Genomic DNA, 57,671 nt, shown 5'->3' with positions numbered 1-57,671 from the left:
CACCTCCCAAACCGATTGAGCTTGTTGTTATTCATTCTATTCACGTCGCGGCTCGATATGTGAGGCAAAATGCCTGCAGGCGAACCCCGGCGCATTTCCGCAAGCGGCGTGCGGGCATGACAAAAGGAGGGACGGCGGTCACCCGCGTTCCCTCCTTGCGTTTGTTTCTATGCGGTTCCGCCGCCCATCGCAAGCCCAAGCGTGAAAAGGGCGATAAACCCGACGGGCAGCAAGGCGTTCACGACGATGCCGATGATGGGGAACGCTTTGTGCTTGCCTTTGGCGCAGGCGCCGACGATGCCCAGGATCAGCCCGACGAGGCAACAGGCGGAGGAGAACAGCATCAGCAGGCCCGCCGTGACGATCGGCATCAGATCGCCGAGATCGCCGTTCCCGTTTTCGAGCTCCGACAGGAAGGTCTCGTAGTTGCCCTCGTTCCCGATCTGGTCCATAATAAACGTTGTCGTCACGATAATCGCGATGACGACAACGACCAGGCCGACGAGTCCGATAATGAACGAAGCGATCCCCAATTTGGATTGGGTTTTCTTCGGCGGATCATCGGGCGTCGGATAGGAAGCATCGCCGTTGGGCGGATAATCGTACCGATTAGGTTCTTGCTCATCCACGGAGAGATCCACTCCTCTATGCGGTCGTTCGATATCGTATATTCTAACTCATTTTACAGACATTGGAAAGGATGAAGAAAGGAAGATGTTTAACAAATACGGGGCGTACGGCGCGATTCATGCGCTGCTGGCCGTTGCGCTGGGCGCATTCGGCGCCCACGGCCTGAAAGACCGATTGACGGAGGAAATGCTGAACGTATTCGAGACGGGCGTCCGCTATCACATGTTTCACGCCATCGGACTGCTGCTCATCGCCTTGGCCGCCGACCGCATCGGCAAAAATAACCAACAAATCCGCTGGGCCGCCCGCCTGATGCATCTGGGGATCTTCCTGTTCTCGGGAAGCTTGTACGCGCTTAGCTTGTCCGACGTGAAGTGGATCGGCATCATTACTCCGTTCGGCGGACTCGCGTTCATCGTCGCGTGGGGGCTAGCCGCCTATTCGATCTGGAAAGCCAAAAGCAGCAGCGAATAGAAGCCGTGCATGTCGATTCTTCTACGTGAATCCCTGTCTCATAGGCACGAAAAACGAGCCGCTCCGCGCCGATTACGAAGGCAGGAGGGGCTCGTTTTGCGTTGAGGATTTGACGACGGGGCGGCTCGTCCGCGTTTAAGTGAAATCGTCGATTTCGTTCAAGCTGAACGTATACACTTGTTTCTCGTCCACATGGTATACCGTCAGGATTTGGGACGACTCGTCCAAGTTAATGAGGCGGCACGGAATATTCAGTCTGATGCCGAAGCCTTTGTTGACCGTTATGCGAATCAGGGTATTGTTCGCAATAAAGCCTTTGATGCGCTCCATGACGGACGGGGCAGGATCCGCCTGCTGTCGAGGCGAGGGGAGCTCGACAGGGATAGCCTTGGGCTCGGCCTGCGCTTCCAGCGTTTCGATCAACCTTCCCAGTTCCATACCCGATTTGATCCGGTAATCGGCGAATCCGGCTTTATTCAGCAGGCGGAGCAGCTGTTCCAGAGCCTCGGCGGCGGATTCGCTTTCGACGAGCAAATCAACGTTAAACAAATGGGCGGCCAACTGTTTTTCGCTTTTGTGTTTGAGGTTCATTTTCCGGCTCCAATTAGTTCTTAAGGTAAATCCATCATACCACCAAAGCCCTAATTTAAGTAGTCCTATTGCTTCATAATGTAATTGTTAACCGGTATATCCGCCAACACTCCGCGGTGCGGCGCGGCATATAGTGAAGAAGCGATTTCCCGAAGGGAATGCTCGAGCGGCAAGCGCGGGAGGAGGTGGCTCGGATGATGCGAATGGTGCCGATTTCGCTTGCGGACGGCAGTACGGCTCTCGGCGTGGAAGTGCTTCTGCCGAAGACGACGCTGTTGGCCGTCGCGACGGATAAAGGCTATATCATGTGCGGCGCGCTGGACGTCGCGCTGCTGAACGAACGATTGAAGGACCGGGGCATTATCGCCGGCCGTGCAGTCGGCGTGAGGACGCTGGAAGAATTGATGGCGGCTCCCCTTGAATCGGTGACGGGAACGGCCGAAGCGCTTGGCATTACGGTAGGCATGAAAGGGGCGGACGCCCTTCTCTTGATGGTATAGATAGCGATTCGAGCCCTCCTGCAGCGGTCGGCCGCGACGTTCTTCTTCTGACGTTCGGTGCGGCAGCGCTAGGGGGGATTTTTTTGTCAGCATTTTACTTGGGATGAACAAGGAGATTCGACAGGTTCTGTCAAATTATACGAATAGGCTCGCATCGCCAGCCTGGAAAGCAGGGGGGATACATATGGTGAAACCAACGGAATACACGGCCTCGGGCCAACCGGTCTACAAGTACGAGCTGCGGGAACGGGAGTGGGAAGCGCCGGACTTCGGCGAAGAAGGTTGGATGGAGAAAATTCAGTCGCATGTGGAAAGCCAATACGGCGAGGTGGAGGCCGTGTTTCACGAGATCATTTCCGATCTCGTTCATGTGGACGTGCATTGGATCAAACCTTCGCCGGAACGGAACTACCACACGTTGTTCACGACGGGCATGAGCTACAAGCCGATGAATGCGCCGGAACCATTGCCGGATTATCGGTACGCGGAGTTGATGGTGTTCCTGCCGGCGTCTTGGCCCATTTCGCAGGAGGCCTTTCAGAACATGGACCATTACTGGCCGGTTTTCTGGTTGAAGAAGCTGGCGAGGTTCCCGCATGAATACGGCAGTTGGCTCGCGATCTCTCATACGATGCCGAACGGGAACCCCGCAAAGCGGCTTTCCGCCCGAACGAAGCAAAACGGCTTCGTCCTGCTTCCGCCCCTCGATGCGGCTTCGGAGTTTCAGACGCTGCGGATGGACGACGATCGTTTGATCCGTTTCTACGCCATCGTGCCGTTGTACGAGGAGGAAATGCAGTATAAATTGGACCGCGGTTTCGACGCGCTCATCGAGAAACTCGAGCAAGGCGGGGTCGGCCAGCTCATCCACGAGACCCGCCCCAACGTATGCAAGAAGTCGTCCTGGAAGTTTTGGTGACGGGCGGGATTTAATTCGATCCGGCTAAAGTTCGATCCGGCGGCAATTCGATCCGCCGGCGTTCAATCGGGCGGGAAAGCGAAAAGGCAGCACGACGCATGGATTCATGCGCGTGCTGCCTTTTTCGTGCGGCTGCTGCTCGCCGTTTATAAATCGGCGAACAACGCTTTGAGATTCACGTCGAACGGAGGGCGAATGATGCCTTTCTCCGTAATGATCGCGGTCACGTATTCGTTCGGCGTCACGTCGAAGGCGGGGTTGTACACCTTTACGCCTGCCGGAGCCGTTCGCTTGCCGAAGCCTTCCGTGATCTCCTCCGGGCTGCGTTCCTCGATCGGAATCTCGGCGCCGGACGGCGTGTTCAAATCGATCGTCGACAAAGGGCAAGCCACGTAGAAAGGGATGTTATGCGCTTTGGCGAGCACGGCGACGCTGTACGTGCCGATCTTGTTCGCGACGTCGCCATTGGCCGCGACGCGGTCCGTTCCGACGATGACGGCGTCGATCCAGCCTTTGCTCATGACCATGCCGGCCATGTTGTCGCAGATGAGCGTCACGTCGACGCCGGCCTGCTGCAGCTCGAACGCGGTCAGCCGCGCGCCTTGCAGGACGGGACGGGTCTCGTCGGCAAAGACGCGGAGGCTGATGCCTTGCTCCAGCGCGAGATAGAACGGAGCCAGCGCCGTGCCGTATTTCGCCGTTGCCAGCCCGCCAGCGTTGCAGTGCGTCAGCACGCCCATGCCGTCCTGGAAGAGCGTCAGCGCATGCTCGCCGATGAGGCGGTTCGTCGCTTCGTCTTCGCTTTGAATGGCGATCGCTTCCTGAAGCAGCGCTTCCTTGCTGCCCGCGAGGTCAAGATCGGATGCGGCGAGCTTCTCCGCGCGGGCCGTCATCCGGTCGAGCGCCCAGAACAGATTGACGGCCGTAGGCCGCGATGTCGCGAGATGAGCGGCCGCATCGCGCGCCGTTTGGAGCCACGCCGACTTCTCGCCGGCGGCATCGCGGCTGCCCAGCACGACGCCGTAAGCGGCGGCGATGCCGATGGCCGGCGCCCCGCGGACTTTAAGGTGGCGGATCGCCTCCCAAACATCCTCTGCGGAAACGAGCGGCAAGTAGACGATCTCTTCCGGCAGGAGGCGCTGGTCGAGGAGATCCAGATGCGAGCCAGACCAGATAACGGACTGCAAGCCTTGATAAGCGGTAGATTCCATAGTGTCGTACTCCTTTCTTTAGGCCTTGACCGCCGCAGAAGCCGCGCGAACGGTATCGACGAGCTGGTTGATGGAAACAGCGTTGCGGTTCAGCTTGATCAGCGATTTGCCGATGCGGAGTGCTAGGCGCTGCGCGCGTTCGCGCGCGGCGGCGTCTTCGAGCTTGTCGATATCCGCGACATGCGCCAGGCCGACGATGCGCCGGACCATTTTGCAGCCGGCGAAGCCGATCGTGTCCTGCAGTACGCGCTGCATGTAGTTCTCTTTATAGCCCTGCGCGGCATTTGCCAGCCGGTCCACGCCATGCTCGTCCCAGAGTGTCAGGAACTTGGCCTCGAACTGGCCCCAGACGTCCGTGACGGTATCGAGCAAATAAGCGCGGTAATCTTCGCGTTCGGCATCGGATCCGTCCCTGCCTTCGCGCGAAGCGTAATTCAGGAGCAGGTTCGCGAGCACGGCGCCGATATCGAAGCCCATCGGACCGAAGTACGCGAATTCCGGATCGATGACTTTGGTCGATTCCTGCGTGATGAAGATGCTGCCCGTATGCAGATCGCCGTGGAGCAGCGCCTGCGCGTGCGTCAGGAATTTCTCGCGAAGGATCGCGACTTCCAGATGAAGCTCGCCGTCGCTCCACAGCGCCAGCGCTTCGTCGCGGATCGTTTCTTCGAAACTGTTTGATTCAGCATCGCGGTACGGATCGTCGAAGATGAGATCCTCCGTGATTTTGCACAGCTCGGGATTCGTGAAGCTGCGGGACAGCAGCTTCTTCTCCTGCTGGTTATGCCCTAGGTCGCTCGTGAAGAACAGCGTTTGCGCGAGGAAGGTCGAGATATGCCCGGCGAAGAGCGGGTAGCGGGAGCCGTTCATCAAGCCTTGGCGCATGATGACATGATCGCTCAAGTCCTCCATGGCCGTGAGCGCAAGCTCCTGATCGTAGGAATACACCGACGGAACGAGGCCCGGCGCAAGCTTGCCTTCCAGGCGGAGCGCTTCGCTTTCGATGCGCGCGCGGTCGAGCGTGAGCGGCCAGGATTCGCCGACGACCTTCGCGTAAGGGAGCGCTTGTTTCAAGATGATGCTGCGTCCCGCGGCGGGATCCGCGATATGAAAGACCAGGTTCAGGTTGCCGTCTCCGATCTCGCGGCAGGTTAGCTGCGCGTCCGGTTGAAATACGCCGTCCAGGCCGCGGGCGATAGCAACGGCCTCCGTTACGTTTAAAGGATGATAAGCAGACAAGAATAGTCCACCTCCGAATCGTTATAGTTGAAGATCGGGCCAGCCGTGCGTACGCTTCGACCTCAAATAAGTATAGTATAGCGAAAATTATTTCGCGTTGGAATACCTCGGTTTGTTATAATGATTCTAAATGGATCGAAGCGAGGTTGAAACGAACATGGGCAGCGATAACGAAATGGATCAAAAAATCGCGCTGAAGGAATGGGCGGTAGCGGTCAAAGCCCTTGCCGAAGGCAAGCAGATCATGGTGCTCCGTAAAGGAGGAATCGCCGAGGAAACGAAGGATTTTCAGCTGAAATCGCCGCGCTTCTTCCTGCTTCCGGCATACGAGCATCAACGGCCGGAGCTGCTGAAGGAGGCGTACAGGGACGATTTGAAAGCTGTATTGGACGCCTGGACGCCCGGATCGTCGACCTTGGAGATCGCCGCTTACGCCGAAGCGGCGGACGATATCGAGATTCACGATCAAGCGACGGTGGATCTGCTCGCCGATTATCACATCTGGACGGATACATTTACCGAAGAGCGTCTAAAATGGAAAAGGAAGCAGCCGCTCCATCTGTTGCTGCTGCGCGTCTACCTATTGGACCAGCCTGTTCGGCTTCCCATTCAGGAGGCCTACACGGGATGCAAATCCTGGGTGAACTTGGAGCAATTCGCCGGGGATGCCGTGGCGCGTCCGGTCCTGAGCGACGAGGAATTCGAGCGGAGGACGGCGGAGATCCGCGCCGCGCTAGCCCGATAGACGGGCCCGGACCCCGTGCGGGGACTAGGGCCGATTGCTTTATGGCAGAAGTTATACTAAGATATAATTGAGAATCAGTGAGAATCAATTTAGAGTAATTACTAAAGAGGAATTGTTTCAATATGAAACAACGCGACTTTTCGGAGGGAGCAGTATACCATGGCTACACATTTTAAAATCGATGGCTTGAAAGCCGCCATTGAAGGCAAAGAGATTTTGAAAGGCATCAACCTTGAAATCAAGGGCGGAGAAGTTCATGCCATCATGGGGCCGAACGGTACGGGCAAAAGCACGCTCGCGTCGGCGCTCATGGGTCATCCTAAATACGAAGTAACGGAAGGCGAAGTCGAGTTGAACGGCGAAGCGCTTCTGGAGATGGGCGTCGACGAGCGCGCGCGCGCCGGCTTGTTCTTGGCCATGCAATACCCGAGCGAAATCACGGGCGTGACGAATTCCGACTTCCTGCGCAGCGCGATCAACGCCCGCCGCGAAGAAGGCAAGGAAATATCGCTGATCAAATTCATCCGCCAAATGGAAGGCAAGATGAAAGAACTCGAGATGAACCCGGAATTCATGCACCGCTACTTGAACGAGGGCTTCTCCGGCGGCGAGAAGAAGCGGAACGAGATTCTTCAAATGATGATGCTGGATCCGAAAATCGTCGTGCTTGACGAAATCGACTCCGGTCTCGATATCGACGCCCTGCGGATCGTCGCGAACGGCGTGAACGCGATGCGCTCCGAAGAACGCGGCTTCTTGATCATCACGCACTATCAGCGCCTGCTGAACTATATCACGCCGGATTTCGTGCACGTCATGATGCAGGGCCGCATCGTCAAATCGGGCGGACCCGAGCTGGCGGAACGCCTTGAGAACGAAGGCTACGACTGGGTTAAAGAAGAACTCGGCATCGTGGACGAAACGGTCGGACAGGTTTAATCGGAGGAGGAGCAAGTGAAATGAGCACACAACTATCAACTCCGGTAAACCGCCAAACCGTTTCGGCATTGTCCCAAAGCAAAGGCGAGCCGGCATGGCTTGAAGGAGTCAGAACGAAAGGCGTCGAGTTGGCGGAAACGCTGGAATGGCCGACGCCCGAGAAAGTCCGCATCAACCGCTGGAATTTGATGGCGGTGGGCAATTACAAGGAGCAGGCCGCGATCGCTTCGGCCGAGGAACTGCCCGAGACGGTACGCGAGTTGGCCGGAACGGCTCCTGCAGGCTTGATCGTGCAGCGGAATTCCGCCAGCGTGCTTCGTCAGCTCGCTCCCGAGCTGGCTGCCCAAGGCGTCATTTTCACCGATTTGGAGACCGCGGCCCGCGAGCACGGCGATCTGGTGCAGCAGTATTTATTCCAAGCCGTTCCGCAGGACGAGAACAAGCTGACGGCGCTCCAATCGGCAATCTGGAACGGCGGCGTATTCCTGTACGTGCCGAAGAACGTCGAAGTCGAGCTGCCGCTGCAGGCGCTTCTCTACAGCGACGACGCGGAAGCGTCCTTCGCGCCGCGCGTGCTCCTCGTAGCCGACAGCCACAGCCGCGTCACGTACGTGGACAATGTGGTAAGTACGTATGGCGGGTCCGCGCAGCCGATCACGAAGCAATCGATCGTCGAAGTCATCGTTAGACCGGGCGCGCATGTTCGTTACGCGACGGTTCACAATATGGAAGACAACTTGATCGACCTCACCGTCCGCCGCGCCGTCATCGAGAACGACGGCCGCATCGAATGGATCATCGGCGATCTCCATGATGGCCACACGTTGTCCGATACCCAGTCTTTGCTGAAAGGCAACGGCTCGTCATCGGATGCGAAGGTCATCAGCATCGGTTCCAAAACGCAGCAAATGAGCCTCACGACCGGCGCGGTCCATTTCGGACGCAATACCGAGAGCGACATGGTGACCCGGGCGGTAATGAAGGATCAAGCGACGGCGATCATCAACGGCGTGACGAAGATCGAGAAGGGCGCCACGAAGTCGAATGGCCAGCAGACCGAGAAAGTGCTAATGCTGAGCCCGAAAGCGCGCGGCGACGCCAACCCGATCCTGCTGATCGACGAGGATGACGTCAAAGCCGGCCATGCGGCGAGCGTCGGCCAAGTCAATCCCGAGCAAGTGTACTATTTGATGTCCCGCGGCATTTCGAAAAAGGATGCGGAGCGCTTAATTATTTACGGATTCCTGGCCCCGGTCGTGACGGAAATTCCGATCGAGGCGGTACGGGAACAGCTCCAGCGTCTGCTGGAAAGGAAGCTTGAAGGATGAATGTGCAAGCGATCAGGGAGCAATTTCCGATCCTGCATCAAGACGTAAACGGGCATCCGCTCGTTTACTTGGACAGCGCGGCGACTTCCCAGAAGCCGCGTTCCGTCATTGATGCGGTCAGCCGGTATTACGAGCACGACAATGCCAACGTGCACCGCGGGGTTCATACGCTCGGTTCGCGCGCGACGGATGCCTATGAAGGAGCACGCGAGAAAACGGCCAAGTTTCTGAATGCGGCGAGCCCGCAGGAAATCATTTTCACGCGGGGAACGACGACGGCGCTCAATCTCGTTGCATCCAGCTATGCCAGAGCCGTCTGCGGCGAAGGCGATGAGATCGTCATCACGCAAATGGAGCATCACTCCAATCTCATCCCTTGGCAGCAGGCCGCGAAAGCGACCGGTGCGACGCTCAAATATATTCCGCTTCAGAAGGACGGTTCCATTCGGCTAGCGGACGTCGAAGCGACCATCACGGACCGGACGAAGATCGTCTCGGTCATGTACGTGTCCAACGTCCTCGGCGTCGTGAATCCGATCAAAGAGATTACGGCGATCGCGCATAAGCACGGCGCCAAGATGGTCGTCGACGGCGCGCAAAGCACGCCGCACATGAAAGTCGACGTGCGCGATCTGGACTGCGATTTCTACGCCTTCTCGGGCCACAAGATGTGCGCCCCGACCGGTATCGGCGCGTTATACGGCAAGAAGGCGCTGCTCGAGGCGATGGAGCCGGTCGAATTCGGCGGCGAAATGATCGATCACGTGGATCTGTACGAATCGACGTGGAAGGAGCTTCCTTGGAAGTTCGAGGGCGGCACGCCGATCATCGCCGGCGCCGTCGGGCTCGGCGCGGCGATCGATTTCCTGAACGAAGTCGGCCTCGACGAGATCCAGCGGCACGAGCACAAGCTTGCGGCGTACGCGTACGACCGGCTCAGCATGATCGAGGGGATCTCGATCTTCGGTCCCGCCGAGAATCGCGCGGGTCTCGTGACGTTTAATTTGAACGACGTTCATCCCCACGACGTGGCGACGGTGCTGGATACGAAAGGCATTGCCGTCCGCGCGGGCCATCACTGCTGCCAACCGCTCATGCGTTACCTGAATGTTTCTTCGACGGCAAGAGCAAGCTTTTATCTATACAATACCGAAGAGGACGTTGATCGGCTTATTGACGGCCTCCATCAGACAAAGGAGTTCTTCGGTTATGGAATTGGATGATTTGTATCGCAGAGTCATTATGGATCATTACAAAAACCCGCGTAACCGCGGCACCTTGGACGACGAAGCGCTCACGATCAACCTGAACAATCCCACTTGCGGCGACCGCATCACGCTGCAGCTGCAGGTGGAAGGCGACGTCGTGAAGCAGGCCAAATTCACCGGCGAAGGCTGCTCCATCAGCATGTCCTCGGCTTCCATGATGACGGAAGCGGTCATAGGCAAAACGACGGAGGAAGCGCTGGCGCTGGCCGAGAAATTCTCGTCGTTGGTCAAAGGCGAAACCGCCGAGTTCGATGAGCTGGAGGATATCGAAGCGCTGTCAGGCGTTACGAAATTCCCGGCGCGGATCAAATGCGCGACGCTCTCCTGGAACGCATTGCGCAAAGGAATCGAGCTTCAACAACAGCAATAACAAACGCGCTCCCGCGCGAAGCATAGAAGCAAGAAGAAGGAGGCAATCACAATGGCGAAGCAAATGCCCGATTTGGAAGAGTACAAGTATGGCTTTCGCGACGAGCACAAGGCGATTTTCCAATCCGGTAAAGGACTGACGCCCGAAATCGTCCGCACGATCTCGGAAATCAAAAACGAACCGGAATGGATGCTGGAGTTCCGTCTGAAGGCGCTCGAGCAATTCTACAAAATGCCGATGCCGAAATGGGGCGGCAACATGGACGATTTGGATTTCGACGATATCCAGTACTACGTCCGTCCGTCCGAGAAGCAAGGCAAGACGTGGGAAGAGGTTCCCACGGAGATCAAGGAAACGTTCGACAAGCTGGGCATTCCGGAGGCGGAACAGAAATTCCTCGCCGGCGTATCCGCTCAGTACGAATCCGAGGTCGTCTACCACAGCATGCAGGAAGACCTGGAGAAGCAGGGCGTAATCTTCACCGATACCGATACCGCGCTTCGCGAATACCCGGAGATCTTCAAGCAATACTTCGGTACGATCATTCCACCGGCAGACAATAAGTTCGCGGCGCTCAACAGCGCGGTATGGTCCGGCGGCAGCTTCATCTACGTGCCGAAAGGCGTCAAATGCGAAATTCCGCTGCAGGCGTACTTCCGAATCAACTCCGAAAACATGGGCCAATTCGAGCGTACGCTGATCGTGGCCGACGAAGACAGCTTCGTGCATTACGTCGAAGGCTGTACGGCTCCGATCTACAGCACGAACTCGCTGCACAGCGCGGTCGTCGAGATCCTCGTGCTCAAGAACGCCCGTTGCCGCTATACGACCATCCAGAACTGGGCGCCGAACATCTACAACCTCGTGACCAAACGCGCGGTTGCGGAAGAAAACGCGACGATGGAGTGGGTCGACGGCAACATCGGCTCCAAGCTGACGATGAAATACCCGGCCGTCATCTTGAAAGGCCGCGGCGCGAAAGGCATGGTGCTCTCCATCGCCGTAGCGGGTAAAGGCCAGCATCAGGATGCGGGCGCCAAAATGACGCATCTTGCGCCTGACACGACGTCGACGATCGTCTCCAAATCGATCAGCAAGCACGGCGGCAAAGTCACGTACCGCGGCTTGGCATCGTTTGGACGCAATTCCGAAGGCTCCAAAGCGAACATCAAATGCGATACGCTGATTTTGGATAACCAGTCCACGTCGGATACGATTCCGTACAACGAAATCATGAACGACAATATCACGCTCGAGCATGAGGCGACGGTATCCAAAGTATCCGAAGATCAGCTGTTCTACCTGATGAGCCGCGGAATGACGGAAGCGGAAGCGACGCAGATGATCGTCATGGGCTTCATCGAGCCGTTCACGAAAGAGCTGCCGATGGAATACGCGGTCGAAATGAACCGTCTGATCAAATTCGAAATGGAAGGCTCGATCGGTTAATTTCGCCGAAGAGCTTCCGGTCGATATAAAAAAGCTCCGAGCCCGGCTTCTTGCGAAGCCGCGTATCGGAGCTTTTTAAATGCCGTTGATATGCTACATAAACACATGCTTTACTTCCAGGCCGCGTTCGACCGTCAAATCGATAAACCGCTCTTCGACGCGGATCAAAGGCCTGAAAAATTCCGAGGAATGCGTCATGATGATCGTGCCGGTCTCGCCGGTTTCCAATTGTACCTGCTTGCCGATGAAATTCGGGATCATATGCCGGATGAAGGTATGCGTCGTTTCCGGATCGAGCTCCGAGAAGCTCATTCGGTACAACTCTTTGAGCACGAACAGCAGGTCGCGCTTCTTCTGATAAACCCGCGAAGAGATCATGGCGCTGTACACGTCGGCGACGGCGACGATTTTGGAGACAGGATGCATGTCTGAGCCGGCGATGCGATTCGGGTAGCCGGTGCCGTCGATTCGTTCATGATGCTCGAGCGCAACGGTAGCCGCGAGCGAAGCGCCGAACGAATCCGTGATGATACGGTGACCGAAGATCGTATGCTTCTTGATCGTTTCGAACTCGTCCGATGACAGCTTGTCCGGTTTGTTCAAGATGGTGTCCTGGATTTGGCATTTGCCGATGTCGTGCAGGAAGCCGGCTTGTCCGATCTTGACGGATTCTTCTTCGCTGTAATCGAGCCACGAAGCGAGAAAATAAGCCAGCATGCCGACTTGCACGGAGTGTTGGTACGTATAGTCGTCCTTCGTATTCAACAAGAGCAGCATGGAGACGACGTCGCGTTCCATTCTAAAGTTGTCGACCAAGGGCTGGAACGTATGCACGACGTCGTCTTCCACGATTTTGCCGTTCTGGAAGGCTTCCATGAACAATTGTTCGCAACCGCTGACCGCGTCTTGATAGATCGGCTCTACCGTAGGCAGCCATTTCGGGCTCAAGCCGGATTCGATCGTGCGGATCGCCGGTTCTTCCGACGGCCTGGCGTCGATATCGACGTAATCGATTTGATGCTGGAAGAGCTTCGATATTTCCCGCGCGAATAAATCCGTACCCTTGGAGAGCACGTGCAGTCCATAGGAGTTGAATGTATCGTGGCTTAACTTGTCCCCTGCTTTAAGCTCCGTCACGTGTATACGCATGATCCACCTCTAAGCGGCTATGAAATAGGCAATTGGTACGTCAATGGTAGCAATAAAATGTAAAAATGGCAATAAGAGCATATCGTGCAACTAGTGCTATACTCCTTATCGGCATTCAAGGCTTTACATGTTAATGTTTCTTTAACGAACCGCTATTTCCCCTGCGCGATCGGATTCCACGGACCCAGCTGAGAGCCTTTCCATTCGGATCCGTCTTCCCAGATCTCGCGTTTCCAGATCGGCACGATTTGTTTCAGCCGCTCGATCGCGTAACGGCTTGCCTCGTAGCAGGCATCGCGGTGGGGGGAGGACACGGCGATCACGACGCTGATCTCGGCAATATCCACGACTCCGGTCCGATGCCAAATGGCGCACTTCGTTCCGGGCCAGCGTGCCGCGATTTCTTCGCCGATCTGCTCGAGCGTTTTCACGGCCATGGGGACATAGGCCTCGTATTCGAGCCGTACGGTCCGCTGTCCCTGCGTCCACTCCCTTGTCGTACCCGTGAAAGTAAGAGCCGCGCCGTTATCGGGGACGATGACAAGCGCCGTCACGGCCTCGACGGACAACGGATCGGACGTGATCCGGTATCGGTCTGCCTGTGCGGAGGATGCCTCGGCGGCAGTCACGGTGTCCTCGCCGCCCGATACGGGCGGGAGCAAGGCCAGTTCGTCCGCGGCATGGAGCAGCTGGTCGTCGGTCGCGTAGGCTTGGTTGCTGGCCAGGAATGAGATGGCGATGAGCGCGGCGTGCGCCGGGTAAAGCTCGGCGAGCGTTTGTTTCAGCCGAGCCACGGTAAGCTCGACCTGAGCGAGCTCGAGTTGAATCGAGGGACTGCCGAATCGATCGGACAGGCCGGCAAACAGCTGAATATTCCACATTACAGTCATGTCTATAACCTCTCGTCTTCATATGTTAATGGTCCCCACAGCATACCATAATGTGTTCAAAAATGTTATGCTAGAGGCAGAAACGGGAACACCGCAAAGGAGAGTGCGTGCCATGACAGCCCTAACAGATCGATTCGGACGCGTTCATGATTACTTGCGCATTTCCGTTACAGATCGCTGCAATCTGCGCTGTTTGTACTGCATGCCCGAGGAAGGCATGAAGTTCGAGCCGCCCGAAAATTTGCTCAGCTACGAGCAAATCGCTGAAGTCGTCCGCACCGGGGCGAGACTCGGCATCACGAAGCTTCGAATAACCGGCGGGGAACCGCTCGTACGGCCGGGACTGGCCGGTCTGGTGAGCGAGCTTGCTTCTATTCCGGGCATCCAAGACATATCGTTAACAACCAACGGCGTTATGCTCGCGGATCATGCGGAAGAGCTAAAAGCCGCAGGGCTCAAGCGGGTGAACATCAGCCTGGATACGCTCGACTCCACGCGGTTTAAGTTCATCGCGAGGCGCGGGGAACTGCAGCGCGTGCTGCAGGGCATCGAGGCGGCCGCGAGCGTCGGCTTCGCGCCGATCAAGTTGAATTGCGTCCTGTTGAAAGGCGTCAACGAGGACGAAATCGCCGCTTTTCTGGATATGGCTGCCAAGCAGCCGCTGCATGTCCGCTTTATCGAATATATGCCGATCGGCCACGCCGACGACAACTGGCGGAAACATTATTTGCCGCTGTCGCGTGTATTGGAAATCGCGCAGCAGAACAAGCTGGACGTGGAGCGGATCAGCGACGTGCTCGGCAACGGTCCCTCCGACGATTATCGGATCAAGGGCGGCATCGGAACATTCGGCTTGATTCACCCCGTCAGCGACCAGTTCTGCTCGCGCTGCAACCGGCTCCGGTTGACGGCCGACGGCAACCTGCAGCCCTGCTTGTACTGGGTGGACGAACTGAACGTAAAGCCGGCCTTGGGCAGCGCGGCCGAGCTGGAGAAACTGTTCTTGCGGGCGTTGGATATCAAACCGCGGAATCACGAGATGGCCGCGAAGTTGGCGGACGAATCGCAGTCGCATGAGCCGACGGCGCGCCGCATGTCTCAAATCGGCGGGTAACGGTCGGTTCGACGCGATACCCAGCAGCAGACGAAGAAAGGAAGCGGCAATGACGCACATCATAGCAGTATATTATCCCGGCCTTCAGCCGGTCGAGACGATGCCGGAGGACATGGCCCGCCTGGCGGGCCGTGTTTTTCCGGCGTCCGAACGAGTTCCCGGCGCCGCCGGCGAGGCATTCGACGTCGGCGAATGGTTTGAACGATTTCGCGAGCAGCAGGGAATCGACCCGCAGGCGCCGCTGCCAACGCATTTGAAAATCGAGGCGGCCGATACGTTCGAGGCGATCGTCCCATGGGAACAGCTGACGGACGCGGCGGTACAGTTCGCCATCGACGGAGCGCCGTTGATCAAGAACGGACCGATCCGGCTCTACGTGCTGAACGGGTCAAGCGATTGCTTGAACGTCAAAAGCGTCGTCGCCTGCCGGTTCTTGCAGGATGAAGACAAGCGCGGCGAAGCATCGTTCGGATTCAAGCAGACTTTCTCAGCGGATGAGATGCGAATCAAGCGTTGAATCGCGCAACCGGGAGGCAAGCATGAAGGATATGGCAACGAATGCGCCCGATGTCGTGCTGCTTCACAGCAACGACATTCACAGCAGGCTGGAACAAGCGGCCAAAATCGCGGCATACATCGAAGAAGCCCGGGGCACGCACGGCGTCAATCGCGTGTTGGCATTGGATATCGGGGATCATATGGACCGCATGCGGGTCGAGACCGAAGCGAGCGACGGCTTGGCGAATATCGCGTTGCTGAACGCGGCCGGATACGAAGCCGCGACGCTCGGCAACAACGAAGGCTTGACCTTTACGCCGGAACAGCTGGATGAGGCTTTCGGCGCAGAAGCGCACTTCAGAACGGTATGCGCGAACCTGTACCGGAGCGAAGCAGGAACGCGTCCGTCCTGGCTGCTGCCGCATGCAATAATCGAGAAGGCCGGCGTTCGCTTCGGCATCGTCGGGGTAACGGCGGCTTTCGCGGAGTTTTACGGGCTGCTCGGGTGGGAGGTTACGAATCCGCTTGAAGCGGTCGCGGAGCAAGTCGCGGCCATTCGCGGCGAAGTCGACGTGGTCGTCGTGTTGTCCCATATAGGGCTGCCGCTCGACCGAAGGATGGCGGAATCGATTCCCGGCATCGACCTGATCCTGGGCGGGCATACGCATCATTTGCTGGAGGAACCGGAGATTATCGGCGATACGCATATTTGCGCGACGGGCAAGTACGGCGAATATGTCGGCCGCGTGGAAGTCCGGTTCGATGCCGGGAATCGTCCGTCCTTCAAAGCGTCCTGCGTGCCGATGACGGACTATCCCGAGCAACCGGAAGCGAGAAACATCATTAATGCGTACCATCGAGGCAGCGTGGAGCGCCTTGGGCGTGTGATCACCGTGCTTGAGGCTCCGTTGCCGGCATTGGCGGAGCGGGAATCGCCGCTAGTCAATCTGCTTGCCGCGGGACTTCGGCGCTGGACGGGGGCGGAGATCGGCATCGTTAACGCCGGTCAGCTGCTCGGCGGACTGGCGTCCGGGAAAGTAACGGCCGGCGAGCTCCACGCGTTATGCCCGTCGCCGATCAATCCGTGCCGGATAAAGCTTTCCGGCAGGGATATCCGGATCAGCCTGGAGCAGTCGCTGCAGATCGGCTTTATCGAGAAGCAGATCCGCGGCTTCGGCTTCCGTGGGTCGGTGCTCGGAACCTTGGCCGTGGACGGCATGGTTATTCGTTACGATCCCGCGGGGCCGCCGAACGCCCAGATCGCTTCCATCTCGGTCGATGGACAAGAGCTCGACGATGACCGCGACTACGTGGTTGGGACGATCGACATGTTTACGTTTGGGGCGGGCTATGAGAAAATCAAGAACGGCACGGACATCGCATATTTCTTGCCTGAATTTATCCGTGACGTGCTCGAACGGGAGCTGCAGGACCGCGATGCGGTCGCCGACAGCTTTCGGGAGCGTTGGATCTCCCGTTAAACGGGCCGGCGCAGCGAGGTTTAGTGCCGGAACTCCGTCGTCTGTAGGAATGACACCGCTTTTGTATCCATTGTTGCACGTTAAGTATGTTTCAGGAGGGTTCCATGGGAGACATTATTCATTCGATTATTTTGGGGATTGTGGAAGGCTTGACCGAGTTTTTGCCCGTATCTTCGTCGGGCCACATGATTTTGACGAACAAGCTGCTTGGCATCGCGTCCGACGACCAAGCCATCGTCACGTTCGAGATCATCATTCAGCTGGGAGCCATTCTCGCGATGGCGCTCGTTTACCGGCAACGGATCGCCGATTTGTTCGGCTTTTCCCGAAAGACGGTATCGCTCGGAACGTTCGGCGACGGCCGTTCCGCTCCGCGCAAGAAACTGAACCTCATCCACGTCGCGCTCGGCATCGTGCCGGCGATGCTGCTCGCGTACGTGCTGAAGGACGTCATCAAAGGCGAAGGCTTCAACCAAGCCCCGGTTCTCCTCTCCCTTGTCGTCGGCGGGGTCTATATGATCGTCGCGGAGAAGCTCTCCAATTCCGGCCGCATCCGTGTCAAGGCGGAAACGATGGACGATATGACGTACCGTCAGGCATTCATGATCGGGCTGCTGCAATGTCTATCGCTCTGGCCGGGATTCTCGCGTTCGGGCTCCACGATCGCGGGCGGGATGCTGACCGGGACGAGCTATAAAGCCGCAGCGGACTTTTCCTTCCTGATGGCGATTCCGATCATGGTGGTAGCATCCGGGTACGAGATGCTCGATAGCTACAAATACATCACGGGCGACAACCTGACCTTCTTTATCGTCGGTTTCCTCGTCTCGTTCGTCGTGGCATGGCTCGTCATCGTGCTGTTCTTGCGATTCATCCAGAAGGTCAAGCTGACGCATTTCGCGATTTACCGGTTTATTCTGGCCGCGCTGTTCTGGGTTTTTGTCATGCGTTAGGAAAATTTTGTCGACATTTGACGAAACTGTTCTTGCTCTTTTTCCTTAAATCCCTTACATTAACATTACGAGGTTATAGTCCTAACCGTATAGGAAAATAGAAGCAAGGCAGGGGTCGATAGGATGCGTTTACTGCCCATTCAATTGTGCCAGCCCGGCATGAGGCTCGCGAAGAAGATTTATTCCGAAGAGGGCCTTGTTTTGCTCGGCGCGGACGTCGAATTAAATCATAAGCTCATCACCCGCCTCTATGAATGCGGCATTCATTACGTGTACATTCAGGATCCCCGTACCGCTGACCTGGTCGTGCCGGATCTCATCAGCGAAGAAACGAGACACCGCGCGCTAACCGAGATCCGTACCAATTTCCGGAACCTGATGGACAGGCCCAACCGCAAGAGCGGCGTCACCTACCCTTATATCGGAAAGTCGTTCCGCCAGATCATGGGGATGGTCATCGACGATTTGACCGGGCAGAAGGATGCCATGGTGATGTTGATGAACATGGGCATCGTCGATAATTATTTGTTCAATCATTCGCTGAACGTGTCGGTCTATACGACCGTGCTCGGCATCGCGAACGGCTATTCCCGGGACGAGCTCATGACGCTCGGTCTCGGCGCCGTTCTGCACGATATCGGCAAGACGCAGATCAGCGTGAATATTTTGAAGAAGAACGACAACCTCTCCCGTGACGAATACGAGGAGATGAAGCGTCATGCGGAGCGCGGCTACTATCTGCTCAAGGATGAGCCGAACATTCCGCTGTTAGCCGCTCACTGCGCCTACCAGCATCATGAACGGCTCGACGGCAGCGGTTATCCGCGCGGCATCAAGGGCGACGAGATTCACGAGTACGCGAAGTGGATCGGCATCGTGGATTCCTACGACGCGATGACGACAACGCGCGTGTATCGCAATCCCATGCTCCCGCACGAAGCGGTCGAATCGTTGTACGCCGGAACGGGCACCTTGTACGAGCAGCGCATGCTGCAGCTGTTTCGGGACAAAGTCGCGATTTATCCGCTCGGCGTGACCGTGCGGCTGCAATCCGGCGAAGTCGGCGTCGTCGTCGATATCAATTCGTCCATTCCGCACCGACCCGTCGTCCGGGTGTTAAACGACGAATCGGGCCAGGAGCTTAAGGCACCGTACGAAGTGGATTTGTCCAAGCAGCTTACGACGATGATCGTCAGCGTGAACGAGAATCAAGCGCTGGCCGAAGCAGCGAATTCGTAATGACGGATTTCGGGCCGGCAGCAAAATATGAAGGTCCGAGGAGCCGTGCGGGCTCCTTTTGTTATGTCGCTGCAAGCACGAACGCGAGTCGGCCAACGACCGTGTCGTTTGCATCGCGCCGCGATGGACATTACAATAAGAGGAAAGCAATGAAAAGTGACATGTTATTATGAAAAGTCAGGTGCTGAACACAATGTTAAACGCAATACCTTCGCCTTTTACGCCCAAGAATGATCCTTGGGACCCGATTCTCTCGCTGCGGAGCCATGGACGCCACCGGCTGACGAGCGTGGAGATGACGCTTACCAATCTATGCAACATGCGCTGCGAGCATTGCGCGGTCGGCGATGCGCTCGTGCTATCGGAGCCGGAGAAACTGCCGCTCGACATGATGCTGCGCAGGCTCGACGAAATCGAACACTTGAAGACGATCAGCATCACCGGCGGAGAACCGACCTTCTCGGAACGCGCGGTTAAGGACTATATGATCCCGCTGCTTCAATATGCCCGCAGCCGGGGTATATTTTCTCAAATCAACTCTAACATTACGCTGGATTACGGCAGGTACGAGGCGATCGCGCCATACCTCGACGTCATGCATATTTCGTTCAATTACACCTCGGCGGACGATTTTCACGAGATCGGTTTTGCGAAGAGCGGCCATTCGGTGCCGAAAGCCGTCGCCGCGCGGATGTACGACCGGATGCTCGAGAACGCGAGAAAGCTGAGCGACGGCGGGCTGTTCGTATCGGCCGAATCGATGATCAATTACCGCACGCACCGCAAGATGCCGGACATTCACCGCCTTATCGCCGAAATGGGCTGTCGCCGCCATGAGGTGCATCCGATGTATCCGAGCGCGTTCGCCGCGGATCTGCCGGTCATTACGCCGGCGCAAATGCGCGATGCGGTCACGGATCTGCTGGATCACCGCAATCCTGACCTATGGATGCTGTTCGGCACGCTTCCGTTCTACGGCTGCAGCGAGGATGCGTTGGACCGTGCGCTGCTGAAGCGGCTGGCGAATGAGCCTTTGGTCACGGTCCGCAACGATCCGGACGGACGCAACCGGCTGAACGTGAATTTATTCACGGGCGACGTGTTCGTCACCGACTTCTCGGACGTGCCGGCCTTCGGCAATATCCGGAATAGCCGCCTGGACGACCTATTCGACCGCTGGTTGTCCCATCCGCTCGCGAAGAGCGTGGATTGCCATTGTCCCGCCGCGGGCTGCTGCGGTCCGAACCTGCTCGTGAAGGATATGTATTACCGCGACGTGGATTTCGGCACGCGCAGGGCGATCTTGTAAGCGTACAGAGAGAAAGCGGCTGCAAGGCCGATGAGAGGAGCGAGTACGACCTTTGCAGGAATTTGAGTTCGGAAGGATCTTTTGGAATCTTTGCATCGTCCTCATTTTAGTGCTGTTGAACGGCTTTTTCGTCGCCGCGGAATTTTCGCTCGTGAAAGTAAGGCAATCGCGCTTGACCCAGCTGGTCAACGAAGGCAATTCGCGGGCGAGGTACGCGATCAAGGTCAATCAGCGCCTGGATGCGTATTTGTCGGCAACGCAGCTCGGCATTACGCTCGCTTCGCTCGGTCTCGGCTGGGTAGGGGAACCGGCCATATCGGATCTGATCGTGGAGCCGCTCTTTCACTTGCTGGGCCTGAGCGACGGAGCGGTCATGCATACCGTGTCGGTCGTGATCGGCTTCCTGGTCATTACGTTCCTGCATATCGTGCTCGGGGAGCTGGCTCCGAAATCGCTGGCGATCCAGAAATCCGAAAGCACGTCGCTGTGGGCATCCATGCCGCTGCTGTATTTTTACCGCGTCTTCCTGCCGGCAATCTGGCTGCTCAACGGTTCCGCGAACGGGCTGCTCCGCATCTTCGGCGTTAAGCCGGCAAGCGAGCACGACTCGGCGCATACGGAGGAAGAAATCCGCATCCTGATGGACCAGAGCGCGAAGAGCGGCATCATCGACAAGGACGAGCTGAAGCTGTTCGACAACATTTTCGAATTTTCCGACCGCTTGGCCCGCGAAGTGATGCTTCCGCGGACGGACATGGATTGCCTGTATGCCAATCTGCCGTTCGAAGAGAACATGAAGATCGTCTACGCGACCAAACATACGCGTTACCCGGTCTGCGTCGAAGACAAGGACCAATTGATCGGCTTCGTACATATTACCGATCTGCTGACGGCAGACCCGGATGAAGAGCAAACAATGACGAAATTCCTCAGGCCGATCCTGAACGTGCCCGAGTCGATGGAAGTCAGCCATGTGCTGAAGCTGATGCAGCGCAAGCATTCGCAGCTTGCGATCGTCGTGGATGAATACGGCGGTACGGCCGGGATGTTGACGACGGAGCAGATCCTCGAGGAGATCGTAGGAGAAATCCACGACGAATTCGACAACGAACAGCCTGAAATCATCGTTAAAGGCGACGTCACTTCCGTCGAAGGCCGTATGCTGATCGAGGAAATCAACGACATGTTCAACCTGGAGATCGAAGACGAAGACGTCGATACGATCGGGGGCTGGTTGTTCACGGCTTTGGAGGGCAATCCGGAACGGGGCAAGAAGGTGAATTTTGACGGTTACGTCTTCGAGGTGGCGGAGAGCGAGCCGCTGCGCGTGCTGCGCGTCTTTATTTACCGCGTCAAGGTGGAGGAGCCCGAAGTATTATTGGTGGAAGAATGAGGTAATGATTTGTTGCTGGAATGGAGAAGAGCTTTTGTCCTCGGACAGGAGCTCTTTTTTCGTTGCAGGTAATATTACCCGGGAAATCAATTATTTAATGGGCGTCCAAGCAAAATTGCCCAAAGGCAGACATAAGTATAGGAGTGGTAAGCGAAGTGTCCGCGAAAACATCACGAGGAGGGGGAAGCGAAGTTGAACGCTGTTAAACCGACGCGCGATTGGTATCCCTTTGTTGGTCCGTTTGACCCATGTCCGCCCAAATACGTCAAAACCTATTACGTTGCGCCGAACCAGTACATTCCGTTTCAGCCGATGAATCTGCCGCAGTTTTCGCTTGCGGACGCGCTGAAGCTGGGCACCCTATGGCCAGCGCTTTACGGACCCTACGAATCGAAATGCAATGCGAGGGGGCCGGAACAAGATGAATAAACAGCTGGACGAACAGTATTATCAGAAGCTGCTCGAACTGCAGCAGCTTGATTTTGGGCTGGTCGAGCTGACGTTGTATCTCGATACGCATCCGAACGATCTTCAAGCGCTCCAGCAGTTCAATCAGCTGGCCCAGCAGCGCCAGCAATGCGCGCATCAATTCGAGATGCAGTACGGACCGCTGCTGCAATTCGGGCTGAGTTTTTCCAAATTTCCGTGGCAGTGGGTCGAAACGCCGTGGCCGTGGCAGGTGTAGAGGATCAACCGAAGGAGGCGGGACGCTCGTGTGGATTTATGAGAAGAAGCTGCAGTATCCGGTGCGCGTGAGCAAATGCGATCCGCGGGTCGCGCGCTATCTGGTGGAACAGTACGGCGGCGCGGACGGAGAGCTGTCTGCGGCGCTCCGGTACATGAACCAGCGTTACAGCATCCCGGACAAGGTCGTCGGACTACTGACGGATATCGGAACCGAGGAATTCGCGCATCTGGAAATGATTGCGACGATGATCTACAAGCTGACGAAGGATGCGACGCCGAAGCAGCTGGAGGATGCAGGGCTTGGGCCGAACTACGTGAACCACGATAACGGCATGTTCTACAACAACGCTTCGGGCGTACCGTGGACGGCGGCCTATATCGCGACCAAAGGCGATCCGATCGCCGACCTGTACGAGGATATCGCAGCGGAGGAAAAAGCGCGTACCACCTACCAGTGGATCATCGACATGACGGATGACGTCGATCTGCAGGACGGATTGAAATTTCTGCGCGAACGGGAAATCGTGCATGCGCTGCGCTTCAAAGAAGCGGTCGAGATCCTCAAGGCGGACCGCGACACGAAGAAAGTGTATTGAGGTCCAGTGGGAAAGCTCTTGCGGCTTCGAAGGCTGCGGGAGCTTTTTTAGCTGTCTGCTTCCATAGCTATCCGAAGCGGTACGGGCGAAGCGAAGGCGTGTTTCGTCAGAAAATGTTGTATAATGTGGACAAAGCGGCAACGGATCGGAGACTAGCTTCAGTAATAAGTTTCAGTGACATGCGCTAGGCTGCCGGTCCCGGCTGAACGGGCGCCGGGGGCGTAGCATGGAAGAAGCGGGCGAAGGAGGGATTGCCGAATGACGGCGGCAGACGGAGGGACTGAATTTCTGGCAGGCGTCTTATGCGAGGTCGTGAGCGCGGAGCGAGCATCCGAGCGGCCGCTATGGGCTGACGGCACGGCCGTGCTGCATTGCCATGCGCTGGTGTATTCCGCGAACGGCGGCGAAATCATTATCGACGGGAGAGCGGACAAGCTGATGCGCGGGACGGTTTACCTGTGCGCGACTGGCACGGCCGTCGAGCTGCGGCTACCGGACCGTGCGGAGAACGAGTTGATTTGGGCAGCCTTCGAGCTTTACCGGCTCTCGGAACGATCGGAAGCGCAAAGGGTGTACATTCGGGAGGACAAGCTGCCGGCGCAGGGCGCCGTACGCGCCGAAGGCGGCCGCGCCATGCGGCTTCTTCGCCTCCTGGCGGAGGGGAGCGGCGCGGATGCGGGGAACGATGCGTTCGCGCGTCATCCGATCTTGCATGATCTGCTGACGACGCTGCTTCGCCGCAGCGCCCCAGCCCTCGGCGAGGACATGGAAGAACGGCTGAAAACGACGATACGGTTCATGCACGACCATTATAAAGAAGATATTCGCGTCGAACGCCTTGCCGAGATGGCGCAGCTGCATCCGTCCTATTACGCCCAAGTGTTCAAGCAGGCTACCGGCAAAACGCCGATCGTCTTCTTGACCGACCTGCGCATGAGCAAGGCGAAGGAAATGCTTCTGTCGTCCGGAAGAAGGGTCCGGGACATCGCCCGTGACGTCGGGTACGGCGACGAGTTTTACTTCAGCAGGCGATTCAAAGAAACAAGCGGCGCAGCACCGACCGCTTACGGCAAGAGAACGGACATGCGCGTCGTATCGCTCTCGTATCCCTACACGGATCATCTGCAGGTGCTCGGCATCGAGCCCTGCGCCGCGCAGACGCACCGGCATATCCCGCTCGTCGCCAAGACGCTGTCCCTGCCGAAGCACGGCTCCGAACCGTGGGAGGCGACACGTCAAACCTTCTTCGACGTGCAGCCCGATCTTATCGTCTGCAAGGACAACGTATGGGCCAAGGCGCGGGAAAATATCAACGATATCGCGCCGATCGCGATGATCCCATGGGCTTCGCGGGACGTCTATGCACATCTCGGGAGCATAGCCAAGCTCGTGAATCGGGAACAGGCCGCGAAACAATGGCTGGACGCGCACGAACGCAAGGTCGAGCTCGCGCGGCAGAAGGTCGGCCGCTTTGCCGGCGGCGTCACGGTCGTCGTCTGTGCCGTGCGCGGACGCGGATTGCGCATCTACGGCGCGCGCAATTTCGGCCATATCTTCTACCGCTTGCTCGGACTTGCGCCGCCGGCCGCGCTCCGCGGCCAGCTGGACCGGCATCCGACCGGTACCGGGCACACCTGGACGGCGATCGAGCCCGGAGAGTTGGCGCAGTACGACGCCGATTATTTATTTCTGGCGCCGGAGACCGAGGGGGACCTGAAATACGCGATGGAGCTTCTCGGGACGAACCCGGCTTGGTTGCGGCATGCCGCGGTACGGGGCGGTCGGGTTACGTTATTGGATTGGGACAAGTGGATCGTCTACGCCCCGTCGCTGATCGAACGGCAATTGGAGGAAGCCGTGCATCTGCTGACCGGCGGCACGGTACCGGCACGGAAAGTCTTCTGATGCCGGTGCCCGCCGCGACGGCGCAACCGGCTCGAAGCGTCGATCGAATCCGTTGGACGCTCGGAGGGACGGCGGGGAAGGAAATGCCTTTCTGCGCGTTTCCGGGAAATCTCCATGCCATCGATCTTGGAATATGTCATGTACGAAAAGCGGGATTGCTTTATAATTATTCATTGATAATGATTATCAGTATTAATGAGCGAGAGGGGCTGCATCAAGGCATCGTGACCAACAGGAGCATCAGGAGCAACAGGAAGATTGGCTATGCCGTCGGCTTTTGGTTCGCCCTTATGACTGCAGGGCTGCTGGCGTCCATGTTCGCCGCGATCTCTTACGGCGCGAAAGAGCTGACGCTCGGGACGGTGTGGTCGGCGGTCTTTCGCTACGACGAAACGCTGACGTCTCATCAAATCATTCATGAGTTGAGATTGCCCCGCGTGCTCGGCGCCGTCGTCACGGGCATGGCCTTCGGCGCGGCAGGCGCGCTTATACAAGGCGTGACGCGCAACCCGATGGCCGATACGGGCATTCTCGGCATCAATGCGGGATCGGCTTTCGTCGTCGCGCTCAGTTTCGCGCTGCTGCCGGGGTTGTCCTATTCGGCGCTTATACTGCTGTCTTTCGCGGGTGCGGCGCTCAGCACGCTGCTCATCGTGTCGCTCGGCGCGGCATCGCCCGGCGGGTTGTCCTCGCTGAAGCTGACCGTCGCGGGGGCAGTGACGGCCGCGATCCTGCATTCGCTCAGCACCGGCGTCGCGCTCTATTACGGGTTGAGCCAGGATCTTGCCTTCTGGTATGCGGGCGGCGTAGCCGGCGTCAAATGGATGCATCTCCGGCTGCTCGCGCCGATCGTGCTGCTGGCGCTGGCCGGGGCGACGGCCATCGGCCGCCAGGTCTCGTTTCTGGCGCTCGGCGACGATACCGCGGTCAACCTCGGCATTCGCACGGCGCGGGTCAAAATCATAGCGATGGGACTAGCCGTCGCGCTTGCCGGGTCCTCGGTAGCGGTAGCCGGTTCGATCGGCTTCGTCGGCCTCGTGGTCCCGCACATCGCGCGCCGGATCGCGGGCGTCGATTATCGGCTCGTCATTCCGATGTCGGCGCTGCTCGGGGCGATCCTGCTCGTATGGGCAGACTTCGCTTCGCGCCTGGTCAATCCGCCGCAGGAATTCGCCATCGGGGCGATGGTCGCGCTCGTTGGCGTTCCGTTCTTCCTGTACCTCGCCCGCAAGGAAGGGAGGGAGCTGTAAGGTGGATGCCTATGCCGCAATGCGGAGAAGAAGGGCCGTCATCGTCTCGCTCGTCATGCTGCTGCTAGCCGCGGTCGTGATCGTCGTCAGCTTGAACACGGGTACGATCCGGCTGTCCCCCGTGTCCGTATGGAAAGCGCTGATCGGCAGAGGGACGCCGGAAGAGACGCTGATCCTGTACGATTACCGGCTGCCGCGCATCGTCATCACGGCGCTCGCGGGCATCGGGCTCGGCGTCGCCGGCGCGGTACTGCAAGGCGTTTCGCGCAATTCGCTGGCCGATCCGGGCATTCTCGGGCTTCACGCCGGCGCCGCGCTCGGCTTGACCGTATTCGTTTCGTTCTTTCATGGCATGGAGGGACCCGATGCCCTGCTCATCCCGCTCTTTACGTTCGCCGGCGGGATCGCCATCGCCGTCTTCATCTTTCTGTTCGCGTACGACCGGCGAAAGGGGATTTTGCCGATCCGGCTCATTCTGGTCGGGATCGCCGTCGAAGCGGGCGTCAGCGCCTTCACGTTGTTTCTCTCGCTGCGGCTGGACGAGGACACGTACAATTTCGCCGCGCGCTGGCTGGCCGGCAGCATCTGGGGCCGCGAATGGATCAACGTCTGGGCGCTGCTGCCGTGGACGGTCGTGCTGGTGCCGCTCATTTATTACCGGTCCCGGGTGCTGGACGTGTTCGCGCTGGGCGACGAGATCGCCGGCGGCGTGGGCGGCCGCGTCAACCGAAGCCGCATCCTGATGCTGACCCTGGCCGTGGCGTTATCCTGCGCGAGCGTATCCATGACGGGCGGGATCGGCTTCATCGGCCTGGCCGCGCCGCATATCGCGCGAAGCCTCGCAGGGCCGCAGCATCGCCATTTCCTGCCTGTAGCGGCGATGACGGGCTTGGTCATTCTCGTAACGGCCGACACGATCGGACGATCCATCTTTCAGCCGAACGCGATTCCAGCCGGTGTGGTCGTCGCGGGAATCGGCGGCCCGTATTTTCTGTATCAGCTGTTTCGCAGCAAAACTTAATCATTCACCGAGGAGCAAACGAACATGATGAACCGAATTTTCATGCACAATAAATTACCGCTATGGGCGTCAGCGCTGCTGCTGCTTGCGATACTGGCCGGATGCGGCCAATCGGCGAATACGCAAAATGCCGCGAATAACGCGAATCATGCAAATAACGCGCAAACGAACGCGGGCGCGGCCAATGCCGCCGGTACGGCGAACGCGGGAACGGCGGACGCCGGGCAACCAGCGGACATCACGCATGATCCCGATGCGCGCATCGCCTCCATGTCCATCCACATCACGAACAATCTGCTCGCGCTCGGCATCAAGCCGGTCGGCTCGGTCATCGGCGGCGACGTGAAAGATTTCCTGCCGCACGTGGCCGATCAGCTGCAGGGCGTCACGAAGCTCGGCGTCGTCACGGATCCCGACATGGAGGCGCTGCTGGCGCTGAAGCCGGATGTCATCTACGTCGATGAAACGTACAGCGGCGACGATATCGCCAAATTCGAAAAAATCGCGCCGACGATCAGCCTCGATATGGACAAAGGCACCTGGCGCGACCACTTGAAGCGCATCGCCGAGCAGATCGGGCGCATGAAGGAAGCCGATCAATTCATCTTGGATTACGCCGCGAAAGCGGAGCGCGTCTCGAAGCTCGTCCACGACGAGCTGGGCGACGGCAAAGTGATGGCGATCCGCATGACCGCCAAGGAGCTGCGCGTCATGAGCGCCGCCCCGCCGCTCGGTCCGATCATGTTCGACGACCTGAAGCTTCAGCCGGTCGCCGGTCCCGACAAAATCGTCGACAAGCCGTTCCAGGTCATCTCGCAGGAAGTGCTGCCGGATTACGACGCCGATGCGATCTTCGTTATCATCAGCACGGGCAGCGCGGCCAAAGGCAATTACGACGAGATAGCCAAGAGCGCGATCTGGCAAAATCTGAAGGCGGTCAAAAACAAGCATGTCTACGTGTTGGACGGTCAAAAGTGGCTCGATTACTCGTCGATCGGCCAAAGCATGGCGCTGGACGACGCCGAGAAATTGTTTACCAAGCCGTGACAGCGGCTGCATGCCGCTTCACGGTCAACGTTTCCCGAAATCGTCAAAACCGGTTTCGTGCCCATCGGGCGCGAGCCGGTTTTTTTATGTCCGGCAAGCAGCGGAAGATCGCTTATATTGACGTTTCCGCACTACTTTTGTCGTATCCGATGCCATGGTGAAACTTTCGAGAAAAATTTCGCGTTTATTAGGTAACCGCATGTCGGATTGGATCTTAAGGAGGGCGAAGGAGTGGGCACGAAGATTTCCGCCGAGATCGCAGGCGTCTCGCCCGGCGGTCGGCTGCAGGGCAAGAGACTGCCGTCGCGGCCGGCCAAGCGCAAAAGGAAATGGTTACGCATCACGGCCGCCGCGTTCGCGCTGTTCTTGGCGATCGGCGCAAGCGGAGCGGTCTGGTTGTTTCTGACGCCTTCCGGAACCGACTTCCGCTACGTGATGGCGGATACCTTGATCACGACCCAGCATCGGAAATGGGCGAAATATATTATCGGGCAAGAGGCGTTGGACGCGCGCGTGCAGGCGTACCAGAACCGGTTCAATGAAATGGGCGAAGAGCGGGATACGCACGAGATCCATCCGTCCGCTCCGGGAACGGGGACGCCGGTGCCTGCATCCGGCGCCAACGAGGCCGGGCAGGCGGAGCAGGAGAAGCCGCTCGTCGAAATCGAGCCGATTTCGGGACACGGGTACAGCGGCTACGTCATGACGGTCAACGATCCGACCAAGATCCGCATCGCCGTTCCCGAGAAGCCGGGCAGGGGCGAGCGGGTGCTGAGCATGGTGCAGCGAACCGGGGCCATCGCCGGGGTCAACGGAGGCGGTTTCGCCGACCCCAATTGGGAGGGGAACGGATTTCAGCCGATCGGCATCGTGATGTCCGGCGGGCAGTTGTTTTACAGCGACTTGGGCCGATCGAACGCGACGCAGGTCGTCGGCATCGACGGCAGCGGCAAAATGGTCGCCGGCCGCTATTCGCTGAGCGAGATGCAGCAGATGGGGGTGAAGGAAGCGGTCACTTTCCAGCCGCGCATCATCGTGAACGGCAAAGGCCTGATCAAGAACGCCGCCGACGGTTGGGGAATCGCCCCCAGGACCGCGATGGGCCAGCGCGAGGACGGCGCGATTTTGTTCGTGGTCATCGACGGGCGCCAACCGGGCCACAGCATCGGAGCGAATCTCTACGACGTGCAGCAAATCATGCTGGAACGCGGGGCGGTCATCGCCGCGAATCTCGACGGCGGTTCCTCGACGGTGCTCGTGAAGGACGGCGCGGTGCTGAACAAGCCGTCGACCAAGAGCAGCGAGGGCCGGTATCTGCCGAGCGCGTTCCTGGTCTTCGAGCATCCGGAGCAAGCCGATATCCGCAACGTATGGGAAGGGCTCAAGCCGGGCGACATCGATCCCGGGAAGTGGTAAACCAACTGGCCGGGCGAGGTTCGCGGTGCTGGCCCCGGCATGGGAACGCAGCCGTTTCCTCCTTGCGCGGCGGACTTCTTTTCCAGTATGATTAAGGGCATCACAGACGCGAAAAGGAGATTTCACCATGCGCAGCAGCGATACGCTTCCGCGGCCGGAAGCTTTGATTTTCGATATGGACGGCACGTTGTTCGAAACGGACACGTTGCTCAAAGGGGTGCATGAACGGATATTCGCGACGCTTCGGGCAGAGGGACTGTACATGCAGCCGACGCCGCCGGTGGAGAAGCTGCTCGCTTGTCTCGGGATGCTGCTGGCGGACATTTGGCGCATCGTCATGCCGGACGGCTCGGAGGCGGCCCAGCGCCGGGCGGACGAGCTGATGCTCCAGTACGAGGTCGAGGGCCTGGAGAACGGCGAAGGACAGCTGTACCCGCATGTCGCGGAGACGCTGCGGGAGTTGAAGGCGCAGGGCTTCAAACTGTTCGTGGCGAGCAACGGGCTGGAGCTTTACGTCAAGGAGGTCGCCCGCTTCCGGGGCATAGCGCCTTTGTTCGACGGCTTGTACAGCGCCGGCGAGTACGGCACGGCATCCAAGGTGCATCTCGTGGAACGGCTGCTTCAGGACCATGGCGTCCAATCGGCGTGGATGGTCGGAGACCGCTCGTCCGACGTGGAAGCGGGCAAGAAGAACGGGCTCCAGGTCGTAGGCTGCGCCTATGCCGTGTACGGCCGCCAGGAAGAACTGAGCGGCTCCGACGCGCTGATCACCGATTTCCGCCAGCTGTTGGAATTGACCCGCCAGCCGTAATGTCAGAAGACCCGGCCTGCTCGCGGAGAGCGGACCGGGTCTTCACTTGTATCCGTTGCCGACGGAACCGTCAGCGAGCAAGCCGCCGACGGTCGAGCCTTCGCCGGGCGAATCGGCGGCTCTTACAGCGAACGATTGTCGTCGAATCTTGATCCCTCGAACCTTGATCCCTCGAATCTCGTGCCGTCGAATCGCGGGCCGTCGAACCTCGAGCCCTCAAACCTCGCATTATCGAACGCCGTGTCGCCGGACCCCGTGTCGTCGAACCTCAAGCCGTCGAATCGCTTGCCGAATTCCGCGGACGTCTTCGCTTTCTCCCGCTTCTGCTTCTGTTCGTACATCCAAACCGCGTATTCAAGGGGCCTGATGATGGCCCGCCGGTAGGTCTCGCGCTCTCCGGCCTGGATGAAGACTTCGCGCGAAGGCTTGGGGTTGACCTCCAGGAGGAAGATCTGGCCTTTGCGGTCGATCGCCAAATCCAGCGCCAGCTCGCAAAGCCGCCCGTAAGAGCGCTCCAGATACGCCGCGATCTCCACGCCGAGCTCCTCGGCTTTCCGTTTGACGGTCGTCACGGTTTCCTCGTTCTTGATCCAATCGCCGAGCAGCGTCTTCATCTTGACGGCCTGGCCGCCGCCGTGCAGATTCGACGTAATGCTGCCGCTCGCGCCGATCCGGCCGGCGCAGCCCGTCACTTCCCACTCGCCGCTGCCGTTCTTCTGCACCAGCATCCGGTAATCGTGCACGCGGCCGCTCGGCAGCTTGAGCTGAATGCCCTGCTGCACCAGGTACCGGTTTTCCCGCAGGTTCCACTTGGCCAGACGGCTGTGAATGCCGGTCGTGCCGACCCGCTGCGGACTGACGATCTTCCTCGACTGGTCGCGCCCCTGAATGAGGTAGCTGCCGCTTTGCTCCTTCTCGATGCGAAGAATGCCGCGGCCGCCCGTGCCGTTGATCGGCTTCAGATAGACGAGCGGATACTTCCGGATCACTTCCGTCAAGTCGCTCTGGCCCTCGTACAGTCGCGTGAAGGGCAGGTGCGGCCGGAATTTCTCTTCCCGGTTCAAGGTTTTGTAGACCGTCCATTTATTGCGCAGCACCCGGTTCAGGAAAGTCAGATGCCCGTATTTTTTGCGGAACTGGCTGAGCTGCACGAACCGGTGGCTGCGCTGGATCCGGCACCGGTCGTAAATCATATGGGGAAAGGAACGCCATTTGCGGCTCCAGGTTTTCGATGTCGCGTCGTACATATGCGCGTGGATCCGATTCTGCGCAAAATTGACGTCGGCCGGCGTGAAGACGAAGATCTCCAGGCCGAGATTTTTGCCGGCGTCCGTCATGCGGGCATAAATGGATTTCTCCTCCATCAGACCACGGTCATTGAGATACAGGGTTAAAATGCCGAGTACCGGCTGACCCATAGTGTCTCCTCCTAAAAGTTTTGCGAGTGCCCCTCGCAGCCGGGAATTCCGGCAAGAATAGCAAAACTCGCTTCGGAAGCATACGCTTTAAGTTTTGCGAGTGCCCCTCGCAGCCGGGAATTCCGGCAAGAATAGCAAAACTCGCTTCGGAAGCATACGCTTTAAGTTTTGCGAGTGCCTCGCGCTAGTGTTCGAATCGAAGGGTCGGCTTGCCGGTAGGACCGGTATGCAGGCTGACGGCCTTCATGCCCGCCCGGAAGCACATATTCATGCTGGCCGGATTGTCGGAGGCGACGCTGCAGGTAAGTCGGCCCAGACGGCGATGAAGCGCCCGCAGCAGGAGGCTGCCGGTTCCTTGTCCCCGGCATTCCGGAGAGACGACGACGAAGCAGGCGCGTTCGCCCCCGTCTTCCGCGAACGCGACGGCCGCAAGCCGTCCGTCTTGAATGGCGACGGCAACCGCCGCCGCTGCCGCATCGCCGGAACGGCCGTTTGCTGCCAAGCGGGCAGGCGGCAGCGCGTTAAGCGCGGCAAGCCCCGTATGGGTAATGCGGCTGTCGCCGTACCTGTACAGAAAACGGGTGATTCTTTCCTTGGACGACGACCATTGAGACGGCGACAGCAGCTTTACCTGCATGCTTGTTCCCTCCTCGCTATTTGTCCTTCGTTTTCAACAAATAGCTGCTATATTGAAAGATCCGCTCCAGCGAACGCTTGCGAATGTCCGGTTCGTCGAATTTCATCGGCTTGGCGTTGGCTTCGAAGAACCAGATATTGCCGGCTTGATCGATGCCGAGGTCCATCGACATTTCGGCCAGGCTGCGTCCGGAGCCGCGTTCGATCTGGCGAGCGATGACGAGCGCCGTCGAGCGGGTCTTTGTAAGAAGTTTATTAGCTTCGTCTTGGCCAAATACGCCGACAAGCAGTTTCTCCGGATCTTCGATGCTCCCGCCGCGCGGCACATGCGTCGTGATGCTCATCGAACCGGCCAGCCGGGCGCCGATGCCGGAGATATCCCATTGGCCGCGCTGGTTCTTCTGGATAAGCGCCCGCAGGTCGAAGGACCGGTCGTTGTACGCGGCAAGCTGGATGCCCTGCTGGGCGATGTAGCGCTCGCCGCTGCTTTCCTTCTTGATGCGCGTCCACAGCTTCGAGATCGTCCCGCAGTTATAGGTGGTGCTTCCCTTGTTGCCTTGGATTTTGAGCCGGTACGGGAGCGGCTTCTCGGGCTGCAGCTGGATCGTCATGATGCCCTTGCCGGCCTTGCCGCTGACGGGCTTCAGATAGAGAAACCGGTGGCGCAGCATCATCCGGCCCAGACCGCTGACCGTCAGCATCCGGCTCGTAGCGGGGATGAAGGGCTTCGTGTTCTTGGACTGGCGCAGCCATTTGAACAGGCTCCACTTGTTGAAGAACTTCGGATTGAAGATCTGCACGCCGGGATTCCGGAGGCAGGCGGCGATTTTTCGTCTCACTTCGGGCTGCAGCTCATCCTCGCGGAGCGGAATGCGGTTGTAGATCAACTCGGGAAAAGGGAATTTCTGCACCAGCCACGCATCCGAGCCGGGATCGTACGTATAGCCGTTCAGCGTCTTGCGGCCGAGCTTCAGCTGTTTCACCGTGAGCACGTAGACGAGGAAGCCGTTGTCCTTGCCCGCGGCGATCAAGTCGGCGAAATTCTGGCGGTTGCCGCGAAAGAGCTGCAGGTCATCCTCGATCGTAAGAATGGCGAGAACCGGCTGTTTGGCTCTGGTAAGGGCCGAGCTTTCCGCCGTGTCCTCTTGTATGACAAAGGCCATCAGTCATTCCCTCCCTGTTCCTTGAACTTGCTCAGGTACAGGCAGTGCTCCAAAATGTGCGACATGGAATCCCGGCCCTGCGACCGGAGAGACGGATGGCTGAAGATGGATCTGCCCGGCTTGGCGTTCGCTTCGAACATCCAGATATCGCCATCCTTGTCGATGCCGATATCCAGGCCGAGCTCGCCGAGCGTATGCGGGAAGTTCCGCTCGATGGCTTGCGAGAGTTTGATGGATACCGCTTTGGCTTTCGACAACATGTCGTCGGCCCGGTCGCCGAATGCCCGGCTCAGCGCCTGTTCCGGCGTCAGCAGCGATCCGCCGTTCTTGATATGGGTCGTGACGCTGCCGCGGCCGGCTTTCTTGGCGCCGATGCCGACCGGGACCCATTCGTTGCTGCCGTTCTTGTGCATGTGGAAGCGGAAGTCGATCGGGCAGCCGTCGATCTCGATCAGCCGTACGCCCTGTTGGCTGACATAGCGCCCCAGGCCGCTGCCGTGGCGCGACTCCAGCATTTTCATCAAGCTGTTGAAGTTCGTGAACCGCAGCAGCACGTTCGTGTTGCCGCGCCGGTAGCGGGCGAAATAGCCGCGCTTCGGATGATAGGTGAGCCGGTAAATGCCGATGCCGAGGCTGCCGGCCGTCGGTTTGAAATACACGAACTGATGGTTTTCCAGCATTTCCTTGATTTTCTCGGAGCGCGGGTTATTGACGGATTCGGGCAGATGCTCGAGCGCCTCCACGTCTTTGTCCAGCAGCTTATACACGTCGGATTTGTTGAAGAAGCTCCAGTTGAAGAACGGCACGCCTTTGCGGATGAACCGTTCCCGCATGGACATGATCGAGGCCGTCGTTTCCGCGTAGCGGCTCGGCAGCCGGTTATAGACGACGTTCGGAAGCGGCACGACTTTGCGGTACCAGCTGCCGGCGCTGTTCAGGAAATAGCCGTTGACCGTTTCTTTCGCCCAATTCACGTCCCGGGGCGTAAAGGCGAAGACGTAAGCTTTGTTTTCGCCCATGCGGATCAGCTGGCGAATGTAGCCGGAACGGGAGCCGAACGGAGAATCGCTCTTGCGGCTGCCGTCGGTAAGGACGCCGATCAAGGGCCCGAGCTGCAGATCGTTGTCTTCGCCCTGCACGTAGGAAATGCTGCCGGCTTTCGGAACCTTGATCGATTGGCGCACGCCGGCGGACAGATAGAGATGGTTGCCCTGGCGGTTGATGGACTTCACTGCGGCCGTGATGGTTTCGTGACCGAATTTCAGTTGAATCGTCTTTTTGCCGGACAGCTTAAGGGATCGAAGGAGTGAGCCCGACAGGTGGACGATGCGTTCATTTGAGGGTGAGAAGTGTACATGACAAGATGTCAAACTCATGGATGAACCTCCTGAATGTATCTCCTTTGAATTCGGGTGGACGGGAAAACGGGTCGCTGGCGGGAGGCCAGCAGCTTCGCGTAATCGATTGGACGGCGAACGGCCAGCTCGGCGGTCTCGGCGTCGCTGTCGAAGGATTGTCGTCCCGGCTTGGCGTTGGCTTCCAGCAGCCAAAGCCGGCCATGGGGCTCGAGGCCGAAATCGAGGCCGAGTTCGGCCATGCGGCCGAAATGCTGCTCCAGGCAGGCGGCGTACCGTTCGCTCGCGCTTCGGATGCGCTGCAGAAGCTTTGCCGCGCCCTCGTCGCCGTACCTGGTCTTGAAGGCTTCCGCCGCTTCGACGGCCGTACCGCCGCCATGCAGGTTGGCCGTGACGCTGCCGGGACTTCCCCGCCGCACCGCCGCGCCGGTGAAGCGCCAACGGCCTTCGCCGTCCTTTTGCATGAGGGCCCGCACGTCGAAGGAACGACCTTCCCCGTCGGTCAGCTCGAGGCAGGGCTGCACCAGATACGGCGCCGCGGACGCGAACCGGTCGATCCAACTGCCAAGCGCGGACCCGTCGGCGAAGCGGCGGGCAAGCGGCCGGTTATGCCGGTCTCTGCCGTCGATCCGCCAGCCGTCCGCGTCCGCGAGCAGCCGCAGCGCGCCTTTGCCGTGCATGCCTGCGGACGGCTTGAGGAACAATCCTGCAGGATAGCGCTCCAGAAGCGCCTCGAGCTGGCCGGCTCCTTCGTAGGGCTGCGTCTCGGGCAGCCAGCGCCGGAGGCCAGGTTCCTGCTGCAGGGCGAGGTAAACGTCCAGCTTGCCGGGAAGCGATCCGTTCAGCAGCGTATATCGCTTGCGGCGGCTCAGCCGATTCAGCGCTTCTTGAAACGAACGGGCTTGCGCCGAGGACGACGGCAGCGCCCGGTCATAGACCACGTCGGGAAGCGGGAAGCTGCCCGCCTCCCATTCGCCGCCTTGGAGCCGATAGCCGACGATCAGCCCGGAGTCGGCGGCAGCGGCCTCGGACGCGCAAAACAAAAACACGAGCATGCCGATCGTGTGCCCGTAGGCGCATAAGCGGCGGCAAAAGTCGTCTTCCGGCATGGCGAGCGGACGGCCGTTCTCGCCGGCGCCTTCGGCTTGCCGCTGGCTGATCATGATGCCGAGGATGCCGGAACGTGCTGGCTCAGCCATATCCGTTTCCTCCTTTAGCTTTAAAATTCGGCCAAGTGCCGTGCGTAGCGAATCATATTGCGGACGGAAGGACGGATTTTCTGATCCTGCAGCGGCGTGTTGTCGTTTTTCGACGGTTTGGAGTTTACTTCCAGAAGCCAAACGCGGCCATGCGTATCCAGCGCGAGATCGATGCCAAGCTCGCCGAAGTGCGCGGGAATGAACATGTCGACGCCGTGGGCGATGTCGAGCGCCGCGCGCGACAGCTTCCCGGGCGCTTCCTGGCTGCTCGTGCCGGATAGATTGGAACGCCCGACGGCTTCGCGTACCGTGCTCAGCGTGCCGCCGCGCGCCAGGTTGGAGACGAAATGATGACTGCCCGCCGTGCGGGCGACGATGGACGTCAGCACCCATTTGCCCGTCTCGTTCTTTTGCACGAGCGCGCGAAAATCGACCGGACGTCCCATGATGTCGATCAACTGCAGCCCTTGCTGAATTTGATACCGGACGGTTTTCATCTTGCCGGAGATCGAACCGTAGAGCTTGAGCAGGCTGCTGAAGTGATGTCTGCGCGTGCCGCCGACCGTGGCGTACTGCGCGGAATACGATTCGCCCTCCGTCCGCGTGATGCGGATAATGCCTTTGCCCAGACTGCCGCGGACCGGCTTTAGGAACACGGTATGGTATCTGTTGCACATCGTCTTGAGCATCGGGAAATTTTTGAGCACATGCGACTCGGGCAAGTATTTCACCAGCGAAGGGTCCTTCGCGAGCGCTTCGAACACTTCCGGCTTGTCGAGGAATTTCTCGTTGAAGACCGTGCTCCGGTGCCGCACCTTGACCTCTTGGATGAATTCCTGCACGTTGGGACGGTTTTCCAGCTTGCGCGAGGTAAGCCGGTTGTTGACGACGTCCGGCGACGGCAGGAAGACTTTGCGCCAGCCGTCGGCGTACACCCAGCCCTCGACGGTATTGAAATTGCCTTTCAGGTGATGCGGGGTGAAGAAATACACATGGGCGCCCTGCGCGGCGCAGGCATCCACCAGCTCTTTGCAGAACATCGTAATGGAGCCGAACGGCCGATCGCGATGCTCCGGGTCGTCACGGCTGATCAGCACGCCGATCAACGGTCCCAGAGCAAGCACGGCTTCATCGGCGCGGTAGCGGATGCGAAGGTTGGTACTCTCCAGAAGCCCCATTTTTCTCGCGAGACTCTGTCCGATCCGCATGCCGTCGAACCGTTCGACCGGAACGACCTTGACGTATTGGCGCATAGCCCCGAATTTAAGCGTCACCGGCTGACCTTGCGGGATTTTCCATTGTCTCAGATAGGCGTCGCCGAGCATGATGGCGTCATCCGGCAGAATGCCAGGACTGATAACCTGCACGGCAACTTTCGATTTCAGCATCGACGGATCTCCTTCCATGCCGGAGGATGATGACGTTTTGGCCAGGGGTCCATAGGGTTTTGACACGAATTAGTTCATCATATGAGGACATCTATCCCTTGGTGATTGGCGGACAGAGCCGATTTCGAGATAAAATAACGTTTCCCGGCGCCCAAAGAACCGTGCGTGCGGGACGCGCTTTCTGCTAAAATGGAACCAGACAAGCAGGGCAAGGCGAAGAAAGACAAGGAGGGAACGCCGTGGGATCCGCAGGCAAATCGCCCGAAGCGCAAACGAAGCACGAGCGGTTGATGGATTATATTCGGCAGCTCGAGATCGGTACGAAGCTGTCCGTGCGCACGATGGCGGACGAGCTGGAAGTGAGCGAGGGAACGGCGTACAAGGCGATCAAGGAAGCCGAGTCGACGGGACTCGTCAGCACCAAGGAGCGGATCGGGACCGTCCGGATCCAACGGCGCAACCGCGAATCGCTCGACCGCCTGACGTTCGGGGAAGTGGCCGATATCGTGCAGGGCGAGCTGTACGGCGGCGCCGGGGGACTGGAGAAGACGCTCCACAAGTTCGTCATCGGCGCCATGGAGCTGGACGCCATGGTCCGCTATATCGACGCGGGCAGCCTGCTCATCGTCGGGAACCGGCAGGGCGCGCACCGATGCGCGCTGGAGCAGGGGGCGGGCGTGCTCATCACGGGGGGATTCGGCACGAGCGAAGACATCAAGCAGCTCGCGGACGAGCTCGGCCTTCCTATCATCTCTTCGAAGCATGATACGTTCACGGTCGCGTCGATGATCAACCGGGCGATGTTCGACCGGCTCATCCGGCAGAAAATCATGCTCGTGGAAGATATCGTGACGTACACTCGGCACGTGGAAACGATGCGGCTCGGCGAGACGAAGGGCGACTACGTGCAGTTGGCCGCGCGCGTGGGCGGAACGCGGTTTCCCGTGCTGGACGAGCGGGGGCGCGTGGTGGGCATGATGACGGCGAAGGATGCCGAGGGCGAGGACGACGACCAGCCGGTGGAGAAGCTGATGACGCGCAGCCCCATTACGGCCGCGCCGAATATTCCCATCGCGTCCGCGGCGCATACGATGGCGGCCGAAGGGATCGATTTGCTGCCGATCGTGGACAAGAACCGCAAGCTGCTGGCGGCCATCAGCCGGGCCGAAGCACTGGATGCGATGCGGTATGCGGGCAAGCAGAAGGAATCCGGGGAGACGTTCGACGAGTTGATCAGCGCGGGTTTTCGATTGAAGGACGCGGGAGAGGACGGAGAAGATTTCCGGTACGAGGGGCGGATCACGCCGCAGATGTCCGGCACGTTCGGGACGATCTCGGAAGGGGTGCTGGTCACGCTCATGACGCAGGCGGCCAGGGGGCTCATTCGGGAGCTGGGGAAACGGGATTACGTGATCGAAAGCATGACGACGTACTTCGTGCGGCCGATCCAATTGGAGAGCGAGGTCGTGATCGTTCCGGCGCTGCTGGAAATGAGCCGCAAGAGCGCCAAGCTCGAAATCGAGCTGAAGGACCCCGGCGGCACGGCGGCCAAAGCGCTGCTTGCGGCGCAGCTGATCGATCCTTATTAGAGGATGTTCAAAAAGTCGTCTTTCGATCACGATGCGCGTTCGGGAAGCATATTCGACATCGAATCTTGCGTGCACCTTCTGGGTGCTCAAAACCCGACTTTTTGAACTTGATCTAATTCAGATCAATTCTAACCTTTCATGGAACGGTAGACGCTGTTGTTGCGGATGCCGGCGAACAGATTGAACAGGCCGATGACGATGATGAGTCCGCTGATGATGACTTTGACCGTCGAGCCCGTGAAGGCGAGCATCATGAAGAGGGCAATGAAGACGAGCATGACCCCCATGCTCATGTTGAGGCGCGCGCTCAGCATTCCGCGTTGGCGCGTGTCGGATGTCCGGCGGGCTTTGAAGCTGAAATAAACCGACATCAGCGACGTGAGGCAGATGACGATAACGATGATCCAGTGTAACGCATTGACCATGACGTGCGCGCAGCTCCTTTAGGTTGAACAAGCTTTCCGATTTGTTTTCCATTGTACCATGAAACGGGCGGCAAGCGAAAACGCCCGTCGCCCATGAGGATCGGCTGTTTTTTAGCGATGCTTGGGACGCTGTCGGCCGCGCTACTAATGAAGCGTCATCTGAGCGGACGCTCGTAAGGCTTCGCGATGAACCAGACCTGAAGAACGTTGTCGACGACCAGCATCGTATGGATGCTCACCGTAAACTCCTTGTTGCCCCCGACGATGTATACCTTGCTGTCCAGCAGCAGTCTGGCCAGCTCCGCGTTCGTGTTGATCTTGTAGATGCTCGTCCCCAGAAAGACGGAGAGGTCTTTCTTCAAGCGGGTCTTGAGCGCGAGCCTCGTCCGCTCGTCTAACCCGTTTTCCGCCTCGTTTTCCTTCTGATCCAACAAGATCGGCAGAATGCTCTTCACGACCGTATGCTGGTTCTTGAATTGATTGAGCTTCTCGATCCGGTCCTCGTAATCGATCAGTTTATCTTCCAATTCCGTATTCGACGCGCGCAGCGCGTTGAAATTCATGAAGAAGACGGCATGGTACGCCATGGCGCCGAGAATGCCGCCGAGCACGATGAAGGCGACGGCCTGCGTGAATCGCGCATAGCGTTCGAAAGGAGGCACGCGCATCCGCTAGACCGCCCCTCTGCAGAGCCAGCGAACGAGCTCCGTGCCCATATGCGCGCCGAGAAAGGCGCAGAGGATGTAAACGATCTGCAGTACGACGGGCGAGAGATGGCCGTCCATCATATTGCTTTCGATGACCCGCATGGGATCGATCGTCCCGCCGACGGCGGCGACGAGCGCCCATATTTTCAAGCGGGAAGCCGTGTCCAGCATGATGGCGGCCGGGGCGGCCATGACGAAGACGGATCCCATGCCGGCCAGCATCGAGCCGCCGAACACGACGCCGAAGGCAATAAAGAAATCGATCGTGGCTTTCGTGAAGAAAGACTCCATGGTGCTTCGCTCCCTTCCGGTCAAGTCGGGGGGACGAGGCTTGTCCTCCCGGGATGATGCATGGGCGAGCAGTTTCGCGTCGGCGGAACGACCAGCCCCGGATGCATGGGCGAGCAGTTTCGCGTCGGCGGAACGACCAGCCCCGGATGCATGGACGAGCAGTTTCGCGTCGGCGGAACGACCAGCCCTAGTCCCATTGTATGGGCGGGCAGGGCGTCAATATGATAAAATGATAGAAAATGATGCTCGTTTACGATAGAAAGAAGGAATGGCGATGAGCGGCGCACGCGAATTTGTACACTTGCATGTTCATAGCGAATTCAGCCTCTTGGACGGGGCCGCCCGGATCAGGGATCTGGTAGAGTCCGCCGCGGAGCAGGGCATGAAGGCGCTCGCGCTGACCGATCACGGCGTCATGTACGGCGCCGTTCCGTTTTACAAGGCGTGCCGGGCCCGAGGCATCAAACCGATCATCGGCTGCGAGGTCTATTTGACGACCGGCTCCCGTTTCGACAAGGGCACGCGCAAAGACAATCCGATTTATCACTTGATCCTGCTCGCCAAGAACGAGACGGGCTATCGCAATTTGATGAAGCTGAGCTCCATTGGCCACTTGGAAGGGTTCCACTATAAGCCGCGGATCGATTTCGAATCGCTGCGCGCGCACGCGGAAGGCTTGATCTGCCTCAGCTCCTGCCTCGGCAGCGAAATCGCCCAGCACCTGCTGCACGACCGGCTCGACGAAGCGCTTCGTTCGGCCGAGCGTTACCGCTCAATCTTCGGCGACGACTTCTATCTGGAGCTTCAGGACCACGGCATGCTGGAGCAGAAAAAAGTGCTGCAGGCGACGCTCGCGCTGGCGGAGCAGACCGGCATCCTGACCGTCGCGACCAACGACGTGCATTATCTGCAGCCTTCCGACGCGGCGGTGCAGGACGTGCTGATCTGCATCGGTACCGGGAAAACCGTGGAGGACGACGACCGGCTGCAGATGCTGACGGACCAGATGTACCTGAAGCGCGCCGACGAGATGTTCCTCCAATTCCGGCAAGCGGAGGACGCGGTGTCCCGCAGCGTCGAGATCGCGGGGAAATGCGACCTTGAACTGACGTTCGGCAGGGCGCTGCTGCCGGCGTTCCGTCCGATCCCGGCGGGCATGACCTCTTCCGCCTACCTGGAAGCGCTCTGCAGGGAGGGACTGGAGGCGCGATATGCGGGAGATCCCGCGTGGACGGCGGACGCTTCCGCGAAGGAACGCGCGCTGGACCGGCTGCTGTACGAGCTGAAGGTCATCGACAACATGGGCTTCAGCGATTATTTCCTGATCGTCTGGGACTTTATCCGCTTCGCCCATGAGCAGGGCATTCGCACGGGTCCGGGACGCGGCTCCTCGGCAGGCAGCCTCGTGGCGTACACGCTCAATATCACGGACGTCGATCCGCTCAAATACAAGCTGTTGTTCGAACGCTTCCTGAATCCGGAGCGGGTCTCGATGCCCGATATCGATATCGACTTCAACGACGAACGGCGCGACGAAGTCATCGGGTACGTGTCGGCGAAGTACGGCGACGAGCATGTCGCCCAGATCATCACGTTCGGTACGATGGCGGCCAAGGCGGCCGTGCGCGACGTCGGCCGGGCGATGGCGGTGCCGTTCGGCGAGGTCGACCGCGCGGCCAAGCTGATCCCGAATCAGCTGGGCATCTCGCTCGAGGAGGCGCTGCGGACCAGCGCCGAGCTCCGCGAGGCCTCGGAACGACAGCCGAAGACGGCGGATCTGCTCCGCATGGCGATCAAGGTCGAGGGAATGCCCCGCCATGCCTCGACCCATGCCGCGGGCGTCGTCATCTCCGGCGAACCGCTGACGAACTACGTGCCGCTGCAGGCGGGCACGGAGCGAACGGCGCTGACGCAGTATTCCATGGAGAACCTCGAAGCCGTCGGCCTGCTGAAGATGGATTTTCTCGGCTTGCGCACGCTCTCGATCCTGGAGCGGGCCCTCGACTGGGTGAAGCAGCAGCAGGGCATCACGGTGGACTTCCGCTTTATCCCCGACGACGACCCCGTGACCTATGCGATGCTGGCGCGCGGAGAGACGACGGGCATTTTTCAATTGGAGTCCTCCGGCGTGCGCCGCGTGCTCCGGGACCTGAAGCCGACGCAGTTCGAAGACATCGTATCGGTCGTGGCGCTGTATCGCCCGGGTCCGATGGATTTCATTCCCAAGTATATCGCCGGCAAGCACGGAGCGGCGGAAGTGGAGTACCCGCATCCGTCGCTGGAACCGATACTCGCCGATACGTACGGCATCATCGTCTACCAAGAGCAGATCATGCAGATCGCGTCGTCGATGGCGGGCTTTTCGCTCGGCGAGGCCGACCTCCTTCGCCGCGCCGTTTCGAAGAAGAAGCGCGAGGTGCTCGACGAGCAGCGGGCGCATTTCGTCAGCGGCAGCTTGGGGCAAGGCTACAGCGAGAAAGACGCCAATGCCGTCTACGACATGATCGTCCGTTTCGCCGATTACGGCTTTCCGCGCGCGCATGCGGCCGCCTACGGCGTGCTGGCGTTTCAGACGGCTTGGCTGAAAGCGAATCATCCCGTGCCGTTCATGGCGTCCATGCTCGCTTCCGTGACGGGCAACCAGCGCAAGACGGCCGAATACGTCGACGAATGCCGCCGGATGGAGATCGAGGTGCTGCCGCCTGACGTGAACGAGAGCAGCGTGACGTTCACGCCGGTAAACGGCGCGATCCGCTTCGGTCTGGCCTCGATCAAGAACGTGGGTACGCAGGCGATCGAATCCTTGCTGAAGGAGCGCGCGGAGCGCAAATTCGAGAGCCTGCTGGACCTGTGCCGGCGCGCGGATCTGCGGGTCGTGAACAAGCGCGTGCTGGAATCGCTGATTCAAGCCGGCGCATGCGATACGCTGGGCGCTCACCGGGCGCAGCTTATCGCCGTGCTCGACGAGACGGTCGAAGCCGCTCTGAAATGGCGCAAGGAACGCGAGGAGCTGCAGATCGAACTGTTCGGCTTCGAAGAGGTGCAGAACTGGGACGTGGAGCTGCCGGAAGTCCGGCCGTTCACGACGGGCCAGCTGCTCGGGTTGGAGCGCGAGCTGCTCGGCATGTATTTGTCGGGCCATCCGCTGGACGATTTCGACGAGGCTTTCGCCGGCCAACAGATCGACCGGTTGGTCGATCTGGCGGAAGCGCCGGACGGCGCTTACGTGCTCGTCGCCGCGATGGTCGTGTCCAAGAAACCTTTGATGACGCGCAAAGGCCAGGCGATGGCCTTCCTCGAGGTCGAGGATCGCATCATGCGCGTCGAAGCGGTCGCGTTCCCGACGGTATGGAAGCGGCACGAACAGCTGCTCGAGCCCGGCAATCTCGTCGTCGCGCTGGCCAAGCTGCAGCATCAGGACGAAGACTACAAGCTGCTGCTCGAGGACGCGATTCCGCTCGGCAGCGGCTTGGCCGGCGGCGGACCGCCGAAGGAGCTTGCCTCGCAATTGCAGCGGCTGCTGCGGTTCGGGCAGAGCCGGGCAGCGCGGGACAACGCGGCCCAAGGAGGCGGCGCGCCGGCGGCGGCGCGCGATAGCGGCGCAGCGCAGTCGGGCGCTCCCGACGACCGGGCGGCGCGTACTGCCGCCGCGGCTTCTCCGGCACAAACCGCCCCGGGCGGGGCCGAAAGAGCTTCGGGACAGCGCGGCCCGTCAGGCGCCTCGCCGCAAGCGGCAGGCGCCGCGGCTGCCGTTCCGGCGGCGCCGCGGCCGGGCGCTGGCCCCGACGGCGCCGAAGCCGCGGAGCGGCAATCCGCATCTGCCGGCGGCGACGGCTTGCCGCGCCAAACCGCCGGCGTGGCCTCGGGCAAACCGGCTGTCGCGCCGGCGAAACGGGTGCAGCGGCTCTATGTCAAAATCGTCGCGGGCCGCGAGGATTCCGCGGCGATGGAACGGCTGAAATCGTTGCTGACGGGCAGCGCCGGCCCGCTCGAGACCGTCCTGTTCTACGAACGGGAAGGCCGGTCGGTGGCGCTGAGCGAAGCGTTCCGGGTGAGGCCGTCGCAGCAGCTGCTGCTGGACATCGAGTCGCTTTTCGGCAAAGGCTCCGCGATCGTCAAATAAATCGCCGCAAGAAGCTTGCCTGCGGACGGCCTTGAGCCTTGCTCGGATCATCGTTTATCGACATGCACATGTTTTCGCATCTCCGCATACATTTAGGAGACACGGAGCTAAGATTGACTGACGGCTCTGCATTTTCGAAGCTTGCACGCGATCGGGACTGCCGGCATGCCGCTCCAGTCGCCCGTCATACGCGGTCCGATTCGTACAAGCCGATGCGGGGGGGATATGCTATGTCGTCCAATATGGAACAATGGCTGAACAGACGCGGAGTAACGGTGAGCGATGTCGCGGATATCGTTTTTTCGCTGCAGCGCCCTTATAATCCGGACCTGACTTACCAAGAATGCGAAGAGAGCGTGTTTCACGTGCTGGGCAAACGCGAAGTGCAGTACGTGCTGTTTACCGGCATCGCGCTGGATGAGCTGGCCGAACGCAAGCTCCTGCCCGAACCGCTGCAGGCCATCATGGAAGCGGATGAGTCCCTCTACGGCGTCGACGAGACGCTCGCGCTGGGCATTACGAACGTCTACGGCATGATCGGGCTTACGAGCTTCGGTTATCTCGACAAGGTGAAGCCGGGCATTATCCGCAAGCTGAACGAGAAAGGCAAGCATGTCCATGTGTTTCTGGACGACCTCGTCGCCGGTCTCGCCGCCGCGGCTTCCGCGCGCATCGCGCATCAGGATCCGAAGGCCAACCGTTACGAGATCGCCGATCAGTCGCAGTAACGCGGACGTTGCATGCAGGCGTGCGGCGCGGCTTCCAGCCATGCGGCGTTGCGATGGAATCTAAACATATGGTATCATTATGACATCATATGCCCAGATAACGAGAGTTTATAGCGCGGCCATGGCACCCCATGTGCGTTCAGATGATCCTTTAACAATGCTCAGGAGGTTCCTTCATGTGGACGGTTATCTATATCGCGCCTACGGCAAAAATTGCGGAGAGCATTAAAAACCGGCTGACCCAGGAAGGGTTTCTCGTAAAGATTCGACCGATTAATGTTTCGAAACAGCAATTCGAAATATTGGTCCCATCTGGCGAACTGGAAGAAGTGCAGGAAGTGCTGAACGGCATTTTAAACTCGCAACGTTAAATCGAACGGCGCGTCCCTGAGCGCGGCTTTGCACCTTTAAAAATCACTGCGTTCCATGCGCAGCGCGCAAGATTTAAAACTACTGCGTTCCTATGCGCAGCATGTAAGTATTAAAACTACTGCGTTCCTATGCGCAGCATGTAAGTATTAAAACTACTGCGCCCCCAAAGAGGTGTCACTCGTGTTCAAGGACTTATTCCATAAAAAAAAATACGCCACGATTCCTTCGGGCCAGCCTCGTACGAAACCGGATATTCCGGAAGGCTTGATGTCCAAGTGTCCGAAGTGCGGCAACATCCAATTCAGCAAAGAAATCGAAAAGAACTTGAAGGTTTGCCCGAGCTGCGGGTATCACTTCCGCCTCAGCGCCTGGGACCGGATCGCCATCACGCTCGACGAGGGCCGTCTGACGGAGTTCGACGCTGACCTGTCTTCCGAGGATCCGCTCGGATTCCCGGGCTACGCCAGCAAAGTGGAAGCGCAGCAGAAGAGCTCCGGCCTGACCGACGCGGTCGTGACGGGAGAAGGGACGATCGGCGGACTGCCGGTCGTCGCCGCTTTCATGAGCTTCGATTTTTTCGCGGGGAGCATGGGTTCCGTCGTCGGCGAGAAAATCACGCGCGCGATCGAACAAGCCTACGAGAAAAAGCTGCCGCTCATCATTTTCTCGACGTCCAGCGGCGCCCGGATGCAGGAGAGCATCTTGAGCCTCATGCAAATGGCCAAAACAAGCGCCGCGCTGGCGAAGTTTCAAGGCGACGGCGGGCTTTACATTTCCGTCATGACCGACCCGACGACGGGCGGCGTCTCCGCGAGCTTCGCGATGCTGGGCGACTTCAATTTGGCCGAGCCCGGCGCGCTGGTCGGCTTCGCGGGCCGCGTCGTTATCGAGCAGACGATCCGCCAGAAGCTGCCGGACAATTTCCAGACGGCGGAATTCAATCTGCAGCACGGCCAACTGGACAAAGTCGTGCATCGCAAGGAATTGAAATCGATGCTGACCAAATTGCTGGATATGCATTCTGCGAAGGGGGAAACGATTAATGGCGGGTGAGCTGCCGTTTGAGAAACCGCTGAACGAGCTGCAAAAGAAGATCGAGGAACTGAAGAAATTCGGCCAAGAGTCGGGCATCGATTTCAGCGATGAAATTTCCCGCCTCGAGGAGCGCTGCAAGCAGCTGCAAGAGGAGCTGTACAACGAGCTGTCCCCTGCCCAGAAGATGCACCTGGCACGTCATCACGGACGCCCGACCTCGCTGGATTTCATCGGGGCGATTTTTACCGATTTCATCGAGCTTCACGGCGACCGCCTGTTCGCGGACGATCTGGCGATCGTCGGCGGCTTGGCGAAGCTGAACGGCGTGCCGGTTACGGTTATCGGCCATCAGCGCGGGAAAGACACGAAGGACAACATCGCGCGTTTCTTCGGCAGCCCGCATCCGGAAGGATTCCGCAAAGCGCTGCGGCTGATGCAGCAGGCGAACAAATTCCGCCGTCCGATCGTGACGTTCATCGACACGAAAGGCGCCTACCCCGGCAACACCGCCGAGGAACGCGGACAATCGGAAGCGATCGCCCGCAATCTGCGCGAGATGGCCACGTTCGGCGTGCCGATTATTTGCGTGGTCATCGGCGAAGGCGGCAGCGGCGGCGCGCTTGCGCTTGGCGTGGGCAACCGCGTGCTGATGCTGGAGAACGCCATTTATTCCGCGATTTCGCCGAACGGCGCGGCGTCCATTCTGTGGAAGGACGCGGGCCGCGCGGACGAAGCGGCTTCGGTCATGAAAATCACGGCAGGCGATTTGCTCGGCTTCGGGATCATCGAAGAAATCATCGAGGAGCCGCAGGGCGGCGCGCATCGCGATTTGGCGGCGCAATCCGAATCGATCAAAGAAGCGGTATGGCGCCATTTGATCGAGCTGTCCCGGATGACCCCGGAAGAGCTGGTCGAGGACCGTTACAATAAATTCCGTAAAGTCGGCGCTTACCGCTCGACCGAGCCGGCCGTGGCGGCCGAGTCCGTTGTCGAAGCCGAATCGGCGCAAGTTTAACGAACCCAATTACGTATCCGCATTAACGGAGGATGGAAACCACTCATGCGCAAAACAAAGATCGTTTGTACCATTGGCCCGTCCAGCGAATCGCTGGAAAATACGAAGAAGCTCATTAACGCAGGCATGAACGTCGCCCGCCTGAACTTCTCGCACGGCGATTTCGAGGAGCACGGCAACCGGATCAAGAACATCCGCCAAGCGAGCAAGGAGCTCGGCAAGAACGTCGCGATCCTGCTTGACACCAAAGGCCCCGAGATCCGTCTCGGCAAGCTGAAGGAAGAACCGATCGAACTGAACCAAGGCGAGACGATTACGCTCACGACGGAAGAAATCCTGGGCGACCGCAATCGGATTCCCGTGACGTATACGAACCTTCCGGCCGATGTCGAAATCGGGGCGACGATCCTGATCGACGACGGTTTGATCGGCTTGACGGTCGAGGAAGTGGAAGGCACGGAGATCAAATGCCGCATCGTGAACAGCGGACCGATCAAGAGCAAGAAAGGCGTTAACGTGCCGGGCGTTCATATCTCGCTGCCGGGCATCACGGAGAAGGACGCCGGCGATATCGTATTCGGCATCGAGCAAGGCATCGATTTCATCGCGGCCTCGTTCGTGCGCAAAGCGACGGACGTGCTCGAAATCCGCGAGCTGCTGGAGAAGCATAACGCCAGCCATATTCAGATCATCTCCAAAATCGAGAACCAGCAGGGCGTGGACAACCTCGACGAAATCCTGGAAGTTTCCGACGGCTTGATGGTTGCACGCGGCGATCTCGGCGTGGAAATTCCGGCCGAAGAAGTGCCGCTTGTTCAGAAGGAAATGATCCAGAAGTGCAATCGCGCGGGCAAACCGGTCATCACGGCGACGCAAATGCTGGATTCCATGCAGCGCAACCCGCGTCCGACGCGCGCGGAAGCAAGCGACGTCGCGAACGCGATCTTCGACGGCACGGACGCCATCATGCTGTCCGGCGAGACGGCCGCGGGGAAATACCCGGTCGAATCCGTTCAAACGATGTCCCGGATCGCCGTGCGCGCGGAATCGGCGCTGGATTACCGCGAGATTTTCACGAAGCAAGCGAAAGCGCAGCAATCGACGGTAACGGAAGCGATAAGCCAAGCCGTGGCGAATTCCGCGCTCGACCTCAATACGAAGGCGATCATCACGTCGACGGAAAGCGGCTATACGGCGCGGATGGTGTCCAAATACCGTCCGAAATCGCCGATCATCGCCGTTACGCCGGTTGAACAAGTGATGCGCCGCTTGGCGCTGATTTGGGGCGTGTTGCCGGTACTCGGCACGCCGGCGGAAACGACGGACGCCATGTTCGATATCGCCGTTCAAGGCGGCATCAACTCCGGCCTCGTGAAGCTGGGCGATACGGTCATTATCACGGCGGGGGTTCCGGTCGGCCGTTCGGGCTCAACGAACCTGATCAAGATCCATACGATCGGCGAAATGATCGCCAAAGGCCAAGGCATCGGCAGCCAAAGCGCCACCGGCAAAGTGGTCGCGGCCCGTACGCCGGAGGAAGCGATCGCGAAGACGACGGAGGGTTCCATTCTGGTGACGACCTCCACCGATCGCGAATACATGCCTGCCATTCAGAAAGCGGCAGCCGTCATCACCGAGCAGGGCGGAATTACGAGCCATGCGGCAATCGTGGCGCTGAACCTGGGCATTCCGGTCATTCTAGGCGTGCAGAATGCGCTCGAACTTCTGCATGACGGGATGGAAGTCACGGTGTACGCGGAAGTTGGCGTTATTTACTCCGGACAAGCCAAGGTCATGTAAGAAACCCCATACTCGCATAACACGTATAAAGAAGCGATGGCGCGCGAGCGCCGTCGCTTTTCGTTCAACTAAGGAGAGAATGCGGATGACCAATGAGGATAAGGAAACGAAGGTTCGCTGGCATCTGCACCCGCTGCGGGTCAGGTACCAGGAAACCGATCAGATGGGCGTCGTGTTCTACGGCAATTACGTCACGTGGTTCGAGATCGGTCGAACCGAATTCGTGCGTTCGCTCGGCACGCCGTACGACGCGATCGAGAAGCAGGGGCTGCTCCTGCCGGTCGTCGATTTGGATTGCGCCTACGTTTCTCCGGCGCGTTACGACGACAACGTGCTCGTATGCACGCGGATCGACAAGCTGTCGCCGGTGCGGCTGTCGTTCCGTTCCGAAGTGAGGCTCGCGGGAGAGGGCGAAGCTTTCCCCTCGCTCTGGGAGGGGAACGAGCCGCCCGGCAAGCTGCTCGTCAGAGGCGGCACGCGCCATGTCTGGGTAAACCGGGATTGGCGGCCCTCGCGCCTCGACAAGGCGCTCCCCGAGCTTTATGCGATGCTAGAATCGCATGCGGCGGACATCCTATAACTAAGCCGAAGGAGGGAATGCGAAGATGCTCAAATGGCTGATTGCGGCTATTATCGTCATCCCGGCGCTTGAATTGTGGGGCATCATCCGAATGGGACATTTGATCGGCGGTTGGCCGACGTTCCTGCTCATCTTGCTGACCGGTTTTCTGGGCGCGAAGCTGGCCAGCTCGGAGGGCCGCAAGGCGTTCGCGGAGGTTCAGACGCAGCTCCAGGGCGGCAAACCGCCCGGTCACGCGATGCTCAACGGCATTTGCGTCCTGATCGGCGGGCTGCTGCTGCTCCTGCCGGGCTTCTTCTCCGATATCGTCGGCGTGACGATGCTCCTTCCGCTCACGCGCCCCTTTTACCAAATCCTGATGTATCGCTGGCTGGAAAAAAAAGTGCGCAACGGCTCGTTCGTGATTCGGCGCAGATAAATGGTCCTTTCGTCGTGACGGTATGCCGTCATAGCGTGGAGGACGGCATAATGAGATTGTTCTGGCCTATTGGCCGGTCACAACAAAAGTCCTGCTTTCGCGATCGAAAGCAGGACTTTTGGCGCTTCGCCCAGAAGCGGACCGGACCGGTTATTTCGGCCCGCGGACGATGAACGAATACAGGTCGCGGAAGACGTTCGCTTTATGTATGGTGGTCAGGATGACGAGCGAGACCGGGCCGATGATGAGCCCGAGCACGCCGAACAATTTTAGTCCGACGAACATGGAAATGAGGGTCGGCAGCGCCTCGAGCCCCACGCTGGTGGCTAGGACTTTAGGTTCCAGCGTTTGCCTGGCGACGAGAATGACGCCGTAGAGGATGGAAAGCTCGATTCCGAGCGTGACGTCGCCGTAGATGAAGGTGTAGAGAATCCACGGGATCATGGCGGCGCCTACGCCCAAGTACGGGAGCAGATCCACGAGGCCGATCAGCATGCCGATGGTGATGGCGTAATGGACGCCGATAATGAGAAGGCCGACGGTTACGACGACCGCCGTGATGGAAATCATAATGAACTGGGCGCGCAAATACCCGAACAATGCTTTCTTAAGATCGCCCCATACGACTGCGGTGGACTGCATGATGCCCTGCGGCAGCCACGCGGATGTCCGTTTGCCGAGCCGGTGCCAGTCCTTGCTGATGAAGAAGGCGGCCAGCAGGACGACGACCGAGATCGTCGCGACGTTCGGCAGCGACGTAATGATGCTCACGATGCCGTTTAAGAAAAAGGTCACGATATTGGTGCTCGTCGCCGCGACCAAATTCGCGGTGTCCGAGATCCGGCTGTTGATCGTCTCCTGATAATTGGGATTATCCTGGTAGAAGGAAGTGAGGTTTTCGATCAGGTTTTGGATTTCCGGTTTGTTCATCAGGAATTCGAATTGATCGCGCCACCAGTCGATGTTGTTGCTGAGCGATTTGGACAGCGTGATGATTTCCACCACGATCCGCGTGACGAGCGCCGAGACGATCGTCAGCATCGCGATAACGAAGACGACGAGCGTAATGGAAACGCCGATCCACCGCGGAAGTTTTAATTTTCTGTTAAGGAGATTGACGATCGGATTGATCGCGTACGCGAGCAGCCACCCAAGGAGAAACGGGTAAACGAGCGGCGTTACGTAAATCACGGCGAGCACGAAGACGACCAGCAGGGAGATCACCAGCGCGGCGCGCCATATTCGTTTCCAGATGACTCGGTCCATAACAACTATCACTCCTCAAAGTTCTAAGCCGCCGACATTCCTTTATACATTATTGTATAATTGTAGCATAGCGAGTATGGCCTTTACCAAAAAATAAGTATTGTCCCAGTTTCTTTACGCCCCCTTTACAATCCTTTAATATGCGAGAAACAATAAACCTACATAATTAGACTATTCGACAATCAGGAGGACCCTGGATCTATGAACAAAATCATGTCGCCCTATTTGAATCGCGATTTAAGCTGGCTCGAGTTTAATCGCCGCGTGCTGGAAGAAGCGCAGGATCCCGGCAATCCGCTGATCGAGCGGGCGAAATTTTTGGCCATCGTGTCGAGCAATTTGGACGAGTTCATGAGCGTCCGCGTTGCCGGCATTCAAGATCAGATAAAGGCCGGATACACGAAGCGCGACTTCACGGGTTACATACCTGCAAGCTTATGGAAAAGACTGATGAAACGGACCGGGCAGATGGTTGCCGACCAGTACCGGACTTACCGTGAAATTTTGCGGGGACTTTTGAAAGAAGGCATTTGCTTCCGCACCATAGATGAATTGAATCCGCAGCAGTTGAAGGCGGTCGACGAATATTTCCTCGAAATCGTTTTCCCGGTGTTGACGCCCATGGCGGTCGACCAAAGCCGTCCGTTTCCGCTGCTGCACTCCAAGGAGCTGTACTTGTCCGTTCTGCTGGGCCGCGGGGAGCAGCCGGAGCTCGACGAAGACCCGTTCTTCGCGATCGTGCAGGTGCCTTCCATCCTCCAGCGTTTCGTTCAGGTACCAGGGCGGGTCAACAGCAAGAAGCATGAGTTCGTGCTGCTGGAGCAGTTGATCGAGCGGCATATCAATACGTTGTTCAACGGTTATACGACGATCGCCGTCGATCCGTTTCGTTTGACGCGCAACGCGGATTTGACGCTGAACGAAGAAGGCGCGGAGGATTTGCTCGAGGAGATCGAGAAGGAGCTTCGCCGCCGCCGCTGGGGGCTTCCCGTACGTCTCGAATACGGCAAAGGCATGCATCCGTACTCGCTCCAAATGCTGAAGGAAGAGCTGGAGCAGGGGGAAAATCTGTTCGAGATCGACGGACCGCTTGATCTCGGCTTCCTGATGCGGTTTACCGGCTCGCTGGAGGGGTACGAGAATCTGAAGTATCCGCGAATCGAACCCGTTTACCCGCATGAATTCGAGAACACGGAAGACATGTTCGCGGTTCTTCGGCAGGAAGACGTGCTGGTATATCACCCGTACGAATCCTTCGATGCCGTGACCGATTTCGTCATGGACGCGGCGCAGGATCCTTACGTGCTCGCGATCAAAATGACGCTGTACCGGGTAAGCGGCCAGTCGGCGCTCGTTCAGGCGCTGGCCGTCGCCGCGGAATCGGGGAAGCAAGTCACGGTGGTCGTGGAACTGAAGGCGAGGTTCGACGAGGAGCGCAACATCGCCTGGGCACGCCAGCTCGAGAAAGCGGGCTGCCATGTCGTGTATGGGCTCGTGGGTCTTAAGACTCATGCCAAAATCACGCTCGTCGTACGCAGGGAACAAGGCGTACTGCGCCGCTACGTGCATGTGGGCACGGGCAATTACAACGACAGCACGGCGAAGCTCTACACGGATATCGGCCTGTTCACGTCCCATCCCGTCATCGGCGCAGACGCTTCCGCGCTATTCAACGAGATCACCGGCTATTCATCCCCGTACGAGTGGAAGGCGTTCGGCGTTGCGCCGACGGATTTGAAACAGAAGCTCTTCGGGCTGATCGACCGCGAGAAGGCGCATGCCGCCGAAGGGAAGCCCGCCCATATCATCGCAAAAATGAACAGCTTATCGAATCAGGAGATGATCGATAAGCTGTACGAGGCTTCTATGGCCGGCGTCCGAATCGAATTGATCGTCCGCGGCGTGTGCTGTCTGCGTCCGGGCGTGCCCGGCTTAAGCGAAAATATCCGCGTCATCAGCATCGTGGACCGGTTCTTGGAGCATTCCCGGATCATTTATTTCCGCAACGGCGGGGAAGAGGAGTTGTTCCTCTCCAGCGCCGACTGGATGACGCGCAATCTGACCCGGCGGATCGAGCTTATGTGTCCCGTTTTCGACGCGAGGCTTCGCGGCATGCTGATGAACGTGCTGCGCATGAATCTCGACGATAACGAGAAAGCCCGCGAGCTGCAGTCGAACGGCGGCTACGAGTCGGTCCGCAACGAGCTGCAGTCGCTGCGCAGCCAATTCCAGGCGACGAACATCCACCGATGGAAGTATTCTTCTAACGCTGTTCCGGTGAATACAGGATCGGAGTAAGGCCCCAGAGCTTCTTGAAATCGTCGGAAAGCGAGTCGACCTCCTTGTGTTCGACGCCCAGCGCGCCGCTCGCCCGGACCGCCCGCAGATGCAGCTTGCCTTCCGATTCCTCGGCTTCCAGCTTGCCGATGGCCTGCGTTTCGCTGCGGTCGAGCGCGATCGCAAGCTGGAGCAGCGTGCCGAGCTTGCAGACCAAGGCGATGTCCTCCTCGGACAGCAGCGGCCTGTAGTATGCGGCGATTTGTTTCGTGCGGTTCTTGCTTTTATACGACGCGATCAAGGCGCAGATCAGCAGCTCCCGGTGGGACAGGCCGTTCAGCCGGGAGTTGATGATGAGGTAGTACGTATGCCGTTTGTAATCGTAATAATCGATGCCGGCGCCGATTCGGTGCAGCGTGGAGGCGATGTCGATGAACAGCAGTGCGTTGTCTCCGTCCGAGAGGCGGGCTTTCAGCAAACCGGTCAATTGCAGGACGATCCGGTTTACTTGAGCGGTGTGCTGCATCGGAGCTTCCGGATGAAGGGCTGCCAGGTTATTGACGCTGTACATGGTGATGTCGTCCAGCCGCGGCCGATCCGGAAAGCGGGTCGCGTAGAAAAGCCCGTCGCGGAGACCGGTGCCGCAGATCAAATAATGCGATGCGCCGACCGCGCGGAAGATCGTCCGCAAAATGGCGAGTCCCGGCACGATGATATCGACGCGGTCCTTGGAAAGCCCGGGGAAGTTCTTGCGTTTGCCGATCGGCAGCTTGCGCAGCAGCTCGAAGAGCTCGCCGGCGGCTTCGCCGGTCATCGGATAATTATGCGTGCTTTCGAACGGATATTTCACGTATGCCTGATGCATCTTGCCGAGCGCCCGGACGGTGCCGCCCACGCCTACGAGCGGGAGCCCGGGCGACAGCTTGAGCCAAGGCTGGCGCTGCACGGCTTGTTCCACGAGCTGTTCCAGCTCCTTCAGCGCCTGGTCGGACAGCATGCCGCCCTTGGAAAATTGGCGGGTCAGGCTGACGCAGCCGAACGGGAACGAAACCGCCTCGACGAGGCTTCGGTTTCTGAACAGCGATACCTCCGTGCTGCCGCCGCCGATATCGATCAGCAAGCCGTCCGTCACGGACATCGAATTGATCATGCCGAGAAATCCGTAGCCGGCTTCTTCTTCGCCGGAGATCAGCTCGATCGCCAGTCCCGTCTCCGATTCGATCCGCTCGAGCACATGGCTGCGGTTGGCGGAATTCCGGATGGCGGCCGTGGCCACGGCGCGGATCAGGCCGGTTTTGTGATGCGCGCATATCAAGCGAAAATGGTTGATCATATCGACTATCTGTTGAATGACTTCGTCAGGCAGGGCGCCGTTCTCGTCCAAATGCTCGCTGAGCCTCGCGGCGCGCTTGCTGCCGTCGATGACGCGGTGGGCACCGCCGGAGGTCCGTTCATAAACGACCAGCCGGATGGAGTTGGAGCCGATGTCGATAATGCCGATGCGTTGTTCCGTCAATGCGTGGATCCTCCTTCGGGAAATCGTGAACGTTGTTCTGGTACTATCGCACATTTTACCACTTGCGGAGGGCTTCAACAAAGGTTTGTTTTGCAGGGGTAAAAGCGCGGGGAACTGGGTAAAATCATGGAAGGATTCACCGCGAAAATGGCGAAATTTCGAACGGGAAAAAAGCTTTTATGGTGGCGATAAAGCATTTTTATGTCTTGTTTTGTTTCCTTCCGCATCGAAATCCGATATGATTAAAGATGACGATACGGAACTCGAATCCAACTATTGTTAAATTGTTCCTCCATTTATGAAATAAAAAGGTGCTAAAGGAGAGAGAAACATGACAGCAACCAAAGGTCTAGAAGGTATTGTCGCAACGACTTCCTCGATCAGCTCCATCATCGACGGCGTTCTGACTTACCGCGGCATCAATATTGACGACTTGGCGGAGAACGCTTCTTTCGAAGAAGTGGCGTACCTGCTTTGGTACGGCAAGCTGCCGAACCAATCCGAGCTGAGCGAGCTGATGCGGCAGCTTGGCGAATACGCAGCGGTTCCTGCCGGCGTACTGGATTCTTTGAAGCTCTACCCGAACAACACGAACTCCATGGCAGCCCTTCGCACGGCCGTGTCCAGCCTCGCTTTGTTCGACGGGCAGGCAAACGATATGTCCAAAGAAGCGAACATTCAGAAAGCGATCAAAATTCAAGCGCAAATCCCGACGCTGATCGCTGCCTTTGCACGCATTCGCGATGGCAAAGAGCCGGTCGCGCCGAAAACGGGCGTTTCCATCGCCTATAATTTTCTGTACATGCTTAACGGCCAAGAACCGGATCAAGTCGCCGTCAAGGCACTCGATCAAGCGCTTGTGCTTCATGCCGACCACGAGCTGAACGCCTCGACTTTCGCGGCGCGCGTAACGGTTGCGACCTTGTCGGATATCTACTCCGGCATCACGTCCGCCATCGGAGCGTTGAAAGGCCCGCTGCACGGCGGCGCCAACGAAGCCGTTATGGTCATGCTGGAAGAAATCGGTTCGTTCGCGAACGTGGAATCGTATATCAACGATAAACTTGCGAACAAAGAAAAAATCATGGGCTTCGGACACCGCGTCTACAAAAACGGCGACCCGCGCGCGAAACATTTGCAAAAAATGTCCCGCGAGCTGGGCAAGTTGACCGGCAACATGGAGCTGTACGAGATGTCCGTCAAAATCGAAGAGCTCGTAACGGGCCAAAAAGGGCTCAAGCCGAACGTCGACTTCTACTCCGCTTCGGTGTACACGACGCTGGGCATTCCGCGCGACCTGTTCACGCCGATCTTCGCGATCAGCCGGGCATCGGGATGGACCGCGCATATCCTCGAGCAATACGACAACAACCGCCTGATCCGCCCGCGCGCGGAATATACGGGGCCGGTCGATCAAAAAGTAACGCCGATCGCGCAGCGTTAATCACGAACAGCAAATAGACGGCCGTGGGCAACCTTTGGCCGTCCTGCCTCTGACGGGGTGTTGACGCGCGGCTTGCCTCATGCTGCGTTGCCGGCTCCCGTCATGTTATGTGTACCGAACAACTACATTTTAGGAGGAATTCATCATTATGCAACTCGAAAAATTCGCATTGCCAACAGAAGGCGACAAAATTACGATCGATAACGGCGTTCTTCAAGTGCCGAACAACCCGATCATTCCTTTCATCGAAGGCGACGGCACGGGCCGCGATATCTGGAAAGCTTCCAAACGCGTTCTGGACGCGGCTGTCGAAAAAGCATACGGCGGCGAGAAAAAAATCGCTTGGTACGAAGTGTTCGCCGGCGAGAAAGCGTTCAATAATTACGGCGAGTGGCTTCCGGCCGACACGCTGACGGCAATTCGCGAATATATCGTTGCGATCAAAGGACCACTGACGACGCCGATCGGCGGCGGCATCCGTTCCCTGAACGTTGCGCTGCGTCA

The 57,671-nt window shown here is 58.7% G+C and carries 54 protein-coding genes (1 of these 54 only partly in view); 37 read left to right on the top strand and 17 right to left on the bottom strand.

From position 1 onward, the window contains the following. Positions 1–167: 167 nt before the first annotated feature. Positions 168–629, bottom strand: coding sequence for a hypothetical protein (locus AC50YL_RS13850; RefSeq protein ID WP_494832760.1), 462 nt, complete (start codon positions 627–629; stop codon positions 168–170). Between the two features lie 85 nt (positions 630–714). On the opposite strand from AC50YL_RS13850, the gene AC50YL_RS13845 reads away from it, so the two are divergent. After that, positions 715–1,104 (top strand): DUF423 domain-containing protein, encoded by a 390-nt coding sequence (locus AC50YL_RS13845; protein WP_494832759.1) that lies wholly within the window; start codon positions 715–717, stop codon positions 1,102–1,104. 135 nt (positions 1,105–1,239) lie between these two features. Here the strand turns inward: AC50YL_RS13845 and AC50YL_RS13840 are convergent, their stop codons facing one another. Next, entirely contained in the window at positions 1,240–1,695 is a 456-nt protein-coding gene (locus tag AC50YL_RS13840) for a hypothetical protein (protein ID WP_494832758.1), read from the bottom strand. Between the two features lie 194 nt (positions 1,696–1,889). Between AC50YL_RS13840 and AC50YL_RS13835 the strand changes: the two genes are divergently transcribed. Next, positions 1,890–2,195, top strand: a complete 306-nt coding sequence (locus AC50YL_RS13835; RefSeq protein ID WP_161744915.1) for a YunC family protein — start codon at positions 1,890–1,892, stop codon at positions 2,193–2,195. Positions 2,196–2,379: 184 nt separating this feature from the next. After that, entirely contained in the window at positions 2,380–3,114 is a 735-nt protein-coding gene (locus tag AC50YL_RS13830; RefSeq protein ID WP_494832757.1) for a suppressor of fused domain protein, read from the top strand. A gap of 146 nt (positions 3,115–3,260) precedes the next feature. Here the strand turns inward: AC50YL_RS13830 and mtnA are convergent, their stop codons facing one another. After that, positions 3,261–4,325 (bottom strand): S-methyl-5-thioribose-1-phosphate isomerase, encoded by a 1,065-nt coding sequence (mtnA, locus tag AC50YL_RS13825; protein ID WP_494832755.1) that lies wholly within the window; start codon positions 4,323–4,325, stop codon positions 3,261–3,263. Between the two features lie 18 nt (positions 4,326–4,343). After that, positions 4,344–5,564, bottom strand: coding sequence for an S-methyl-5-thioribose kinase (gene mtnK / locus AC50YL_RS13820; RefSeq protein ID WP_494832753.1), 1,221 nt, complete (start codon positions 5,562–5,564; stop codon positions 4,344–4,346). 157 nt (positions 5,565–5,721) lie between these two features. Here mtnK and AC50YL_RS13815 point away from each other — a divergent pair, with 157 nt between their 5' ends. The 6 genes from AC50YL_RS13815 to sufB all read left to right on the top strand — a co-directional run bounded on the left by AC50YL_RS13815 (position 5,722) and on the right by sufB (position 11,663). After that, on the top strand, positions 5,722–6,309 hold the full coding sequence (locus AC50YL_RS13815) for a DUF1802 family protein (RefSeq protein WP_494832751.1): 588 nt from the start codon (positions 5,722–5,724) through the stop codon (positions 6,307–6,309). 159 nt (positions 6,310–6,468) lie between these two features. Continuing rightward, positions 6,469–7,248, top strand: a complete 780-nt coding sequence (sufC, locus tag AC50YL_RS13810) for a Fe-S cluster assembly ATPase SufC (protein WP_161744911.1) — start codon at positions 6,469–6,471, stop codon at positions 7,246–7,248. Between the two features lie 20 nt (positions 7,249–7,268). Next, a complete protein-coding gene (gene sufD / locus AC50YL_RS13805) occupies positions 7,269–8,576 on the top strand; it encodes a Fe-S cluster assembly protein SufD (RefSeq protein WP_494832749.1) in 1,308 nt (435 codons plus the stop codon). After that, positions 8,573–9,799: a cysteine desulfurase gene (locus tag AC50YL_RS13800; protein ID WP_494832747.1), complete on the top strand. Its 1,227-nt coding sequence runs from the start codon at positions 8,573–8,575 to the stop codon at positions 9,797–9,799. Before sufD ends, AC50YL_RS13800 begins: the two co-directional genes overlap by 4 nt. Then, complete coding sequence (gene sufU, locus AC50YL_RS13795; RefSeq protein WP_494832745.1) at positions 9,786–10,214, top strand: Fe-S cluster assembly sulfur transfer protein SufU; 429 nt, start codon at positions 9,786–9,788, stop codon at positions 10,212–10,214. Before AC50YL_RS13800 ends, sufU begins: the two co-directional genes overlap by 14 nt. Before the next feature lie 51 nt (positions 10,215–10,265). Further along, the gene (sufB, locus tag AC50YL_RS13790; RefSeq protein WP_494832743.1) at positions 10,266–11,663 is read left to right on the top strand and encodes a Fe-S cluster assembly protein SufB; all 1,398 of its coding nucleotides are present in this window, start codon (positions 10,266–10,268) and stop codon (positions 11,661–11,663) included. Positions 11,664–11,756: 93 nt separating this feature from the next. Here the strand turns inward: sufB and AC50YL_RS13785 are convergent, their stop codons facing one another. Continuing rightward, positions 11,757–12,812, bottom strand: coding sequence for an HD-GYP domain-containing protein (locus AC50YL_RS13785; protein WP_494832741.1), 1,056 nt, complete (start codon positions 12,810–12,812; stop codon positions 11,757–11,759). Between the two features lie 152 nt (positions 12,813–12,964). Then, positions 12,965–13,702: a molybdenum cofactor biosynthesis protein gene (locus AC50YL_RS13780; protein WP_494832739.1), complete on the bottom strand. Its 738-nt coding sequence runs from the start codon at positions 13,700–13,702 to the stop codon at positions 12,965–12,967. A gap of 112 nt (positions 13,703–13,814) precedes the next feature. Between AC50YL_RS13780 and moaA the strand changes: the two genes are divergently transcribed. From moaA to AC50YL_RS13700, 16 genes are all read left to right on the top strand, one after another. Further along, the gene (gene moaA, locus AC50YL_RS13775; protein ID WP_494832737.1) at positions 13,815–14,816 is read left to right on the top strand and encodes a GTP 3',8-cyclase MoaA; all 1,002 of its coding nucleotides are present in this window, start codon (positions 13,815–13,817) and stop codon (positions 14,814–14,816) included. Between the two features lie 49 nt (positions 14,817–14,865). Next, the gene (locus AC50YL_RS13770) at positions 14,866–15,333 is read left to right on the top strand and encodes a hypothetical protein (RefSeq protein ID WP_494832735.1); all 468 of its coding nucleotides are present in this window, start codon (positions 14,866–14,868) and stop codon (positions 15,331–15,333) included. 22 nt (positions 15,334–15,355) lie between these two features. After that, positions 15,356–16,795: a bifunctional metallophosphatase/5'-nucleotidase gene (locus tag AC50YL_RS13765; protein ID WP_494832733.1), complete on the top strand. Its 1,440-nt coding sequence runs from the start codon at positions 15,356–15,358 to the stop codon at positions 16,793–16,795. A 104-nt stretch (positions 16,796–16,899) separates the two neighbouring features. After that, the gene (locus AC50YL_RS13760; protein WP_494832731.1) at positions 16,900–17,748 is read left to right on the top strand and encodes an undecaprenyl-diphosphate phosphatase; all 849 of its coding nucleotides are present in this window, start codon (positions 16,900–16,902) and stop codon (positions 17,746–17,748) included. Between the two features lie 123 nt (positions 17,749–17,871). Then, a complete protein-coding gene (locus AC50YL_RS13755; RefSeq protein ID WP_494832729.1) occupies positions 17,872–18,987 on the top strand; it encodes an HD-GYP domain-containing protein in 1,116 nt (371 codons plus the stop codon). A gap of 193 nt (positions 18,988–19,180) precedes the next feature. Next, the gene (gene yfkAB, locus AC50YL_RS13750) at positions 19,181–20,296 is read left to right on the top strand and encodes a radical SAM/CxCxxxxC motif protein YfkAB (protein ID WP_494832727.1); all 1,116 of its coding nucleotides are present in this window, start codon (positions 19,181–19,183) and stop codon (positions 20,294–20,296) included. Positions 20,297–20,348: 52 nt separating this feature from the next. Then, the gene (locus AC50YL_RS13745) at positions 20,349–21,689 is read left to right on the top strand and encodes a hemolysin family protein (RefSeq protein WP_494832725.1); all 1,341 of its coding nucleotides are present in this window, start codon (positions 20,349–20,351) and stop codon (positions 21,687–21,689) included. Positions 21,690–21,881: 192 nt separating this feature from the next. Beyond that, positions 21,882–22,118, top strand: a complete 237-nt coding sequence (locus AC50YL_RS13740) for a spore coat associated protein CotJA (protein ID WP_235948697.1) — start codon at positions 21,882–21,884, stop codon at positions 22,116–22,118. Next, complete coding sequence (locus AC50YL_RS13735; RefSeq protein WP_494832723.1) at positions 22,111–22,374, top strand: spore coat protein CotJB; 264 nt, start codon at positions 22,111–22,113, stop codon at positions 22,372–22,374. The genes AC50YL_RS13740 and AC50YL_RS13735 overlap by 8 nt, the downstream gene beginning before the upstream one ends. Before the next feature lie 28 nt (positions 22,375–22,402). Beyond that, positions 22,403–22,972, top strand: a complete 570-nt coding sequence (locus AC50YL_RS13730) for a manganese catalase family protein (protein WP_494832721.1) — start codon at positions 22,403–22,405, stop codon at positions 22,970–22,972. A 258-nt stretch (positions 22,973–23,230) separates the two neighbouring features. Next, entirely contained in the window at positions 23,231–24,877 is a 1,647-nt protein-coding gene (locus AC50YL_RS13725) for a helix-turn-helix domain-containing protein (protein WP_494832719.1), read from the top strand. 290 nt (positions 24,878–25,167) lie between these two features. Then, positions 25,168–26,127: a FecCD family ABC transporter permease gene (locus tag AC50YL_RS13720; protein WP_494832718.1), complete on the top strand. Its 960-nt coding sequence runs from the start codon at positions 25,168–25,170 to the stop codon at positions 26,125–26,127. Positions 26,128–26,146: 19 nt separating this feature from the next. After that, positions 26,147–27,148 (top strand): FecCD family ABC transporter permease, encoded by a 1,002-nt coding sequence (locus tag AC50YL_RS13715; RefSeq protein WP_494833406.1) that lies wholly within the window; start codon positions 26,147–26,149, stop codon positions 27,146–27,148. A gap of 42 nt (positions 27,149–27,190) precedes the next feature. Next, positions 27,191–28,195, top strand: coding sequence for an ABC transporter substrate-binding protein (locus tag AC50YL_RS13710; protein WP_494833405.1), 1,005 nt, complete (start codon positions 27,191–27,193; stop codon positions 28,193–28,195). A 231-nt stretch (positions 28,196–28,426) separates the two neighbouring features. Beyond that, positions 28,427–29,611 (top strand): phosphodiester glycosidase family protein, encoded by a 1,185-nt coding sequence (locus AC50YL_RS13705; protein WP_494832717.1) that lies wholly within the window; start codon positions 28,427–28,429, stop codon positions 29,609–29,611. 127 nt (positions 29,612–29,738) lie between these two features. Further along, a complete protein-coding gene (locus AC50YL_RS13700) occupies positions 29,739–30,422 on the top strand; it encodes an HAD family hydrolase (protein ID WP_494832715.1) in 684 nt (227 codons plus the stop codon). 122 nt (positions 30,423–30,544) lie between these two features. On the opposite strand, the gene AC50YL_RS13695 is transcribed toward AC50YL_RS13700, so the two are convergent. The 6 genes from AC50YL_RS13695 to AC50YL_RS13670 all read right to left on the bottom strand — a co-directional run bounded on the left by AC50YL_RS13695 (position 30,545) and on the right by AC50YL_RS13670 (position 37,581). Continuing rightward, positions 30,545–31,840: a YheC/YheD family protein gene (locus tag AC50YL_RS13695; protein ID WP_494832714.1), complete on the bottom strand. Its 1,296-nt coding sequence runs from the start codon at positions 31,838–31,840 to the stop codon at positions 30,545–30,547. A gap of 184 nt (positions 31,841–32,024) precedes the next feature. Beyond that, positions 32,025–32,477, bottom strand: coding sequence for a GNAT family N-acetyltransferase (locus tag AC50YL_RS13690; protein WP_494832712.1), 453 nt, complete (start codon positions 32,475–32,477; stop codon positions 32,025–32,027). A 16-nt stretch (positions 32,478–32,493) separates the two neighbouring features. Beyond that, positions 32,494–33,639, bottom strand: a complete 1,146-nt coding sequence (locus tag AC50YL_RS13685) for a YheC/YheD family endospore coat-associated protein (protein ID WP_494832710.1) — start codon at positions 33,637–33,639, stop codon at positions 32,494–32,496. Continuing rightward, positions 33,639–35,015, bottom strand: coding sequence for a YheC/YheD family endospore coat-associated protein (locus AC50YL_RS13680; RefSeq protein WP_494832708.1), 1,377 nt, complete (start codon positions 35,013–35,015; stop codon positions 33,639–33,641). Before AC50YL_RS13680 ends, AC50YL_RS13685 begins: the two co-directional genes overlap by 1 nt. Continuing rightward, positions 35,012–36,193, bottom strand: coding sequence for a YheC/YheD family endospore coat-associated protein (locus AC50YL_RS13675; RefSeq protein ID WP_494832706.1), 1,182 nt, complete (start codon positions 36,191–36,193; stop codon positions 35,012–35,014). The genes AC50YL_RS13680 and AC50YL_RS13675 overlap by 4 nt, the downstream gene beginning before the upstream one ends. A gap of 20 nt (positions 36,194–36,213) precedes the next feature. Continuing rightward, positions 36,214–37,581, bottom strand: a complete 1,368-nt coding sequence (locus AC50YL_RS13670) for a YheC/YheD family endospore coat-associated protein (protein WP_494832704.1) — start codon at positions 37,579–37,581, stop codon at positions 36,214–36,216. A 290-nt stretch (positions 37,582–37,871) separates the two neighbouring features. On the opposite strand from AC50YL_RS13670, the gene AC50YL_RS13665 reads away from it, so the two are divergent. After that, a complete protein-coding gene (locus AC50YL_RS13665) occupies positions 37,872–39,170 on the top strand; it encodes a DRTGG domain-containing protein (RefSeq protein ID WP_494833404.1) in 1,299 nt (432 codons plus the stop codon). Positions 39,171–39,298: 128 nt separating this feature from the next. Here AC50YL_RS13665 and AC50YL_RS13660 read toward each other — a convergent pair whose 3' ends face one another. From AC50YL_RS13660 to AC50YL_RS13650, 3 genes are all read right to left on the bottom strand, one after another. Continuing rightward, positions 39,299–39,595 (bottom strand): YtpI family protein, encoded by a 297-nt coding sequence (locus AC50YL_RS13660; protein WP_494832701.1) that lies wholly within the window; start codon positions 39,593–39,595, stop codon positions 39,299–39,301. 155 nt (positions 39,596–39,750) lie between these two features. Continuing rightward, a complete protein-coding gene (locus AC50YL_RS13655; RefSeq protein ID WP_494832700.1) occupies positions 39,751–40,263 on the bottom strand; it encodes a sporulation membrane protein YtrI in 513 nt (170 codons plus the stop codon). Positions 40,264–40,266: 3 nt separating this feature from the next. Beyond that, entirely contained in the window at positions 40,267–40,593 is a 327-nt protein-coding gene (locus AC50YL_RS13650) for a YtrH family sporulation protein (RefSeq protein ID WP_494832699.1), read from the bottom strand. 274 nt (positions 40,594–40,867) lie between these two features. Between AC50YL_RS13650 and AC50YL_RS13645 the strand changes: the two genes are divergently transcribed. The 8 genes from AC50YL_RS13645 to AC50YL_RS13610 all read left to right on the top strand — a co-directional run bounded on the left by AC50YL_RS13645 (position 40,868) and on the right by AC50YL_RS13610 (position 50,664). Beyond that, positions 40,868–44,716 carry a DNA polymerase III subunit alpha gene (locus AC50YL_RS13645; protein WP_494832697.1) on the top strand — a complete coding sequence of 1,283 codons (3,849 nt, stop codon included), beginning with the start codon at positions 40,868–40,870 and terminating at the stop codon, positions 44,714–44,716. Between the two features lie 230 nt (positions 44,717–44,946). Next, positions 44,947–45,444, top strand: coding sequence for a phosphatidylglycerophosphatase A family protein (locus AC50YL_RS13640; protein ID WP_494832694.1), 498 nt, complete (start codon positions 44,947–44,949; stop codon positions 45,442–45,444). A 176-nt stretch (positions 45,445–45,620) separates the two neighbouring features. After that, the gene (locus AC50YL_RS13635; RefSeq protein ID WP_161744885.1) at positions 45,621–45,815 is read left to right on the top strand and encodes a glutamate decarboxylase; all 195 of its coding nucleotides are present in this window, start codon (positions 45,621–45,623) and stop codon (positions 45,813–45,815) included. A 181-nt stretch (positions 45,816–45,996) separates the two neighbouring features. Further along, positions 45,997–46,869, top strand: a complete 873-nt coding sequence (gene accD, locus AC50YL_RS13630) for an acetyl-CoA carboxylase, carboxyltransferase subunit beta (protein ID WP_494832692.1) — start codon at positions 45,997–45,999, stop codon at positions 46,867–46,869. After that, on the top strand, positions 46,859–47,866 hold the full coding sequence (locus AC50YL_RS13625) for an acetyl-CoA carboxylase carboxyltransferase subunit alpha (protein WP_494832690.1): 1,008 nt from the start codon (positions 46,859–46,861) through the stop codon (positions 47,864–47,866). The genes accD and AC50YL_RS13625 overlap by 11 nt, the downstream gene beginning before the upstream one ends. A 45-nt stretch (positions 47,867–47,911) precedes the next feature. Further along, entirely contained in the window at positions 47,912–49,666 is a 1,755-nt protein-coding gene (gene pyk / locus AC50YL_RS13620) for a pyruvate kinase (RefSeq protein WP_494832688.1), read from the top strand. An 85-nt stretch (positions 49,667–49,751) separates the two neighbouring features. Further along, positions 49,752–50,246 carry an acyl-CoA thioesterase gene (locus AC50YL_RS13615; protein ID WP_494832686.1) on the top strand — a complete coding sequence of 165 codons (495 nt, stop codon included), beginning with the start codon at positions 49,752–49,754 and terminating at the stop codon, positions 50,244–50,246. A gap of 25 nt (positions 50,247–50,271) precedes the next feature. Continuing rightward, positions 50,272–50,664: an FxsA family protein gene (locus AC50YL_RS13610; protein WP_494832684.1), complete on the top strand. Its 393-nt coding sequence runs from the start codon at positions 50,272–50,274 to the stop codon at positions 50,662–50,664. A 150-nt stretch (positions 50,665–50,814) separates the two neighbouring features. On the opposite strand, the gene ytvI is transcribed toward AC50YL_RS13610, so the two are convergent. Next, positions 50,815–51,930 carry a sporulation integral membrane protein YtvI gene (gene ytvI / locus AC50YL_RS13605; RefSeq protein WP_494832683.1) on the bottom strand — a complete coding sequence of 372 codons (1,116 nt, stop codon included), beginning with the start codon at positions 51,928–51,930 and terminating at the stop codon, positions 50,815–50,817. A 201-nt stretch (positions 51,931–52,131) separates the two neighbouring features. Between ytvI and ppk1 the strand changes: the two genes are divergently transcribed. Beyond that, positions 52,132–54,228, top strand: coding sequence for a polyphosphate kinase 1 (gene ppk1 / locus AC50YL_RS13600; RefSeq protein WP_494832681.1), 2,097 nt, complete (start codon positions 52,132–52,134; stop codon positions 54,226–54,228). Here the strand turns inward: ppk1 and AC50YL_RS13595 are convergent. Then, positions 54,194–55,723 (bottom strand): Ppx/GppA phosphatase family protein, encoded by a 1,530-nt coding sequence (locus AC50YL_RS13595; protein WP_494832679.1) that lies wholly within the window; start codon positions 55,721–55,723, stop codon positions 54,194–54,196. The two genes, ppk1 and AC50YL_RS13595, sit on opposite strands and share 35 nt — an antisense overlap. Before the next feature lie 331 nt (positions 55,724–56,054). Between AC50YL_RS13595 and citZ the strand changes: the two genes are divergently transcribed. Both citZ and icd read left to right on the top strand, forming a co-directional pair. Further along, on the top strand, positions 56,055–57,167 hold the full coding sequence (gene citZ / locus AC50YL_RS13590) for a citrate synthase (protein ID WP_494832677.1): 1,113 nt from the start codon (positions 56,055–56,057) through the stop codon (positions 57,165–57,167). A 148-nt stretch (positions 57,168–57,315) separates the two neighbouring features. Beyond that, positions 57,316–57,671 carry the 5' end (the start) of an NADP-dependent isocitrate dehydrogenase gene (gene icd / locus AC50YL_RS13585; protein ID WP_494832674.1) on the top strand. The gene runs 937 nt beyond the window's last position, so the window shows 356 of its 1,293 coding nt (coding positions 1–356); it begins with the start codon at positions 57,316–57,318; its stop codon lies off the right edge, out of view.

The organism is Paenibacillus sp. J22P277 (assembly GCF_059383675.1).
Note: the sequence above shows the minus strand (reverse complement) of the source record. Positions and strands in the feature narration are given on the sequence as shown.

Coding starts and splice junctions, on each gene's coding strand:
- AC50YL_RS13645 (WP_494832697.1), top strand. CDS start 40,868: ATGAGCGGCGCACGCGAATTTGTACACTTGCATGTTCATAGCGAATTC.
- AC50YL_RS13690 (WP_494832712.1), bottom strand. CDS start 32,477: ATGCAGGTAAAGCTGCTGTCGCCGTCTCAATGGTCGTCGTCCAAGGAA.
- ytvI (WP_494832683.1), bottom strand. CDS start 51,930: ATGGACCGAGTCATCTGGAAACGAATATGGCGCGCCGCGCTGGTGATC.
- AC50YL_RS13830 (WP_494832757.1), top strand. CDS start 2,380: ATGGTGAAACCAACGGAATACACGGCCTCGGGCCAACCGGTCTACAAG.
- AC50YL_RS13625 (WP_494832690.1), top strand. CDS start 46,859: ATGGCGGGTGAGCTGCCGTTTGAGAAACCGCTGAACGAGCTGCAAAAG.
- AC50YL_RS13610 (WP_494832684.1), top strand. CDS start 50,272: ATGCTCAAATGGCTGATTGCGGCTATTATCGTCATCCCGGCGCTTGAA.
- AC50YL_RS13675 (WP_494832706.1), bottom strand. CDS start 36,193: ATGGCTGAGCCAGCACGTTCCGGCATCCTCGGCATCATGATCAGCCAG.
- AC50YL_RS13615 (WP_494832686.1), top strand. CDS start 49,752: ATGACCAATGAGGATAAGGAAACGAAGGTTCGCTGGCATCTGCACCCG.
- AC50YL_RS13845 (WP_494832759.1), top strand. CDS start 715: ATGTTTAACAAATACGGGGCGTACGGCGCGATTCATGCGCTGCTGGCC.
- AC50YL_RS13720 (WP_494832718.1), top strand. CDS start 25,168: ATGACTGCAGGGCTGCTGGCGTCCATGTTCGCCGCGATCTCTTACGGC.
- AC50YL_RS13735 (WP_494832723.1), top strand. CDS start 22,111: ATGAATAAACAGCTGGACGAACAGTATTATCAGAAGCTGCTCGAACTG.
- AC50YL_RS13785 (WP_494832741.1), bottom strand. CDS start 12,812: ATGCGTATACACGTGACGGAGCTTAAAGCAGGGGACAAGTTAAGCCAC.
- citZ (WP_494832677.1), top strand. CDS start 56,055: ATGACAGCAACCAAAGGTCTAGAAGGTATTGTCGCAACGACTTCCTCG.
- AC50YL_RS13755 (WP_494832729.1), top strand. CDS start 17,872: ATGCGTTTACTGCCCATTCAATTGTGCCAGCCCGGCATGAGGCTCGCG.
- AC50YL_RS13710 (WP_494833405.1), top strand. CDS start 27,191: ATGCACAATAAATTACCGCTATGGGCGTCAGCGCTGCTGCTGCTTGCG.
- AC50YL_RS13665 (WP_494833404.1), top strand. CDS start 37,872: ATGGATTATATTCGGCAGCTCGAGATCGGTACGAAGCTGTCCGTGCGC.
- AC50YL_RS13635 (WP_161744885.1), top strand. CDS start 45,621: ATGTGGACGGTTATCTATATCGCGCCTACGGCAAAAATTGCGGAGAGC.
- AC50YL_RS13695 (WP_494832714.1), bottom strand. CDS start 31,840: ATGGGTCAGCCGGTACTCGGCATTTTAACCCTGTATCTCAATGACCGT.
- AC50YL_RS13670 (WP_494832704.1), bottom strand. CDS start 37,581: ATGCTGAAATCGAAAGTTGCCGTGCAGGTTATCAGTCCTGGCATTCTG.
- AC50YL_RS13835 (WP_161744915.1), top strand. CDS start 1,890: ATGATGCGAATGGTGCCGATTTCGCTTGCGGACGGCAGTACGGCTCTC.
- AC50YL_RS13655 (WP_494832700.1), bottom strand. CDS start 40,263: ATGCGCGTGCCTCCTTTCGAACGCTATGCGCGATTCACGCAGGCCGTC.
- AC50YL_RS13685 (WP_494832710.1), bottom strand. CDS start 33,639: ATGGCCTTTGTCATACAAGAGGACACGGCGGAAAGCTCGGCCCTTACC.
- mtnA (WP_494832755.1), bottom strand. CDS start 4,325: ATGGAATCTACCGCTTATCAAGGCTTGCAGTCCGTTATCTGGTCTGGC.
- pyk (WP_494832688.1), top strand. CDS start 47,912: ATGCGCAAAACAAAGATCGTTTGTACCATTGGCCCGTCCAGCGAATCG.
- AC50YL_RS13700 (WP_494832715.1), top strand. CDS start 29,739: ATGCGCAGCAGCGATACGCTTCCGCGGCCGGAAGCTTTGATTTTCGAT.
- AC50YL_RS13840 (WP_494832758.1), bottom strand. CDS start 1,695: ATGAACCTCAAACACAAAAGCGAAAAACAGTTGGCCGCCCATTTGTTT.
- AC50YL_RS13765 (WP_494832733.1), top strand. CDS start 15,356: ATGAAGGATATGGCAACGAATGCGCCCGATGTCGTGCTGCTTCACAGC.
- AC50YL_RS13780 (WP_494832739.1), bottom strand. CDS start 13,702: ATGACTGTAATGTGGAATATTCAGCTGTTTGCCGGCCTGTCCGATCGA.
- AC50YL_RS13725 (WP_494832719.1), top strand. CDS start 23,231: ATGACGGCGGCAGACGGAGGGACTGAATTTCTGGCAGGCGTCTTATGC.
- AC50YL_RS13680 (WP_494832708.1), bottom strand. CDS start 35,015: ATGAGTTTGACATCTTGTCATGTACACTTCTCACCCTCAAATGAACGC.
- moaA (WP_494832737.1), top strand. CDS start 13,815: ATGACAGCCCTAACAGATCGATTCGGACGCGTTCATGATTACTTGCGC.
- AC50YL_RS13770 (WP_494832735.1), top strand. CDS start 14,866: ATGACGCACATCATAGCAGTATATTATCCCGGCCTTCAGCCGGTCGAG.
- AC50YL_RS13660 (WP_494832701.1), bottom strand. CDS start 39,595: ATGGTCAATGCGTTACACTGGATCATCGTTATCGTCATCTGCCTCACG.
- sufC (WP_161744911.1), top strand. CDS start 6,469: ATGGCTACACATTTTAAAATCGATGGCTTGAAAGCCGCCATTGAAGGC.
- AC50YL_RS13715 (WP_494833406.1), top strand. CDS start 26,147: ATGCGGAGAAGAAGGGCCGTCATCGTCTCGCTCGTCATGCTGCTGCTA.
- AC50YL_RS13650 (WP_494832699.1), bottom strand. CDS start 40,593: ATGGAGTCTTTCTTCACGAAAGCCACGATCGATTTCTTTATTGCCTTC.
- AC50YL_RS13800 (WP_494832747.1), top strand. CDS start 8,573: ATGAATGTGCAAGCGATCAGGGAGCAATTTCCGATCCTGCATCAAGAC.
- sufU (WP_494832745.1), top strand. CDS start 9,786: ATGGAATTGGATGATTTGTATCGCAGAGTCATTATGGATCATTACAAA.
- AC50YL_RS13640 (WP_494832694.1), top strand. CDS start 44,947: ATGTCGTCCAATATGGAACAATGGCTGAACAGACGCGGAGTAACGGTG.
- sufD (WP_494832749.1), top strand. CDS start 7,269: ATGAGCACACAACTATCAACTCCGGTAAACCGCCAAACCGTTTCGGCA.
- sufB (WP_494832743.1), top strand. CDS start 10,266: ATGGCGAAGCAAATGCCCGATTTGGAAGAGTACAAGTATGGCTTTCGC.
- ppk1 (WP_494832681.1), top strand. CDS start 52,132: ATGAACAAAATCATGTCGCCCTATTTGAATCGCGATTTAAGCTGGCTC.
- AC50YL_RS13815 (WP_494832751.1), top strand. CDS start 5,722: ATGGGCAGCGATAACGAAATGGATCAAAAAATCGCGCTGAAGGAATGG.
- yfkAB (WP_494832727.1), top strand. CDS start 19,181: ATGTTAAACGCAATACCTTCGCCTTTTACGCCCAAGAATGATCCTTGG.
- AC50YL_RS13760 (WP_494832731.1), top strand. CDS start 16,900: ATGGGAGACATTATTCATTCGATTATTTTGGGGATTGTGGAAGGCTTG.